Annotated in this window: 53 protein-coding genes, 4 tRNA genes and 1 pseudogene (2 of these 58 only partly in view); 37 read left to right on the top strand and 21 right to left on the bottom strand. The window is 66.1% G+C overall.

Going from position 1 to position 55,493, the window contains the following annotated elements; all coding sequences use genetic code 11:
• The 5 genes in view from pilV to AB4Y64_RS04155 are tightly spaced (at most 11 nt apart) and all read left to right on the top strand, a layout consistent with a single transcriptional unit that may run on beyond the window.
• A protein-coding gene (pilV, locus tag AB4Y64_RS04175; RefSeq protein ID WP_441815151.1) for a type IV pilus modification protein PilV crosses the window boundary here: on the top strand, positions 1–193 show its 3' portion. Its footprint begins 281 nt before the window's first position; 193 of the gene's 474 nt are visible here — the last part of the coding sequence; its start codon lies off the left edge, out of view; the stop codon is at positions 191–193.
• Entirely contained in the window at positions 190–1,209 is a 1,020-nt protein-coding gene (locus tag AB4Y64_RS04170; RefSeq protein ID WP_441815150.1) for a PilW family protein, read from the top strand. Before pilV ends, AB4Y64_RS04170 begins: the two co-directional genes overlap by 4 nt.
• A gap of 8 nt (positions 1,210–1,217) precedes the next feature.
• Positions 1,218–1,769 (top strand): pilus assembly PilX family protein, encoded by a 552-nt coding sequence (locus tag AB4Y64_RS04165; protein WP_441815149.1) that lies wholly within the window; start codon positions 1,218–1,220, stop codon positions 1,767–1,769.
• 11 nt (positions 1,770–1,780) lie between these two features.
• On the top strand, positions 1,781–5,395 hold the full coding sequence (locus AB4Y64_RS04160; RefSeq protein ID WP_441815148.1) for a PilC/PilY family type IV pilus protein: 3,615 nt from the start codon (positions 1,781–1,783) through the stop codon (positions 5,393–5,395).
• 2 nt (positions 5,396–5,397) lie between these two features.
• Positions 5,398–5,847 (top strand): type IV pilin protein, encoded by a 450-nt coding sequence (locus tag AB4Y64_RS04155; protein WP_441815147.1) that lies wholly within the window; start codon positions 5,398–5,400, stop codon positions 5,845–5,847.
• Positions 5,848–5,993: 146 nt separating this feature from the next.
• On the opposite strand, the gene AB4Y64_RS04150 is transcribed toward AB4Y64_RS04155, so the two are convergent.
• Both AB4Y64_RS04150 and AB4Y64_RS04145 read right to left on the bottom strand, forming a co-directional pair.
• Positions 5,994–6,070, bottom strand: a tRNA-Asn gene (locus AB4Y64_RS04150).
• Entirely contained in the window at positions 6,061–6,666 is a 606-nt protein-coding gene (locus AB4Y64_RS04145; protein WP_441815146.1) for a GspH/FimT family pseudopilin, read from the bottom strand. Before AB4Y64_RS04145 ends, AB4Y64_RS04150 begins: the two co-directional genes overlap by 10 nt.
• Before the next feature lie 155 nt (positions 6,667–6,821).
• On the opposite strand from AB4Y64_RS04145, the gene uvrB reads away from it, so the two are divergent.
• The 16 genes from uvrB (at position 6,822) to AB4Y64_RS04065 (ending at position 22,069) form a co-directional block, all read left to right on the top strand.
• Positions 6,822–8,855, top strand: coding sequence for an excinuclease ABC subunit UvrB (uvrB, locus tag AB4Y64_RS04140; protein WP_441815145.1), 2,034 nt, complete (start codon positions 6,822–6,824; stop codon positions 8,853–8,855).
• Positions 8,856–8,935: 80 nt separating this feature from the next.
• Positions 8,936–9,010 (top strand) — tRNA-Val (locus AB4Y64_RS04135).
• Between the two features lie 486 nt (positions 9,011–9,496).
• Entirely contained in the window at positions 9,497–10,381 is an 885-nt protein-coding gene (locus tag AB4Y64_RS04130) for a HEAT repeat domain-containing protein (RefSeq protein WP_441815144.1), read from the top strand.
• Positions 10,374–11,270: a hypothetical protein gene (locus AB4Y64_RS04125; RefSeq protein WP_441815143.1), complete on the top strand. Its 897-nt coding sequence runs from the start codon at positions 10,374–10,376 to the stop codon at positions 11,268–11,270. Before AB4Y64_RS04130 ends, AB4Y64_RS04125 begins: the two co-directional genes overlap by 8 nt.
• A gap of 24 nt (positions 11,271–11,294) precedes the next feature.
• Positions 11,295–12,257, top strand: a complete 963-nt coding sequence (locus AB4Y64_RS04120) for a hypothetical protein (RefSeq protein WP_441815142.1) — start codon at positions 11,295–11,297, stop codon at positions 12,255–12,257.
• Complete coding sequence (locus AB4Y64_RS04115; RefSeq protein ID WP_441815141.1) at positions 12,185–13,228, top strand: SDR family NAD(P)-dependent oxidoreductase; 1,044 nt, start codon at positions 12,185–12,187, stop codon at positions 13,226–13,228. Before AB4Y64_RS04120 ends, AB4Y64_RS04115 begins: the two co-directional genes overlap by 73 nt.
• 129 nt (positions 13,229–13,357) lie before the next feature.
• Entirely contained in the window at positions 13,358–15,259 is a 1,902-nt protein-coding gene (gene thrS, locus AB4Y64_RS04110) for a threonine--tRNA ligase (protein WP_441815140.1), read from the top strand.
• A gap of 68 nt (positions 15,260–15,327) precedes the next feature.
• Complete coding sequence (gene infC, locus AB4Y64_RS04105; protein ID WP_441815233.1) at positions 15,328–15,852, top strand: translation initiation factor IF-3; 525 nt, start codon at positions 15,328–15,330, stop codon at positions 15,850–15,852.
• A 282-nt stretch (positions 15,853–16,134) separates the two neighbouring features.
• On the top strand, positions 16,135–16,332 hold the full coding sequence (gene rpmI, locus AB4Y64_RS04100) for a 50S ribosomal protein L35 (protein ID WP_027083463.1): 198 nt from the start codon (positions 16,135–16,137) through the stop codon (positions 16,330–16,332).
• Between the two features lie 13 nt (positions 16,333–16,345).
• The gene (gene rplT / locus AB4Y64_RS04095; protein WP_158733136.1) at positions 16,346–16,705 is read left to right on the top strand and encodes a 50S ribosomal protein L20; all 360 of its coding nucleotides are present in this window, start codon (positions 16,346–16,348) and stop codon (positions 16,703–16,705) included.
• A gap of 123 nt (positions 16,706–16,828) precedes the next feature.
• On the top strand, positions 16,829–17,824 hold the full coding sequence (gene pheS, locus AB4Y64_RS04090) for a phenylalanine--tRNA ligase subunit alpha (protein WP_441815139.1): 996 nt from the start codon (positions 16,829–16,831) through the stop codon (positions 17,822–17,824).
• A 69-nt stretch (positions 17,825–17,893) separates the two neighbouring features.
• Complete coding sequence (gene pheT, locus AB4Y64_RS04085; protein WP_441815138.1) at positions 17,894–20,281, top strand: phenylalanine--tRNA ligase subunit beta; 2,388 nt, start codon at positions 17,894–17,896, stop codon at positions 20,279–20,281.
• Between the two features lie 16 nt (positions 20,282–20,297).
• Entirely contained in the window at positions 20,298–20,630 is a 333-nt protein-coding gene (locus AB4Y64_RS04080; RefSeq protein ID WP_441815137.1) for an integration host factor subunit alpha, read from the top strand.
• The gene (locus tag AB4Y64_RS04075; RefSeq protein ID WP_158733140.1) at positions 20,623–20,979 is read left to right on the top strand and encodes a MerR family transcriptional regulator; all 357 of its coding nucleotides are present in this window, start codon (positions 20,623–20,625) and stop codon (positions 20,977–20,979) included. Before AB4Y64_RS04080 ends, AB4Y64_RS04075 begins: the two co-directional genes overlap by 8 nt.
• 100 nt (positions 20,980–21,079) lie before the next feature.
• Positions 21,080–21,156: transfer RNA gene (locus AB4Y64_RS04070), tRNA-Pro, on the top strand.
• A 172-nt stretch (positions 21,157–21,328) separates the two neighbouring features.
• Positions 21,329–22,069 (top strand): class I SAM-dependent methyltransferase, encoded by a 741-nt coding sequence (locus tag AB4Y64_RS04065; RefSeq protein ID WP_441815136.1) that lies wholly within the window; start codon positions 21,329–21,331, stop codon positions 22,067–22,069.
• Positions 22,070–22,136: 67 nt separating this feature from the next.
• Here AB4Y64_RS04065 and AB4Y64_RS04060 read toward each other — a convergent pair whose 3' ends face one another.
• The gene (locus tag AB4Y64_RS04060; protein ID WP_441815135.1) at positions 22,137–23,066 is read right to left on the bottom strand and encodes a hypothetical protein; all 930 of its coding nucleotides are present in this window, start codon (positions 23,064–23,066) and stop codon (positions 22,137–22,139) included.
• A complete protein-coding gene (locus AB4Y64_RS04055; RefSeq protein ID WP_441815134.1) occupies positions 23,063–23,329 on the bottom strand; it encodes a Shiga-like toxin beta subunit in 267 nt (88 codons plus the stop codon). Before AB4Y64_RS04055 ends, AB4Y64_RS04060 begins: the two co-directional genes overlap by 4 nt.
• Before the next feature lie 290 nt (positions 23,330–23,619).
• Here AB4Y64_RS04055 and AB4Y64_RS04050 point away from each other — a divergent pair, with 290 nt between their 5' ends.
• Positions 23,620–24,087, top strand: a complete 468-nt coding sequence (locus AB4Y64_RS04050; protein WP_441815133.1) for a cupin domain-containing protein — start codon at positions 23,620–23,622, stop codon at positions 24,085–24,087.
• Between the two features lie 178 nt (positions 24,088–24,265).
• Positions 24,266–25,165 carry a TraB/GumN family protein gene (locus AB4Y64_RS04045; protein WP_441815132.1) on the top strand — a complete coding sequence of 300 codons (900 nt, stop codon included), beginning with the start codon at positions 24,266–24,268 and terminating at the stop codon, positions 25,163–25,165.
• Between the two features lie 33 nt (positions 25,166–25,198).
• Here the strand turns inward: AB4Y64_RS04045 and dxs are convergent, their stop codons facing one another.
• From dxs to AB4Y64_RS04015, 6 genes are all read right to left on the bottom strand, one after another.
• Positions 25,199–27,121: a 1-deoxy-D-xylulose-5-phosphate synthase gene (gene dxs / locus AB4Y64_RS04040; protein WP_441815131.1), complete on the bottom strand. Its 1,923-nt coding sequence runs from the start codon at positions 27,119–27,121 to the stop codon at positions 25,199–25,201.
• Positions 27,122–27,244: 123 nt separating this feature from the next.
• A complete protein-coding gene (locus AB4Y64_RS04035; protein ID WP_441815130.1) occupies positions 27,245–28,351 on the bottom strand; it encodes a hypothetical protein in 1,107 nt (368 codons plus the stop codon).
• Positions 28,352–28,573: 222 nt separating this feature from the next.
• The gene (locus tag AB4Y64_RS04030; protein WP_441815129.1) at positions 28,574–29,236 is read right to left on the bottom strand and encodes an HNH endonuclease; all 663 of its coding nucleotides are present in this window, start codon (positions 29,234–29,236) and stop codon (positions 28,574–28,576) included.
• A gap of 105 nt (positions 29,237–29,341) precedes the next feature.
• Positions 29,342–31,126 carry an acyl-CoA dehydrogenase C-terminal domain-containing protein gene (locus AB4Y64_RS04025; protein ID WP_441815128.1) on the bottom strand — a complete coding sequence of 595 codons (1,785 nt, stop codon included), beginning with the start codon at positions 31,124–31,126 and terminating at the stop codon, positions 29,342–29,344.
• Between the two features lie 75 nt (positions 31,127–31,201).
• Positions 31,202–31,735 carry an LEA type 2 family protein gene (locus AB4Y64_RS04020; protein ID WP_441815127.1) on the bottom strand — a complete coding sequence of 178 codons (534 nt, stop codon included), beginning with the start codon at positions 31,733–31,735 and terminating at the stop codon, positions 31,202–31,204.
• A gap of 557 nt (positions 31,736–32,292) precedes the next feature.
• On the bottom strand, positions 32,293–32,826 hold the full coding sequence (locus tag AB4Y64_RS04015) for a hypothetical protein (RefSeq protein WP_441815126.1): 534 nt from the start codon (positions 32,824–32,826) through the stop codon (positions 32,293–32,295).
• 158 nt (positions 32,827–32,984) lie between these two features.
• On the opposite strand from AB4Y64_RS04015, the gene AB4Y64_RS04010 reads away from it, so the two are divergent.
• On the top strand, positions 32,985–35,468 hold the full coding sequence (locus AB4Y64_RS04010; protein ID WP_441815125.1) for a DEAD/DEAH box helicase: 2,484 nt from the start codon (positions 32,985–32,987) through the stop codon (positions 35,466–35,468).
• A gap of 152 nt (positions 35,469–35,620) precedes the next feature.
• Positions 35,621–36,334, top strand: a pseudogene (locus AB4Y64_RS04005) (ribonuclease H-like domain-containing protein); the annotation flags it as partial.
• Positions 36,335–36,354: 20 nt separating this feature from the next.
• Here AB4Y64_RS04005 and AB4Y64_RS04000 read toward each other — a convergent pair.
• From AB4Y64_RS04000 to AB4Y64_RS03990, 3 genes are all read right to left on the bottom strand, one after another.
• A complete protein-coding gene (locus AB4Y64_RS04000; protein WP_441815124.1) occupies positions 36,355–36,897 on the bottom strand; it encodes an RNA 2'-phosphotransferase in 543 nt (180 codons plus the stop codon).
• A 19-nt stretch (positions 36,898–36,916) separates the two neighbouring features.
• Complete coding sequence (locus AB4Y64_RS03995; protein ID WP_441815123.1) at positions 36,917–37,138, bottom strand: YHYH domain-containing protein; 222 nt, start codon at positions 37,136–37,138, stop codon at positions 36,917–36,919.
• Positions 37,139–37,356: 218 nt separating this feature from the next.
• Positions 37,357–37,767 (bottom strand): hypothetical protein, encoded by a 411-nt coding sequence (locus tag AB4Y64_RS03990; protein ID WP_441815122.1) that lies wholly within the window; start codon positions 37,765–37,767, stop codon positions 37,357–37,359.
• Positions 37,768–37,996: 229 nt separating this feature from the next.
• Between AB4Y64_RS03990 and AB4Y64_RS03985 the strand changes: the two genes are divergently transcribed.
• The gene (locus tag AB4Y64_RS03985) at positions 37,997–38,653 is read left to right on the top strand and encodes a glutathione S-transferase family protein (protein WP_441815121.1); all 657 of its coding nucleotides are present in this window, start codon (positions 37,997–37,999) and stop codon (positions 38,651–38,653) included.
• Between the two features lie 108 nt (positions 38,654–38,761).
• Entirely contained in the window at positions 38,762–39,652 is an 891-nt protein-coding gene (locus tag AB4Y64_RS03980; protein ID WP_441815120.1) for a hypothetical protein, read from the top strand.
• Between the two features lie 568 nt (positions 39,653–40,220).
• On the opposite strand, the gene AB4Y64_RS03975 is transcribed toward AB4Y64_RS03980, so the two are convergent.
• Both AB4Y64_RS03975 and AB4Y64_RS03970 read right to left on the bottom strand, forming a co-directional pair.
• On the bottom strand, positions 40,221–40,517 hold the full coding sequence (locus AB4Y64_RS03975) for a hypothetical protein (RefSeq protein ID WP_441815119.1): 297 nt from the start codon (positions 40,515–40,517) through the stop codon (positions 40,221–40,223).
• A 161-nt stretch (positions 40,518–40,678) separates the two neighbouring features.
• Positions 40,679–40,754, bottom strand: a tRNA-Phe gene (locus AB4Y64_RS03970).
• A 170-nt stretch (positions 40,755–40,924) separates the two neighbouring features.
• On the opposite strand from AB4Y64_RS03970, the gene AB4Y64_RS03965 reads away from it, so the two are divergent.
• The gene (locus tag AB4Y64_RS03965) at positions 40,925–41,371 is read left to right on the top strand and encodes a DUF6491 family protein (protein WP_441815118.1); all 447 of its coding nucleotides are present in this window, start codon (positions 40,925–40,927) and stop codon (positions 41,369–41,371) included.
• Between the two features lie 4 nt (positions 41,372–41,375).
• On the opposite strand, the gene AB4Y64_RS03960 is transcribed toward AB4Y64_RS03965, so the two are convergent.
• Genes AB4Y64_RS03960 through ftsY form a run of 4 tightly spaced genes read right to left on the bottom strand, consistent with a single transcriptional unit; the run spans position 41,376 to position 45,296 of the window.
• Complete coding sequence (locus AB4Y64_RS03960) at positions 41,376–41,648, bottom strand: oxidative damage protection protein (protein WP_441815117.1); 273 nt, start codon at positions 41,646–41,648, stop codon at positions 41,376–41,378.
• A gap of 2 nt (positions 41,649–41,650) precedes the next feature.
• Entirely contained in the window at positions 41,651–42,730 is a 1,080-nt protein-coding gene (mutY, locus tag AB4Y64_RS03955; RefSeq protein ID WP_441815116.1) for an A/G-specific adenine glycosylase, read from the bottom strand.
• A complete protein-coding gene (locus AB4Y64_RS03950) occupies positions 42,727–44,004 on the bottom strand; it encodes a hypothetical protein (RefSeq protein ID WP_441815115.1) in 1,278 nt (425 codons plus the stop codon). The genes mutY and AB4Y64_RS03950 overlap by 4 nt, the downstream gene beginning before the upstream one ends.
• 17 nt (positions 44,005–44,021) lie before the next feature.
• Positions 44,022–45,296: a signal recognition particle-docking protein FtsY gene (gene ftsY, locus AB4Y64_RS03945; RefSeq protein ID WP_441815114.1), complete on the bottom strand. Its 1,275-nt coding sequence runs from the start codon at positions 45,294–45,296 to the stop codon at positions 44,022–44,024.
• A gap of 65 nt (positions 45,297–45,361) precedes the next feature.
• On the opposite strand from ftsY, the gene rsmD reads away from it, so the two are divergent.
• The 7 genes from rsmD (at position 45,362) to AB4Y64_RS03910 (ending at position 50,743) form a co-directional block, all read left to right on the top strand.
• A complete protein-coding gene (gene rsmD / locus AB4Y64_RS03940) occupies positions 45,362–45,967 on the top strand; it encodes a 16S rRNA (guanine(966)-N(2))-methyltransferase RsmD (RefSeq protein ID WP_441815113.1) in 606 nt (201 codons plus the stop codon).
• A 37-nt stretch (positions 45,968–46,004) separates the two neighbouring features.
• Positions 46,005–46,508 carry a pantetheine-phosphate adenylyltransferase gene (gene coaD, locus AB4Y64_RS03935; protein WP_441815112.1) on the top strand — a complete coding sequence of 168 codons (504 nt, stop codon included), beginning with the start codon at positions 46,005–46,007 and terminating at the stop codon, positions 46,506–46,508.
• Positions 46,509–46,616: 108 nt separating this feature from the next.
• Complete coding sequence (locus AB4Y64_RS03930) at positions 46,617–47,153, top strand: hypothetical protein (RefSeq protein WP_441815111.1); 537 nt, start codon at positions 46,617–46,619, stop codon at positions 47,151–47,153.
• The gene (locus AB4Y64_RS03925) at positions 47,057–47,311 is read left to right on the top strand and encodes a YfhL family 4Fe-4S dicluster ferredoxin (protein ID WP_441815110.1); all 255 of its coding nucleotides are present in this window, start codon (positions 47,057–47,059) and stop codon (positions 47,309–47,311) included. Before AB4Y64_RS03930 ends, AB4Y64_RS03925 begins: the two co-directional genes overlap by 97 nt.
• The gene (gene ggt / locus AB4Y64_RS03920) at positions 47,308–49,041 is read left to right on the top strand and encodes a gamma-glutamyltransferase (protein ID WP_441815109.1); all 1,734 of its coding nucleotides are present in this window, start codon (positions 47,308–47,310) and stop codon (positions 49,039–49,041) included. The genes AB4Y64_RS03925 and ggt overlap by 4 nt, the downstream gene beginning before the upstream one ends.
• Before the next feature lie 50 nt (positions 49,042–49,091).
• Complete coding sequence (locus tag AB4Y64_RS03915) at positions 49,092–49,982, top strand: MBL fold metallo-hydrolase (protein WP_441815108.1); 891 nt, start codon at positions 49,092–49,094, stop codon at positions 49,980–49,982.
• Positions 49,979–50,743 carry a TMEM43 family protein gene (locus AB4Y64_RS03910; protein WP_441815107.1) on the top strand — a complete coding sequence of 255 codons (765 nt, stop codon included), beginning with the start codon at positions 49,979–49,981 and terminating at the stop codon, positions 50,741–50,743. Before AB4Y64_RS03915 ends, AB4Y64_RS03910 begins: the two co-directional genes overlap by 4 nt.
• A gap of 48 nt (positions 50,744–50,791) precedes the next feature.
• Here the strand turns inward: AB4Y64_RS03910 and upp are convergent, their stop codons facing one another.
• The gene (gene upp, locus AB4Y64_RS03905) at positions 50,792–51,427 is read right to left on the bottom strand and encodes a uracil phosphoribosyltransferase (RefSeq protein ID WP_441815106.1); all 636 of its coding nucleotides are present in this window, start codon (positions 51,425–51,427) and stop codon (positions 50,792–50,794) included.
• Positions 51,428–51,572: 145 nt separating this feature from the next.
• On the opposite strand from upp, the gene AB4Y64_RS03900 reads away from it, so the two are divergent.
• Positions 51,573–52,382 carry a class I SAM-dependent methyltransferase gene (locus AB4Y64_RS03900; protein WP_441815105.1) on the top strand — a complete coding sequence of 270 codons (810 nt, stop codon included), beginning with the start codon at positions 51,573–51,575 and terminating at the stop codon, positions 52,380–52,382.
• A 10-nt stretch (positions 52,383–52,392) separates the two neighbouring features.
• On the opposite strand, the gene AB4Y64_RS03895 is transcribed toward AB4Y64_RS03900, so the two are convergent.
• Positions 52,393–54,720, bottom strand: a complete 2,328-nt coding sequence (locus AB4Y64_RS03895; protein ID WP_441815104.1) for a TonB-dependent receptor plug domain-containing protein — start codon at positions 54,718–54,720, stop codon at positions 52,393–52,395.
• Positions 54,721–54,938: 218 nt separating this feature from the next.
• Here AB4Y64_RS03895 and AB4Y64_RS03890 point away from each other — a divergent pair, with 218 nt between their 5' ends.
• On the top strand, positions 54,939–55,493 hold the 5' portion of the coding sequence (locus AB4Y64_RS03890) for a phytase (RefSeq protein WP_441815232.1). 540 nt of this gene lie beyond the right edge of the window; the window shows 555 of its 1,095 coding nt (coding positions 1–555); the start codon lies at positions 54,939–54,941; its stop codon lies beyond the right edge, outside the window.

The raw sequence follows: 55,493 nt of genomic DNA, 5'->3' as shown, positions 1-55,493 counted from the left end.
TACTCCGCCGGACCTGTTGCGCGATGCCGACCAGCAGGACTGGATCCGCGACATGCAGGCAGTGATGGGCGACAGCGCGTGCGGGACGGTCGAATTCGCCAGTGGTATCTACACGATCACGGTGGAATGGGACGACTCGCGTGGTTCCGGTGGCAGCAGCGCGCAGACGCTGAAGACGATGGTGCAGATATGAGCAACTCCATGGTCCGGACCGGCCACTCCCGGCGCGGCGTTCGCGGCGTCACTCTCGTCGAGCTGATGGTCGCGATGCTGATCGGCCTGCTGGTCACGGTCGGCGCGGTCGGCATCTTCATGACCAACCGCAAGAGCTACGCGGCCACCGAAAGCCTGGGTCGCGTCCAGGAAGGCGCGCGCATGGCATTCGAGCTGATGGCCCGCGACATCCGCGACGCCGACGGCACCCCCTGCGCCCAGCCCGGGCCGGCCGTCGCCGGTCAGGCGCCGATGCTGCCGATGGCGAACGTCGTCGTCGGCACCGCCTGGTGGAAGAACTGGGGCGATGGCCTGGTGGGCTACGAAAACGGTGGACTGACCAATACCGTGGCCGGCACGGATGCGATCGAACTGCATTCGGCCAGCGACGACGTGATCTCGGTCAACACCTACGCTTCCAACACATTCACGCTGACCCGGGCCCCGACCGATTTCGTCGCCGACGACGTGGTGGTGGCCTGCGACAACACCCAGGCGGCGATATTCCGCATCGGCGCCCCGTCGGGCAACGACATCACGGTCTCGGCCAACAGCACCAAGAATTGCAGCCAGAACCTCGGCGTCGGTCCCAGCTGCGGCGCGTTCGGCTACGCCTACGCCACCGCCGACAAGCCGGCGATGGTCGCCAAGCTCAATGCGGTGCGCTGGTACGTGAAAGCCAACGGTCGCGGCGGCAATTCGCTGTACCGCAGCGTGCTTGACCAGGAGTCCGAGATCCTGGAGGGCGTCTCGACGCCAGCCTCCGGCGTGGGCGGTCTGCAGCTTACCTATCTGGTCGAAGGCGCAAACGCCTACGTCACCTCCACTGCCGTGACCGCCGCCAGCAACTGGAAGCGGGTCAAGGCCGTTCGCGTCGAGCTGGAGTTCGAAGGCCAGCAGGACCGCGACTCCGATGCCATCAAGGCAGGTACCGACGGCAAGGGCCTGCGCCGGTCCATCCGCCATGTCGTTTCTCTCCGGAACCGAACCTCATGACTTCCCGCATGCGCCGCCCCGTACCCTCCATGGCCTCGCAGCGCGGCATCGCGCTGCTGGTGGTGTTGATCCTGCTGCTGATCATGACGCTGCTGGGACTGGCGAGCCTGCGCGGCACGCTGCTCGGCGAACGCATGAGCGGCAACCTGTTCGACCGCAGCCTGGCCTTCCAGTCCGCCGAGTCCGCGCTGCGCCAGGGCGAGGCGGTCGCGGCCGGCCTGACCTCGATACCCACGGCCACCGATTGCAGCAATCCCGGTGGCGTCTGCGGCCGGCCGGTCAACGGTGCCGATCGCTCCCTCGCCGACGACGGCTGGGTGACGGCCGCGAAGATCGGCACGGGAACACAGAACGATCTCGCCGTCGGCACCGCGAGTGACCTGCAATACCTGGTCGAGTACCTCGGGGAATTTCCCAATTGGTACAACTGCGACAAGGTGACCAGCGGTGCAGGTGAGGTGCAGCCCGGTTGCATGGGCCATCGTTACCGCATCAGCGCACGTTACAAGGCCGATGGACGCTCGCAGGTTCTCCTGCAGTCCATCTACCGCCGTTACTGAGGCCTGGGGAGATGACCTTGCATACCGACACCAATCGCAAGCGCGCGGCGCTCCGTGGCAGCCGCAGCCGCTTCTACGCCGTGGGCCTTGGCTTCATGGCGACATTGGCAGGGCTCCCCGGCCACGCCGCGCTGGTCATTCCACCGACCCCGCTGCAGTCGGCCTCGCCGGTGCCGCCGAACATCATGTTCATCCTCGATGACTCCGGTTCGATGGAGGAAACAACGATGCCCGACGATCCGGCGCGCACCTCGCCGGTCCGCATCGAGAGCGCCACGTACACGCTCAACACGCTTTCGTACAAGCCCAGCATCACCTATACGCCCTGGAAGAACGCTGCCGGCACCACGCTCACCGGCGGTACTGCCTACGATTCCGCCTACAGCGATCTGAGCCTGGCATCGGGCACCACCACCAACCTGGGTAACAGCGTCCAGACGTTCTACGTACCCAAGTCGGCCGCGGTGGAGACGTCGACGGCCACTGCGGACTTCTACCGCTTCCAGATCCTGACCGATGGCACGATCTACCGCAGCGAGTACCTCGACGGCACCGCACCGCCGGCGCTCAGCCTGCTGTCGCAGGGCAGCATCGGCAAGTCTTCGGGCCAGTGGTTCTACGTCAACGTCACGGCTCCGGCGCAGTCCAAGGACCTGACCTTCACCACCAGCGGCGGCAGCGGCGGCGACCCCGACCTGTACATCAGGCTGGGCGCTGATCCCACGACGGGCACCTCCGACTGCTCCAAGACGCAGAGCGGCCGCGATCACTCCTGTGTGATCTCCTCGCCGACCGCGGGCGGCGTCTACCACGTCGGCATCTACGCCGACGGCGGCAGTGCCTTCACCGGCTTGACCCTCAATGTCACCTACGTCGACAACAGCAGCAGCGGCATCGGTTGCTCCACGAGCGGTGGCCTGGGCTGGCGCAACTGCACCCGGGTGACCCCGACGGGACGTTCGGAGGCCGCCGAGAAGACCAACTACGCGACCTGGTACTCCTATCACCGCACCCGCATGAAAGCGGCCAAGGCCGGCGCCAGCGAGGCATTCAGCGCGCTGACCGGTTCGAAGTACCGGGTGGGTTACACGACCATCTGGAACCGCTCGACCAAGTACATCCCGGTGGCTACCCATAACGGTCTGTTCGAGGACGTTACCGGCACCGCCGCTTCCACCAACCGCACCGACTGGTTCAACCGCCTGCACGCAGCGACCGGCAGCGGCCGCACGCCGCTGCAGACCGCGCTCAACCGCATCGGCCAGTACTACAGCGACGCCACCACCGGCGCCAAGGGTGCCTCGGGTCCTTACGGGCCGGCCACCACCAACCAGCTGGCCTGCCGTCAGAACTACGCGCTGCTGACCACCGACGGTTACTGGAACGATGGCCTGGTCGACGTCGGCAACTCCGACGGTACGGCAGGCCCGAACATCGGCGGCTCACCGACCTACTCGCCGTCCGCGCCGTACCAGGACAGCAAGTCCCAGACCCTGGCCGACGTGGCGATGGAGTACTGGAAGAAGGACCTGATGCCGAACATGTCCAACATCGTGCCCGCCTCGACCGCCAACCCGGCGTTCTGGCAGCACATGGTTACGTTCGGCGTCTCGATCGGACAGAAGGGCACGTTGCCGCAGACCAGCGTCGCCCAGGTGCTGGCCGATGGCGCCAGCTCCTTCACCTGGCCTGACCCGACCGATGCCGAAGACGAAGAACGCATCGACGACCTGCTGCACGCGGCGGTCAACGGCCACGGCACCTTCGCGATCGCCAACAATCCGGAGCAGTTCTCGCAGGCGCTGCAGTCGGCGTTGTCGGAGATCATTGCCCGGGAGAATTCCGGTTCGAACGTCACCGTCACCAGCACCGGGTTGCAGAGCGACACCCGCGCCTTCGTCGCCAAGTACAAGTCCGGCGAGTGGTACGGCGAGGTCGAAGCCTATCCGGTGACCGCCGACGGCGTGCAGAACACGCTGAGCTGGCGTGCGACGACCAACCTGCCCACGACGCAGCGCAGCAACATCTACACCCTGGGCTCTTCCAACGGCGGCCTGGTGACGACGTTCCCGACCAGCACGCAGGAAACGACGCTGACCACCGCGATCGCCAATTACGTGAAGGGCAATCGCACCGGTGAGGGCACGGTGTACCGCCGGCGCACGCACCTGCTGGGCGACATCGTCAACTCGTCGCCGACCTACGTCCGCGAGACCGTCGGCACCACCGTGGTGGAAACGGTCTACATCGGTTCCAACGACGGCATGCTTCACGCCTTCAACGCCAGCAATGGCACCGAGCTGTTCAACTACGTGCCCAACCTGATCAACATGACGACGTTGAAGGGCCTGAGCGCGCTGACCAACTTCGAGCACCATTACTTCGTCGACGGTCCGGTGGTCGTGTCCAACCGCCGCCAGACGCCGGGCAAGAACTACCTGGTCGGCTCGCTCGGCCGCGGTGGCAAGGGCGTCTACGGGCTCGATGTCAGCGACCCGTCCACCTTCGCCAGCACCGGCAAGGCGTGGGAGTTCGCCGGCGACAACGACATGGGCATGGTCCTTGGCAAGCCGCTGATCGCCAAGCTCAACAACGGCGACATGGCCGCGATCATCCCCAACGGCATCAACAGCACCAGCGAGCATTCTGTCCTCTACATCGTCAACCTGACGACCGGTGCACAGATCAAGAAGATCGACACCTTCCGTACCGGCGACGCGCTCAACAACGGTCTGTCGGCGCCGACCGGCGTGGATACCGATGGCAACGGCACCGTCGACTACGTCTACGCGGGCGACCTGAACGGCAATGTCTGGAAGTTCGACCTGTCCGGCATCGCCTCCAGTTCCTGGGGTGTCTATGGCACCACGGCTGCGCCGATCTACTCGGCCAAGGACGGTTCCGGCAACGCCCAGCCGGTCACCGGCGGCATCACGGTCTCGTTCAACCCGTACACCTTCGAACCCTGGGTGTTCTTCGGCACCGGCCGTTACATCACCGCCGGCGACAAGGACGACCTCTCGGTGCAGACCTGGTACGGCATGGTCGACAGCGGCGCCACCGGTCGCAGCCAGCTCAAGGCGCGCGACATCGTCGTCGCCGGTGTCATCACGGACGCGAGCACGGGCATCGATCGCACGGTGCGCTCGTTCGAGAAGGCCACCACCGGCGACATGTCCGGCAAGAAGGGCTGGTACATCGATCTGCTGACGCCGCCAAACGATGTCGCCGACGGCGAGCGCATGGTCGGCAACCAGGTGGTCGTGGGCGGTTCGGTGCTGGTCGCCTCGAGCATCATTCCGCAAAGCAGCGATTGCGACGTGACGGGCAAGGGCTTCGTCAACGCGGTCGATCTGTTCACCGGCTCGGCCGTCAGCAACCCGTTCTTCGATGCCGACGGCAACGGCGAGTTCAACCTCTCCGACATGCTGACGTCCGGCACCGGCACCGGCGCCACCAAGATCCCGGTCGGCTCCATCGACCTGGGCGTGGGCATGCCGACCGATCCGACGGTTCTCGAGAACCTGGTGGTGGTGGGCGGTTCCAAGGGCACCACCGGCAGCGTCAAGATCAAGCGACTGGTCCAGGATGGCCGTATCTCCTGGCGCGAAATCATCAAGGACTGACAATGACCAACCTGAGCCAGATCCATTCGCGCTCGAACCGTGCCGACGCAAGAGGCCAGGCGGGTTTCACCCTGATCGAGGTCATGATCGTGGTGATGATCATCGGCATCCTGATGGCGATCGCCTATCCGAACTACCAGAACCACGTCATCAAGACGCGGCGCTCGGCGGCGGCGGGATGCCTGGTCCAGCAGGCGCAGTTCATGGAGCGCTATTACACGACCAACCTCAAGTACACCGGCGCGGCGTTGCCCGCCGGCGGCTGCAGCTCGGATCTGACGAACTTCTATACCTTCAGCATCTCCGCATCGGCCACGCGCTCGTATACGGTGCAGGCGGTTCCGCAGGGGCGCCAGGCGGCGCGCGACACCAAGTGCGCAACGCTGACGCTGAACCAGCTCGGTGTGAAGACCGAGAGCGGTACGGCGGGTGGTTACGCCGAGTGCTGGTAACTGATGTCTGAAAAGACGAAGGTCTGAAAAGACGAAGGGCCCACAGCGATGTGGGCCCTTTTTTGCCTCTCGCGGCCGGTGCGGTTTACCGCCGATCCGCGCGCAAAAAAAAAGACTTGCGACCTAGATCGCAAGTCTTTGATATCTGGCGCCCGAAGTTGGACTCGAACCAACGACCCCCTGATTAACAGTCAAGTGCTCTAACCGGCTGAGCTATTCGGGCGGGGACGGGCATTGTAATGCCTCCGCAGACAGGGTCAAGCATTCTGCGGCCAGATCCGCGGACGGGTTGCAGGAGACGGGCTTGCGGCTGCGTTCGGAGCGGATCCTGCCGCCCTGGTTGACGTAGATGCGGCCGATTTCCTGCTGTCGCGGTTGCGTGCACAACTGCAGGGCGAGGTTGCTGCCGCTGCCCAGCCCACTTGCCTGGAATCGCAACCAGTGGCGACCCGTCGAGCCGCGTATCGAGATTCCTCGCGCGATCGCCGGCTCGTGCAGCAGTATCCGATCCGGCGACGTCGCGATCCGCGTCCGGCGCGGGTCGGGGAAGGCGATCCAACCCTGATCCCAGACCGGATCCTGCCTGCAGGTCACGCCGTCGTGGCTGGGGCAGACCGTCACCGGGACGCGATGGCTCACGGCCAAATTGCGGGCAATGGCCAACGACACCGTCAGGCGATGCAGTGCGGCGCTGATCCTGGCCTCTGCCACCACGTGCCTGAACGCGGGTATGGCGAAACCCAGCGCGACACCCACCACGGCCAGGGTGCAGACCAGTTCGACCAGGGTGATGCCGCGGTGCCTGAGGACGATATCCATGGCCGCCCGGATCGATACGAAGGGCGGACAAATATCCTCCACGCGCACCCTGAACCCGATCGGGCCGCCACGGGTGGCAGGGGTAGGGATCCACCGCCGCTGCCCCCATCTCCAGCTCCGACTACACTGAAGGTTTAGCCCGGAGCCATCGCCCGATGAACGACAGTCTCCACCCCGCAGGCTTCCAGCTGGTGTCGCCCTACGAACCGGCGGGCGACCAGCCGCAGGCGATCGCGCGCCTGGTGGACGGCTTCGAGAGCGGGTTGGCTTCGCAGACCATGCTCGGCGTGACCGGCTCGGGCAAGACGTTCACCGTCGCCAACATCATCCAGACGGTGCAGAAGCCGACCCTGGTCATGGCGCCCAACAAGACCCTGGCTGCGCAGCTCTACGGCGAGTTCAAGGCGTACTTCCCGCACAACGCGGTCGAGTATTTCGTCAGCTACTACGACTACTACCAGCCCGAGGCCTACGTCCCGTCGAGCGACACCTTCATCGAGAAGGACAGCTCGGTGAACGAGCACATCGAGCAGATGCGCCTGTCGGCGACCAAGGCGCTGCTGGAGCGCCGCGACACGATCATCGTCTGCACCGTGTCGGCGATCTACGGCCTGGGCGATCCGAACGAATACTTCCGCATGGTCCTGCACATGGTCCGTGGCGAGCGTATCGACCAGCGCGAGCTGATCCGCCGCCTGACCGAGATGCAGTACACGCGCAACGACACCGAGTTGCGCCGCGCGACCTACCGCGTGCGCGGCGAGGTCGTCGACGTGCACCCGGCCGAAAGCGACTCCGAGGCGCTGCGGATCGAGTTGTTCGACGGCGAGATCGAGCAGCTCAGCGTGTTCGACCCGCTCACCGGCGAGACCCTGCGTCGTGTGCCGCGCTACACCATCTATCCGGGTTCTCATTACGTCACCACGCGCCGCACCGTGCTCGATGCGATCGAGACGATCAAGGACGAGCTGCGCATGCGCCTGGAGCAGCTCTACGCCGAGAACAAGCTGGTCGAGGCGCAGCGACTGGCCCAGCGCACCCAGTTCGACCTGGAGATGCTGGCCGAGGTCGGCTACTGCAACGGTATCGAAAACTACTCGCGGCACCTCACCGGGCACATGCCCGACGAGCCGCCGCCGTGCCTGTTCGACTACCTGCCGCCGGACGCGCTGCTGGTGGTCGACGAATCGCACGTGACCGTCCCGCAGATCGGCGCGATGTACAAGGGCGACCGTTCGCGCAAGGAGACCCTGGTGCAGTTCGGTTTCCGCCTGCCGTCGGCGCTCGACAACCGGCCGCTGCGTTTCGAGGAGTGGGAAGGCCGCTCGCCGCGCGCCGTCTACGTCTCGGCCACGCCGGGCCCCTACGAGCTGCGCAAATCCGAGGACCAGATCGTCGAACTGGTGGTGCGCCCCACCGGCCTGGTCGATCCGGAAGTCGAGATCCGCCCGGTCGGCACCCAGGTCGACGATGTGCTGGGCGAGATCCGCGAGCGCGTCGCCATGGGCGACCGCGTGCTGATCACCACGCTGACCAAGCGCATGGCCGAAAACCTCACCGAGTACCTCGGCGAGCACGGTGTGCGCGTGCGCTACCTGCACTCGGACATCGAGACGGTCGAGCGCGTCGAGATCATCCGCGACCTGCGCCTGGGCAAGTTCGACGTGCTGGTGGGCATCAACCTGCTGCGCGAAGGCCTCGACATGCCCGAGGTGTCGCTGGTGGCGATCCTCGACGCCGACAAGGAAGGCTTCCTGCGTTCGGCCGGCTCGCTGATCCAGACCATCGGCCGCGCCGCGCGCAACCTGCGCGGCAAGGCGATCCTCTACGCCGACCGCATCACCAATTCGATGCGGAAGGCGATCGACGAAACCGACCGTCGTCGCGCGCGCCAGGTCGAGTACAACCTCGAGCACGGCATCACGCCCAAGTCGATCGCCAAGGCCGTCGTCGACGTCATGGAAGGCGCGCGCGCCGAACCGGGCGACACCGCGAAGGGCAGGGGCAAGGCGCGCAAGGTCGCCGAGGACCTGGCCGAGTACGCCAGGCTCAGCCCCAGCCAGTTCGCGGCGCGGATCAAGACGCTGGAGCAGCAGATGTACCAGCACGCGCGCGACCTCGAATTCGAGGAAGCCGCGGCGGTGCGCGACCAGTTGCGGCAACTGAAGGACGCCGGCTTCGCCGCCTGAACGTTGAAATTGGGTGTTGCCGCCATCGTTCCGACGGGCTAAACTGCGCGCCCTCGTGAGCCACTTGTGGCGAAACGAAAGGGCGGTTAGCTCAGCGGTAGAGCACTACCTTGACATGGTAGGGGTCACAGGTTCGAACCCTGTACCGCCCACCACTAAATCAATGACTTAGAGCCTTGTCGGCCGGGTCGGTTTAGGGTGAAACGCAGACAATACGAAACGCCGTCCGGCGCAACCGGGCGGCTTTTTTGCGTTGGTCGCTTGCCCTTCGGCGACGCGGTTACGTCCCCGGTGCCGGACGATGGCTCGCAGCTATACATCCTTACGCCAACCCAGGCGAATCCGCGCCATCGCTTGCCTCTTTCCCGATGGCGAGGAATATGCCGCCAAGACGAGTATTCCCACGACGCTCGTGGAACGAGCGTCTTTTCAATCACTCCCGAAAGGAATCGACCATGAAGATCCAGCTGAAGGACCTGCAAGCCAAGCAAGCCCCTTGCGGAATGGGTGAGCCGGTAGCCGCCGGTGTGATCGTCGGGATCATTCGATTCTTCCTGAAGTAGAAGTAAGAAGAAGGGTGGGCGGCTCGCGCATCGGGTCGCTCATCCCGTTGGCAGGAACGGCCGCCCGGGAGACTTGATATGCCTTCAGTGATCGAACATGAGGAAGCCTCACACGTCGAATACCACTCGCAGGTTGCCGGTGCATCGAGTGGTTTTGTTCGGATGGACAGCGCAATGTGTCGGTACGCGCGGGGCGAGGCATCGGAGGAAGCACTGCTCCGGATATACCAGGAGCTCGTCGAGTCACACGCGATGGAAGCATTCGTGGGGCGCATCCTTGAGCTGATGAGCCGCGCACCGGAGTTCACTCCGCTGTGGATTTCGAGCAACGAGTGCCCGATCATCGCCAATTCCAGCGCAGTCCTGTCCATACGGTGCCACTCCAGCCACGGGGAGCTGGAGTCGATCTACGCAGCGCCGGGCGAGATCGTGTTGACCCTGCTGACCAAGGGGCCGCGGTCAGTGGAACTCTTTGAATCCGACGAACCGCTTGGGGTGCAGCGGTTCGTCCGTCGTGCTGCGCTGATGCAGGGTGAGAGCCTCACCATCAACCGCGGGCAGGCGTTCCGGATCAACGGCGAGCCCGAGCCGGCGCTCTACGCCCGCTTGCTTCTGGGCATGTCCGACCACACGGCAACGTACGACGCATCGACGCTCGAGTTCATAGCGATGGTCTCGTTGGACCCAATCGCTTCCAGATGGGATTTCATGGCCCAGGTCGCCGGCTACCTCGATTCCGAGTCAGCCAAGCCAATACTGGCAAGGCTGGTCAGGCATCCGAGCTACAACGTGCGCTGGAAGGCCCTGCAGTCGCTGTTTGGGCACGATACCGAGCTCGCCCTTGGCCTTCTTTCCTCGTTCAGGACCGATCCGTCCGAGTACATCGCCACGCAAGCAAGGGAGGAGTACGGACGCATTTGCGACGAGATGGGTGCGGAGCCGGAGGCCGAGAGAAATGGTTAGGAAGGTCGACATCGATACCGCAGAATCCATCGACGTGGCGGAATTCATCCACCACGCGCGCGCAGTGGATCTGCGTGACGAGGCTGAGCTGTTTGCCCTTGCGCCATCCATGCGGAAGCTCGCAAACAACCGTGCCTTCCTTGCTGCCTTCATCGAGTCTGGCCTGGAGGACATCGGCAACTTTCAGCGGGACAACCTCTACTCATCCCGGAGCTACATCCTGGGCAGTGTCACCGAACGCAGTTTCCTTCGCATGGCAATCTGGGCGCCGCCCGCATTCAGCAGCCGGCTGGACGAAGACAACTTCTTTTCCTACGAGCGCGCCCACAACCACGATTTCAGTCTCCTGACTGCCGGATACATCGGGCCCGGATACACCACGACGGTATTTCGACTTGATCGCAAACCCGTCGGCTACGTCGGGGAGTCCGTGGCTCTCTCCAGTCGAGAGGTCATCCAGCTCGAACCGGGGCGGGTCTTGCTCTATGAGGCGGGAACTGACGTACACACCCAGCATCCGCCGAGCGGGTTGTCAGTGAGCCTGAACCTGATCGTCGATCAGGCGGACGCGAATCCACAACAGCTCTACTTCGATACTGATGCAATGACGGTCCTGGGATACGTCGGGAATACGAAACTCAAGCGGGCGGCGTTCATGAGGTTCGCTGCCGCTCTCGCGACAGACGCTGTCTCCGCGATGCTGAGTGACCTGGCCGACCATCACCCCTGTTCGACTACCCGGCTATACGCATACCGCGCCCTGGCGCTAGCCGATCCCGATCTGAGCGAAGAGCTGGCCGAGCGGATGGACCGCGACCCTTCGGATGTCGTCAGGATGTCGACGCGTCTGCTGGATGATCGCTTTGCAGATAGCCATATCTGGGGTTGAAACGTGCGTCATCGAGTCAAGTGTGTGTACGTGCTGTTCGCGATGGCCGTGGCCCTGATGCCCCGAATTGTGGGGAGCGGGTGGACAGACGCATTCGTGTACGTGATGGCACTTGCGGCGCTTGTTGCAGTCTGCGCTGGGCGAAAGCCGGGATGGAAGTCCTGGGTATCCCATGGGTTCGCGCTTTGCAGCATTGCCTATTGGGCTTCCCGATGGCTGCTGGACGCCTCCCGGCTTCACGTGACCACGCACCTTCACGACATCAAGAATGGCGTGTTCGCAGCCATGGTGCTGCTGGAGGTCGCGGCCGGAGCGTGTCTGGTGAGGGAATTTCTGCGGCAGAAGGGTGTCCACGGCCTCAGCGCGATCGAGGCCTTCGCGAACACCCTGCGGAGGTTTCCACTTGCTCCGCCATTGATGACGGTCATGGAGGTTGAGTTCAATATCTGGTGCGCACTCTGGCACAGGCTGAGGCGAACCCCGGTCATCAATGCATCGGCATACACCGGGCTCGGATACGTCCAGACCGGGTATACGCCTGAAGTGACGTGCCGCCTGACGCTGTCGCTGCTGCTGATCGTTGCAGGCGCGACCGGACTGACCCTGGTCGCGTTCGAAGGCTACTGGTGGTGCATGCCGCTGGTGGCGGGGGCATACGTCGCCCTGCTGCTCAACGCGGAGCTGGTGGTATTCCGTCGTACACAGGTCCTTCTGGGCCATGACCACATCATCATTCCGAACGGCGCCTACGGCCTGACACGACTGGAGACCGGGAACATAGCGGAGGTGACTCTGGATGAGGATGCACGCGCTTGCGGCGGACGTGCAGCGATGGCGCTTCGAGTTGCACGTCTGCGCATGCCCAACGTAACGGTGCGCCTTCACCAGCCGGTCGCCGTGGCGCAACGGCCGATGTGGGAACTGCATCTTTGCCTCCTGGATCCGCTGCAACTGGTCAGCGCGGTCAAAGCCAGAGTGGCCCTTTGAGCCCGGTTGTATGCATTACAGGCGGTAGCCGTGGGATCGGCCTTGGCGCGGCGCATGCGCTGGGGCGTGCCGGCTGCGATGTCATTGCAGTGGCCCGGACGGCTCGGGTGCCGTCCGGGCTGGATTCTCCAGGCATCCAGGGGATGCAGGCGGATCTGGGCCGCGCCGAAGGCCTGCTGCGGCTCGTCGACCGCCTGGTCGCCGTGGGTCGCCCTGTTTTCCTCGTCAACAATGCCGCTGCCGTGGCGGACGCGGCAGCGGATGAGCAGGCCATCCATGAAGCATTCGTGGTGACGGCTTGCGCCGCCAGTTTCCTCACTGAACGCCTGCATGCGGCCGGGGCACTGCATGGTGTCGTGGACGTCCTTTCGGGATCGCGACTGCAGCTGCATAACAACCATCTTCCAGGTGCACGACCGGGCCTGACTGGATACTTCCAGGGCAAGGAGCTCATGCGATTGGCGCAGCGGCATCTGCGGCAGGCGCTTGGCCTGCGCTGGGTCCAGTTCAGACCACGCGGTGCACGTACCGGGCTCCAGTCTTCACTCACCGAACCTTCGCTGGCCCTTTTGCCTGCACCCTTGGCGCGGCTCCTGCGATGGCTGGACCAGGGAACCCTTCGGTGCCCGGAGGTCGAGGGCCGGCACCTTGCGAGGTCGGTCATTGAACTCCTTGCGAGCACCCGGACGCGTTCGATGCCGTCTCACCTGTCGGAGCCGGAGCCTGGCCTCTCGGCCGCCGCCCATCGATGGGTCAGCGGCATCGTTCAGGTAAACTATCCGGCGAGGGAAGCGAACCGGGTTAACGCCCGGAGCGTGACCAGCCAGCGCTCCGGCGTTGACTTGGCCGCGCCAAGACCCAACTATTTCACCCTAGCTCCGGCAATCGGCCGGAGGCAGGACCCAGAGGTGGCCCGCGGCAAAACCGCCGGTCCAGCGTGCGACATGAGCACTACCACTGACCATCGCTGAACGCCGACGACGCCCCTGCAGGACGGCGCCGCGGCGCCGTTTTTCGTTTCCGGAAGCGCACTTTGTTGCCGCTTCCGATGATCTCCAACCGCCAAGCCGCGCACCCGCGCGCCAGCAAGACGACCCCTCATGATCGCAATCACCCTTCCTGACGGCAGCCGCCGCGAATTCGAACAACCCGTGTCCGTCGCCGAGATCGCCGCCTCGATCGGCGCCGGCCTGGCCAAGGCCGCGCTGGCGGGCAAGGTCGACGGCAAGCTCGTCGACACCGGCTTCCGCATCGACCACGACGCCTCCCTCGAGATCGTCACCGAGAAGCATCCCGACGCCCTCGAAGTGCTGCGCCACTCCACCGCGCACCTGCTGGCGCAGGCCGTGCAGCGCCTGTACCCGGGCGCGCAGGTCACCATCGGCCCGGTCATCGACAACGGCTTCTACTACGACTTCGCCTACGAGCGCCCGTTCACGCCGGAAGACCTGCCGGCGATCGAGGCGGAGATGCAGAAGATCGTGAAGGAAGCCCAGCCGGTCTCGCGCAGCGTGAAGTCGCGCGATGACGCCGTGGCCTTCTTCCGCGGCCTCGGCGAGGCCTACAAGGCCGAGATCATCGAATCGATCCCGGCCAGCGAAGATCTGTCGCTGTACAGCCAGGGCGAGTTCACCGACCTGTGCCGCGGCCCGCACGTGCCGTCCACGGACAAGCTCCGCGCCTTCAAGCTGATGAAGGTCGCCGGCGCCTACTGGCGCGGCGATTCCAACAACCAGATGCTCAGCCGCATCTACGGCACCGCCTGGCTCAACGACAAGGACCTCAAGGCCTACCTGACCCAGCTGGAAGAGGCCGAGAAGCGCGACCACCGCAAGATCGCCAAGCAGCAGGACCTGTTCCACCTGCAGGAAGAGGCCCCGGGCCTGATCTTCTGGCATCCCAAGGGCTGGTCGATCTGGCAGGTCGTCGAGCAGTACATGCGCAAGGTCTACCGCGACAGCGGCTACCAGGAAGTGCGCTGCCCGCAGATCCTCGACGTGTCGCTGTGGCAGAAGTCCGGCCACTGGGACAACTACCAGGAAAACATGTTCTTCACCGAGTCGGAAAAGCGCACCTACGCGCTCAAGCCGATGAACTGCCCGGGCCACGTGCAGGTGTTCAACCACGGCCTGCACAGCTACCGCGACCTGCCGATCCGCTACGGCGAGTTCGGCGCCTGCCACCGCAACGAGCCGTCCGGCGCGCTGCACGGCATCCTGCGCGTGCGCGGTTTCACCCAGGACGACGGCCACATCTTCTGCACCGAGGACCAGATCGAGGCCGAGGTCAGCGCCTTCCACCAGCAGGCCCTGGCCGTCTACGACGTCTTCGGCTTCAGTGAGATCCAGATCAAGATCGCCCTGCGCCCGGACAAGCGCCTGGGCGGCGACGCCACCTGGGACAAGGCCGAGAACGCCCTGCGCTCGGCCCTGAGCGCGGCCGGCGTGCAGTGGGAGGAGCTGCCCGGCGAGGGCGCCTTCTACGGTCCCAAGATCGAATACCACCTCAAGGACGCCATCGGCCGGACCTGGCAGCTGGGCACCATGCAGGTCGATTTCATGATGCCGGGCCGCCTGGGGGCCGAATATGTCGACGAAACCAGCCAGCGCCGCCACCCGGTGATGCTGCACCGGGCCATCGTCGGCTCGATGGAGCGCTTCATCGGCATCCTGATCGAGCACCACGCCGGCCAGTTCCCGGCCTGGCTGGCCCCGATCCAGGCGGTGGTGATGAATATCACCGACGCCCAGGGCGATTACGTGGCCGAAGTACGGAAAACCCTTGCAAATCAAGGATTCCGGGTCGATGCCGATTTGCGCAACGAAAAGATCGGCTATAAGATTCGCGAGCATACCCTGCAGCGCGTGCCTTACCTGCTCGTGGTCGGAGACCGCGAGAAGGAAAATGGCCAGATTTCTGTGCGCACGCGGGGAGGGGAGGACCTCGGGACGATGACCGTCTCCGAATTCGCCTCGCGTTTGCGCAGTGAGGGCATTCAATAAGCCCGTAAGCTGCCCAGGTCCGGCTGCCACCCCCGGCGGCCGGCACGATCCATACCGGAGATTGCAACATCAGTACCCCCGAAAAGCCGAATCGCAAGAACCAGGAAATCCGCGTACCGCGCGTGCGCGTGATTGGCAGTGATGGCGAGATGCTAGGCGTGCTGACGCGCGACGAAGCGCTGCGCATTGCCGAAGAAGAAGGCCTCGATCTCGTCGAAATCCAGCCCAACGCTGATCCGCCGGTCTGCAAGGTCATGGACTTCGGCAAGTTCCGCTTCGAGCAGCAGAAGAAGGCCAACGAGGCGAAGAAGAAGACCAAGCAGGTCGAGATCAAGGAACTCAAGTTCCGTCCGGTGACCGACGAAGGCGACTACCAGATCAAGCTGCGCAACATGCGCCGCTTCCTGGAAGAGGGCGACAAGGTCAAGGTCAACATCCGCTTCCGTGGCCGCGAAATGAGTCACCAGGAGCTCGGCCGCGAGATGGCCGCGCGGATCGAGGCCGACCTGGGCGAGGACATCGTGATCGAGTCGCGTCCGCGCCTGGAAGGCCGGCAGATGGTCATGATGATCGCGCCGAAGAAGAAGACCTGAGTCTTTCCCTCTCCCGCGCGCGGGAGAGGGCCGGGGTGAGGGCAAGGGCCGCAGCGCGCCCTCAACAGCCCAAAGCCCTGATTCTCAAAGAAAACATTTGCAAGCCCGGCCACCTTTCCGCATAATGTGCGGCCCGGTTCGCCGGGTTTGTTGTGTGCTGTACCAGGAACCTGTCGTAGAATCCTTTCAAGATCAACGACTTACAAGCCGACACGGGCAGGACGGAAAGTGTGGCGAAAGCCACCGCCCAGGTCAGTGACATTCATCCGAAAGGACATCGCAATGCCCAAGATCAAGACCAATCGGGCGGCAGCCAAGCGCTTCCGGAAGACCGCTTCCGGCAAGTACAAGTGCGGCCACGCCAACAAGAGCCACATCCTCACCAAGAAGGCTACCAAGCGGAAGCGCAACCTGCGGCAGACGAACCATGTTCGTGCCGAGGACGCGGGCCGTCTGGACCGCATGCTGCCGTATCTTTGAGGAGGACTGAACAATGGCTCGAGTTAAGCGTGGTGTAACGGCGCGCCGCCGTCACAAGAAAATCCTGAAGCAGGCCAAGGGCTACTATCACGCCCGTCGCAAGGTCTTCCGCGTCGCCAAGCAGGCGGTCACGAAGGCCCTGCAGTACGCCTACATCGGTCGTAAGCAGAAGAAGCGTCATTTCCGTTCGCTGTGGATCACCCGCATCAATGCGGCTGCCCGCATCAACGGCATGAGCTACAGCCGTTTCATCAACGGCCTGCTGAAGGCTGGCATCACCCTCGACCGTAAGGTGCTGGCGGACATCGCCGTGCACGACGCGCAGGGTTTTGCGGCGCTGGCAGAGAAGGCGAAGAGCGCGCTCGCGGCGTAAGTTGCTCGCCCGGTCACACGGTCCGCAGCGCGGATCGTGTCGCCGAGGCACAACGAAGTACACGCATGGGGAAGGGCGCAAGTCCTTCCCCATGTTTCGTTTTGTCCGAGGGGTTGCTGGCAAATGAGTGGAATCGAATCACTGACGCAGCAGGCGCTGGGCGATATCGCCGCCGCCGACACGCCCGACGCCGTCGAGGCGCTGCGCGTCGCGCTGCTGGGCAAGCAGGGCAGCGTCACCGCGCAGCTCAAGCAGCTGGGCGCATTGCCCGCTGACCAGCGCAAGAGCGCCGGCGAGGCCATCAACCGCGCGCGTGACGCGCTGACCGACGCACTGGGCGAGCGCAAGCGCGTCCTCGACGATGCCGCGCTCGATTCGCGCCTGGCCTCGGAAAGCATCGACGTCACCCTGCCGGGCATCGACTCCGGTCGCGGCGGCCTGCATCCGGTGAGCCGCACGATGGAGCGCATCGCCGAGATCTTCGGGCGCCTGGGCTTCGAGCTCAGCAACGGCCCGGAGATCGAGGACGACTGGCACAATTTCGAGGCCCTGAACTTCCCGCCGCACCATCCGGCGCGGGCCATGCACGACACCTTCTACTTCGGCGACGGCCGCCTGCTGCGCACGCACACCTCCGGTGTGCAGGTGCGCTACATGCAGGACACCCGTCCGCCGCTGCGCATGATCGCGCTGGGCAAGGTCTACCGCAGCGACAGCGACCAGACCCACACGCCGATGTTCCACCAGTGCGAAGGCCTGCTCGTTGACGAGCACGCCAGCTTCGCCGACCTCAAGGGGACGCTGGCCGAGTTCGTGCGCGCGTTCTTCGAGCGCGACTTCGAGATGCGCTTCCGCCCGAGCTACTTCCCCTTCACCGAGCCGTCGGCCGAAGTCGACATCGCCTGGCAGCAGCCGGACGGTTCGACGCGCTGGCTGGAAGTGCTCGGTTGCGGCATGGTCCATCCGAACGTGCTTCGCAACGTCGGCATCGATCCGGAGAAGTACACCGGTTATGCATTCGGCCTGGGCGTGGAGCGTTTCGCGATGCTGCGCTACGGCGTCGACGACCTGCGCAGCTTCTTCGACAACGACGTGCGCTTCCTTAAGCAGTTCGCGTAAGCGCGACAGCAAACTGGATCCCGGCGCTCGCCGGGACGACGAAGCAGAATCAGCGGGTCATAGCATCAGATGAAATTCTCCGAAAACTGGCTGCGACAGCATGTGCCGACCACCGCGACGCGCGATGAACTCGCCGCGACGCTGACCGCGATCGGCCTGGAAGTCGAAGAGGTCACCGTGCTGGGCGAATCGCTCGATGGTGTCGTCGTCGCCCACATCGTCAGCGCCGAAAAGCATCCCGAAGCAGACCGCCTCCAGGTCTGCCAGGTCGATACCGGCAACGGCACCGTGCAGATCGTCTGCGGTGCACCCAATGCGCGCCCGGGCCTGAAAGCGCCGCTGGCGACGGTCGGTGCGAGCCTGCCCGGCGGCATGGAGATCAAGGCCGCCAAGCTGCGCGGCGTCGAATCGTTCGGCATGCTCTGCTCGGCCAAGGAACTCGGCGTCGATGCCGATGCCTCCGGTTTGCTGGAACTGCCCGATGACGCAACGATCGGCCAGCCGCTCACCGACTACCTCGGCCTGCCCGACGCCAGCATCGAGATCAAGCTCACGCCGAACCGCGCCGACTGCTTCAGCGTGCGCGGAATCGCCTACGACGTTGCCGCTGCGCTTGCCAGCGAAGTTCGCGCATTCGACGCCGCACCCGTCGCGGCGCAGAGCGATGCCACGATGGCCGTCGAGCTGCAGGCCGGCGCCCGCGTGCCGCGCTTCGTCGGCCGCGTGATCGACAACGTCAACGCCACGGTGGCGACGCCTGCCTGGATGGCCGAACGCCTGCGCCGCAGCGGCGTGCGTCCGATCAGCTTCCTCGTCGACGTCACCCAGTACGTGATGCTCGAACTCGGCCAGCCGATGCATGCCTTCGACAAGGACGCGCTGGAAGGCGCCGTCGTCGTGCGTCCGGCGCGCGCGGGCGAAGCGCTCAAGCTGCTCGACGGCCGCACGGTTGCGCTCGATGAGGAGTTCCTCGTCGTCGCCGACAGCCGTGGCGGCAACGGCGCGCGCGCAGTTGCGCTGGGCGGCATCATGGGCGGGTTCGACACGCGTGTCACCGATGCCACGCGTCACGTGTTCCTCGAAGCGGCGCACTGGGTACCCTCGGCCATCATCGGCCGCAGCCGCAAGCTCGGCCTGCACACCGATGCCGGCCATCGCTTCGAGCGCGGCGTCGATCCGGAGCTCCCGCGCATCGCCATTGAATACGCGACGAAGCTGATCCTCGACATCGCAGGCGGCAGCACCGGCCCGATCATCGAGGCCGCGCTGCCCGAACACCTGCAGCCGTCGCAGCCGATCACGCTGCGCCGTACGCGCCTGGCACGCGTGCTGGGCCTGCAGGTCGCCGATGCCGAAGTCGAACGCATCCTGCGCGCGCTGGGCCTGTCGGTCGAAACCCTCGCCGATGGCTGGCGCGTGGTTCCGCCGAGCCGCCGCTTCGACCTGGCGATCGAGGAAGACCTGATCGAGGAGATCGCGCGCATCCACGGATACAACGCGATCCCGACCACGCTGCCGAGCGGCGCCGCCCGCCTGGTCGCGCCCAGCGAAACCCGGGTCGAAGATGCCAGCGCCCGCCGCCAGATGGCCGCGCGCGACTACCTGGAAGCGGTCAACTACGCCTTCGTCGATGCCGACCTGCTGGCGAAGTGGGGCCTGACCGACGGCGCCGTGCCGCTGGCCAACCCGCTCAGCGCCGAGTTGGGCGTGATGCGCACCGCCCTGCTGCCGGGCCTGGTCGCCGCACTGGCGCGCAACACCGTGCGCCAGCAGCCGCGCGTGCGCCTGTTCGAGCTGGGCAATGTCTTCAGCGCAAATGGCGCCGACGCACCGCGGGAAACCCCGCGGATCGCCGCCGCCGTCTGTGGCGACGCAACCGCCGAGCAGTGGGCGACGACCGCCCGTCCGGTCGGTTTCCACGACCTCAAGGGCGATCTGGACAGCCTCGCGACCCTGGCCGGCGCCAGCCTTGAATACCGCCCGTCGCAGCCGTCCTGGGCGCACCCGGGTCGTTCTGCCGACGTCTACCGCGACGGTGCATACCTGGGTTGGATCGGCCAGCTGCACCCGCGCCTGCAGCGCTCGTTGGACCTGGACGTCGAAGTGGTGGCTTTCGAGCTGGATCTGGAGCCGCTGTTCAGCCGTGCGGTGGCCAAGGCTGGCGCGCTGTCGAAGTATCCCTCCGTGCGCCGCGACCTGGCGTTCGTCGTCGCTGAACAGGTCACCTGGGGCGACGTATCGGCCGCCGTCCGTCGGGCCGCCGGAACCGTCCTTCGCGACCTCGTCCTGTTCGACAAATACCAGGGCAAGGGTGTGGAACCGGGTTTCAAAAGTCTTGCTATGGGCTTGATTCTTCAGGATGAATCGCGCACGCTCACTGACCGTGAGGTGGACGCGACGGTGGCTTCGGTGACCGAGGCCCTGCAACGCGAACATGGCGCTGTGATCCGCAGCTGAGGTTGACGAGAAAAAGATGGCACTGACCAAAGCTGAGATGGCCGAGCGCCTGTTCGACGAAGTCGGGCTGAACAAGCGCGAGGCCAAGGAATTTGTCGATTCCTTCTTCGACGCGCTGCGCGAGGCGCTGGAGCAGGGCCGCCAGGTGAAGCTGTCGGGTTTCGGCAATTTCGACCTGCGCCGCAAGAACCAGCGGCCGGGACGCAACCCCAAGACCGGCCAGGAGATTCCGATCTCCGCGCGCACGGTGGTGACGTTCCGACCGGGCCAGAAGCTCAAGGAACGCGTGGAAGCGTTCAGCGGCGTTGAACAGGCAGGTACGAAGCCGGCAGGAGTGAAGCATGCTTGATCCGGGCAGCAACCGTGAACTTCCACCGATCCCGGCGAAACGCTACTTCACCATCGGTGAGGTCAGCGAGCTGTGCGACGTCAAGCCGCACGTGCTGCGCTACTGGGAAACCGAGTTCCCGATGCTCAATCCGGTCAAGCGCCGCGGCAACCGCCGTTACTACCAGCGCCATGAGGTGCTGATGGTCCGGCAGATCCGCGGCCTGCTGTACGAGCAGGGCTACACCATTGGCGGCGCCCGCCTGCGCCTGGAAGGCGAATCGGCCAAGGACGAGTCCGCGCTGAGCTCGCAGATCATCAAGCAGGTGCGGATGGAACTCGAAGAGGTCCTGACGCTGCTGCGCCGCTGACGCGGCAACTTGCAGGGTCGATGTCCGCATGGATGGCCGGACACGGTAACAAGCGGCTATACTTGCCGCCCGCCGCCAAGGCGGGGATCGCAACATACGTCGGGGCGTAGCGCAGCCTGGTAGCGCATCTGCCTGGGGGGCAGAGGGTCGTCGGTTCAAATCCGGCCGTCCCGACCACTAATTTGTTGCCGGGTGCATCGAGCAAGGCTCTGCACCCTATTGCCACGGTCGACGTTGGGGTCGACCATCCCACGCAACGGGTATCGGGTCGAGCGACCGGACGCCGCACGAACATTCAGTCCTATGCCGCTTGGCGCAGTGGCCCGATTGATGGGAAAGTTGGCAAACGATGAGCACTATCGACCACACCCACTCGCGCGCAGACAGCTTTCGTCGGAGCTTCCAGGGCCGTCGTCTCAACGACTATCGCGGCCTGCCCATATTTGCCGCCAAGGAACTGCATCCCGCGGCGCATCGCCTGCTGGAAGAGTCCGTGCCCACGGGTGTCCGCATCCTCGACGTCGGGGCCGGCTCCGGGGCGCTCTCGCTGCGCCTGAACGATGCCGGCTACCAGATGACGGCGACCGACCTGCTGCGCGAGACCTTTCGGCCCGCGGACATTCCGTTCGTGCAGGCAGACCTCAACGAAGCATTCGCGGTGCGGCTGCCCGGTCCATTCGACGCCATCGTCGCGCTGGAAATCATCGAGCACCTGGAAAACCCGCGCCATCTGCTGCGCCAGTTGCGCGGACTGTTGCCCAAGGGCGGTCAGCTGGTGCTGTCGACGCCGAACATCGCCAACCCGGTTTCGCAATCGCTGTTTCTGCGGCGCGGACAGCATCAGTGGTTCACCGATTCCGACTACCGCGAGCAAGGGCACATCACCCCGCTCAGTCCGTGGACACTCAGCCAGGCGCTGCATGAGTCCGGTTTCGCCCTGCGTCACGAAGAGGGCGTTGGCAGCCCGTTCGCGCGTGCACGCAGGCTGGGGCTGCCAGTGCATCTGCTTTCGTATGTGCTGGCGATCATGAGTGGCCTGCCGCGCTCGCAGCGTGGGGAAGTGTGGCTGGTTCGGGCCGAGGCAGTCTGACGAGCCAACGAAGGAAGGCCCGGCATTGCCAGGCCTTCCTTGAGTCATCGGTTGCGAAGAAGCCACGCTACGGGGAAGGCTTCCTCACCACGAGGATGGAATACAGCAGCTTCTTGTCATAGAAGACCCGCCGCGTATCCATGAACTGGTGAGGCGCACAGGTGTTGTCGGCGGCAGTGGTTGACCGCTTCTTGCGACTGCTCGGGTGTACCCCTTGGCACGTGAAGCTGAGGGGCACCGCCGGCTGCGAACCATTGACGACGAGGCTCGAATAACCCCGCGGCGTGTCCACAGAGGTGTAGACCAGGTCGCTGCTGTGGTCTGAATCATGCGCTGGATCGTAGTCACCGTTGCTTTGCCAGCGACCACTCCAGAACGCAACCGAGAACAGCGGCGATCCCTCCGATACTCCATAGCGCCTTAGCATCTGGCCATTGAGTACGGCATGGGAGAGGATCTGATCGTGCGCAAATCCGTTCCGGGCTACGAGCTCGTCCAGGCCCGTGTAGTCCCGGATGAGGCGATCCAACCGTTGCCGTCTGGTGGAGCCCGCGGGCGATGCATCCCGCGCGGCCTGCAGTGATGCGTCCACGTCGAAGAAGTTCGCATCGGGTCTGATCACATAGATATGCGTCACGAACTCTTCGTCGAAAGGCTCTTCACTGTTTGGTCGAGCCAGAGATGCAGCGTGTTCGACGACAGACCTCAGGCTTGAGGTGGTGGATACGAAGTTGCTGCTGTGGTCCTCGATGGACTCTCCTTCAAAATGATGCGCCAGGTCATCGTCGGGTGTTCCTTCCCGCCATGGACGCATGCCGCCGGCCTCCTTGACCTGGGATAGCGTGCGGTCATCCGCCCGGTAAACCACCGTTACCGGGTTTACTGCCAACGAAACCATCGGAGAGGCCATTGCGACGAGCAGCAGGAGGCACCTTCCAAGATTGAGTCTCCCTGTCCTTCGTTGATCATTGGCCGTGAGTCGCATCGGTCTGGTCATTGGAACGTGACCTCGGCAAAGCCCCCGCCGAAGTGACACGCGGTCGTGTAGATGGTGATGACTGTGCCGGTGAGGTATGCGCCGAACAGATAGGGCTGAAGGGCTTGGCGATCGGTGTAGAGCTCTATTCCACTGACCGTGACCGTCATGCTGTTGTTGCTGTTGTACTTGACTGCGTCGATCTTGCCTTTCCTGCACTGCGGCGTTGCGGCCACGGCTACGAGCGGCAGGCACAGGATCAGGGTCGCGAGGATCTTCTTCATGCTTGGTCTCCAGTAAGGATTTGTGCGCATGTGGCGATCCCGGGGAGTCAAGGGGCTGCGGCGCGTCGTGGTGCGGCTTGTCTTGCCAAGGGCGCCATTAGCCGGCCTCGATTCGAGACAACGGCGGCGACCGTCGTCAACAGATCAGATTTGATGCATGAGTGTCGATCAGAAAAGTCTGAATCCAGCACTCCACCAAGGGCACAATCAGAGCGGTGGCGGAGTGATCGCGCTCCTTGGAAGTTCGCAGACGCGCAGACTTCTGCACCTTCTGCCAGTACGATGGGCCTATGGATGCGCGCGCCGAACATCTCATCAGTGACCTCCAACTGACACCGCATCCCGAAGGCGGCCACTTCCGCCGCATCTACGAATCTGCAGTTACGGTGGTGTGTCTGGGTCGCGAGCGACCTGCGCTGACCGCAATCCACTTCCTCCTTGCCGCTGGCGAAGTCAGCCAGTGGCATCGCATCGACGCCGACGAAAGCTGGCATTGGCAGGAAGGTGACGCGGTGGAACTCCTCGTCTTCGATCCTGTATCCGGCGCGATGGCTTCAACAGTGCTCGATCGAAGCGGGCAGGGCGCGTCGATGCACGTTGTGCCGGCGGGACACTGGCAGGCGGCGCGACCGTTGGGGGCGTATACGTTGGTCGCCTGCACTGTATCGCCCGGGTTTGTGTGGGAAGGGTTTGAGTTGCTGGGCGAGGGCAGTGAAGTGGCAATCGCCCTGGTCAAGGCCGGCGGCTTGCCGCTATAGCCCTCGTGCAGGCACGCTGGCACTGAACTCGCCCGCTGCGCCGTGGTCCATTGCCGCGATGTCGGTCCCACCAGGAGTGGAAATGCGATCTGGCCTTGCCCCCGCAATGCTTGCGCTGTCTCTCACGCTTACCGCGACACCCGCCGCTGCGCAGGAGCCGCTGCCCCCGATCCGCGACATGGAAACGCTTGTGGTTAGCGGCGTGCAGCCCGGCCCGGGCATGTGGAAGGTCAGCCGCGACGATCACATCCTGTACGTGCTCGGGACGCTTTCGCCGCTGCCAAAACGCATGGAGTGGGAGTCGCGTGACGTCGAGAACGTCATCGCCAGGGCACAGGAAGTCATCCAGGCGCCGAGCGTGCGCATCGATTCCAACATCGGCGTGTTCCAGAGGTTGCTGCTCGCCCCGAAGGCGCTGGGCGCGCGCAAGAACCCCAACGGCGAAAGCCTGCAGGAGGTCGTGCCGCCGGACATGTACGCGCGCTGGCAGGTGCTCAAGCACAAGTACATGGGCAACGACCGCAGCGTCGAGGAATGGCGGCCGATGCTGGCGGCGCTGGAGCTCTACAGCGATGCGATGGACGACGTCGGGCTCAAGCAGTACGGCATGGTGTCGCCGGTGGTCGAGAAGATGGCGCGCCGGCACAAGGTGCCGCTGACCACCACGACCGTGACGATCGTGATCGAGGATCCCAAGGTCGCGCTGCAGGAATTTCGCGAGTCCAAGCTCGACGACGTCGACTGCTTCAGCAAGACCATGCAGCGGCTGGAGTCGGACCTGGGCGTGATGCGTGAGCGCGCCAACGCCTGGGCAGTCGGCGACATCGCGAGCCTGAAGGCCTTGCCCTACACCGACCAGAACGAGGTCTGCCTGAAGGCGGTGTCGCAGGCGGCGGTGCTGCGCAAGCGCACGGGCGACATCGAGGCGCAGGTGCGCGAGCGCTGGCTCGACGCCGCCGAGCTGGCGCTGAAGAACAACCAGGTCAGTCTGGCGGTGCTGCCGATGCGCGAGCTGCTCAAGCCCGACGGCTATATCGCGCAGTTGCGCGCCAGGGGCTATGCGGTCGAAGAGCCGTAGCCCGCGCTGTTGGCGGGCTCAGGCAATATCCGGTCAGATCGCGGCGGTGCGCGGCGCCGCCGGTTGAGCCAGCTGCGGCCAGCGATGAAGCACCGCGCCACGGATGCCGGCGACGTCCAGGCCGGCCTCGGCAAGCAGCTGTTCGCGGCTGGCGTGGTGCTGGTACTCGTCGGGCAGGCCCAGGTGCAGGATCGGCAGCGTGATGCCTTCAGCGGCCAGCAGCTCGGCCACGCCGGAGCCGGCGCCACCGGCGACCACGTTGTCCTCGAGCGTGACGAAGCCATCGTGGCTGCGTGCAAGCTCGAGCACCAGCGCGCGATCGAGCGGTTTGACGAAGCGCATGTTGACCACGGTGAGGCCGAGCTCCTCGGCGACCTTCTCTGCCGCCGGCACGATCGCGCCGAACGCGAGCAGGGCGACGCGCGAACCCTGGCGACGCAACTCGGCCTTGCCGATGGGCAGCGTGTCGAGCGTGGGCTGCACCGCCACGCCGGGGCCGGTGCCGCGCGGATAGCGCACCGCAGCCGGGCCGTGGAAGTGATAGCCGGTGCTGAGCATCTGCCGGCACTCGTTCTCGTCCGACGGCGCCATCACCACCATGTTCGGCACGCAGCGCAGGTAGCTCAGGTCGAGGTTGCCGGCATGGGTGGCGCCGTCCGGGCCGACCACGCCGCCGCGGTCGAGCGCGAACAGCACGTCCAGGTTCTGGATGGCGACGTCGTGCACCAGCTGGTCGTAACCGCGTTGCAGGAACGTCGAGTAGATCGCCACCACCGGCTTGGCGCCTTCGCAGGCCATGCCGGCCGCCAGCGTCACCGCGTGCTGTTCGGCGATGGCGACGTCGAAGTAACGCTGCGGGTATTCCTTGCTGAAGCGCACCAGGCCCGAACCTTCGCGCATCGCCGGGGTGATGCCCAGCAGTTTCGGTTCGGCCGCGGCCATGTCGCACAGCCACTCGCCGAACACGTCGGTGTAGGTGGGCTTTTTCGCACCCGGCTTGCTGACCAGACCGGTCGATGGATCGAACGGACCGACTGCGTGGTAACCGATCTGGTCGCCTTCGGCCAGTTCGTAACCCTTGCCCTTGGTGGTGATGATGTGGAGCAGCTGCGGACCCTTGAGGGTCTTGAGCGTCTTCATTGCGGCCAGCAGGGCGGGCAGGTCGTGGCCGTCGATCGGACCGGTGTAGTGGAAGCCCATTTCCTCGAACAGCGTGGACGGCACGAACATGCCCTTCCAGTGTTCTTCCCAGCGCTTGACGAACTTCGCCGCCGGTTTGTTCTTGTCGCCGAGCAGGCGCTTGCCGCCTTCGCGGATGGCGTTGAGCGTGCGGCTGCCGGTGAGGCGGCCGAGCATCTGCGTCAGGCCACCGACGTTCTCGGAAATCGACATCTGGTTGTCATTGAGTATCACCAGCAGGTCAGGCTCGACAGAACCGGGCTCCACGCCCATGCCGCCGGCGTGGTTGAGCGCCTCGAAGGCCATGCCGGCAGTCATTGCGCCGTCGCCGATCACCGCCACGACCTTGCGCTCGTCGCCCATCTGCTGCAGCGCGATGGCCATGCCCAGTGCAGCCGAAATGCTGGTGGAGCTGTGGCCGACGCCGAAGGTGTCGTACTGGCTTTCCTCGCGCTTCGGGAACGGCGCCACGCCGTCCTTCTGCTTGACGGTATGGATGCTGTCGCGACGACCGGTGAGGATCTTGTGCGGGTAGGTCTGGTGGCCGACGTCCCACACCAGTCGGTCCACCGGCGTCTCGTAGAGCCAGTGCAATGCGACGGTGAGTTCGATCACGCCCAGGCCGGCGCCGAAGTGTCCGCCCACCAGCGCGACCTGTTCGATCAGGTAGGCGCGTAGTTCGTCGGCAATCGCCGGCAGTTCCTCTTCCGGGAACTGGCGCAGATCGGCCGGGACTTCGATCCGGGAAAGGCGGGGATAGCGCTGCGGGTCAATCATCACGACGTTATCAGACGGCAAGTTCGCCATTGTCCCGCCCCAGTGGAGGGCGGGCAAGGCGCACCGTTCAGTTTCCGTCGTGGTGGCGCGGCAAAGGGCCGGCAAACCGGTCCCGCAACAGCGTCAGCGGCCGCGCAGGCGCCCGAACAGGCCACTGCCGGACTTGCTGGCGTCGACCGTCTCCGGCTCGCGCTCGACCTCGGCAAAACCGGTGGCGAGGTTGGCGTTGATGAAGTCGGCCACTTCGGCCACCGACACGCCACTGGCCTCGGCGATCTCCGGGATCAGCGCCGGGCCCTTCATCATCACCGTGGCGATGCGGAAGTGCTTGGGGTAGTCGCGTTCGGTCTGCGGCCACTTGACCATCTGGAAGCGGCGCTGCGGGTCGTGCTCCGGCGCCAGGGCGCCCTTGCCGGCCAGCAGGTTGCCGAACCACACCAGGCGCGACAACGGCATGGCCGCGCCCAGGCGCGCGCTCTCGCTGGCCCAGGTGGCGGCATCGACGGGGATGAAGTCCGCCGAGGAGAGCTTGCCTTCGAACAGCGGCGCCAACGGCTTCAGCGCGGCCGGGCCGTGGTAGCTGCGCTGCTCGATGTCGACCAGGACGACCTCGTCGCCGCGCACGCGCATGCGGCCCTTGAGGCGATCGTTGGCGAGCCAGTCGAGCAGGGTGTCGGCGCCGGACGGAGCCGCCTTGGCGGCCGCTGCCGGCGCAGCCACGGGGGCGGCCGGGGGCGGAGCTTCGACGACCGGTGCCGGTGCCGGTGCCGGTGCCGGTGCCGGTGCGGCTTGCGGCGCCGCCGCGGCGGGCGCGGGTGCAGGTGCGGGCGCAGCCACGGGGGCTGCCACCACAGGAGCGGGCGCCGGTGCCGGCGCCGCAGCCGGCGGAGCAACCGCAGCCGGGGCCTCGTCGAAGGAGACGCCAGCCTGCATGCCGATCTCGCGCAGCAGCGTCGCCACGCTGTTGGAATCGAAGGGGTTGGCCAGGCGGAAGTCGGTCTGGCTGCGCTGCGACACGGTCAGTGCGATCACGCTCTTGCCGGCAGCGTGCAGTCGCAGCCAGCTCATCGGACCGTACATGCTGTCCATGTCGACGATGACATAGTCAGCTTGGGTGTCCGGCAGCATCTGCCAGCGCCCGCCGAGGCGACCGTTGGCAGCCTGGAAGGCCGCCTGCAGGGCGGTCTCCGTGGCCGGATCCATGCCCGTCAGACCTAGGGTCAGGCGCATCGTCGCTTCCGTTGAATTGCAATGGTTCGCGAGTGTTGCGGACACCTTCACGGTCGTCAACGCGCGCAACGCGTCGCAAGTGAGCGTTTTGTGTCAGGTGTGCATTTAAGTTGTCGGCGCGATCCCGGGAAAACCGCGATCTGCATCACGGTCCAGCGGTTCGATGGGGTCTGGCCCTGGGGCAGGCACGCATGCGTCGGCCCGGTCGCCGGGCACCGGAGTTCAGGCCTGCAGGCGCGCGTTCTTCGGTAACTGATTGCGCAGGAACGCCATCTGGTCGGCGAGGATGTTGCGGTTCGACAGGATCAGGTGCTCGACCCAGCTCGGCCGGTACGGCACGGCCAGCAGCGGCATGCTCGCCTGCTGCGGGGTCCGGTTGCCCTTGCGCGAGTTGCAGTGGAAGCAGGCAGCCACGACATTTTCCCAGATGTCGCGCCCGCCCTTCGACACCGGCATGACATGGTCGCGGGTCAGGTGCGGCCGGCTGAAGTCGTGGCCGCAGTACATGCACAGGTAACCGTCGCGCGCGAACAGCGCGGCGTTGGTCAGGGCCGGAGTCGGGTCGAGTGCGTGGGTGCGGGCGTGGCTGCGCGCGGCGACGATCGGATGCAGCTCGATGACGCTCTGCTCGCCGCTGATCCGGTTGATGCCGCCGTGCACCTGCAGGCAGGGATCTCCCAGGGTCCAGGCAACAGCGCCGCGAACGTATAGGCAGGTTGCGTCCTGCCAGCTCATCCAGTCGAGGACCCGGCCATGCGCATCAAGGGAGAGCAGTCGAACCGCGTTGAGCCGGTCGAGTGCGGGGCGCGGAGCGAAGGAGGGAGTGTCCGGACCCAGGTTGGATCCAGTTCTGACCAGACGAAGCGTTGTTCTATCGGTCTCCATTTGGAAACCAGCTTATACGCCTTTGTTTACATTTTGTGTACCTGCCGGCGTGACTGCGGCTGAGGAAGCCCGCAGTCGAGGTTCGCTGTGAAGCGGCTGTCGACGTCAGGCGACGTCGACAGCCAGCTCGGGCAGGCCCGCCACGCCGCTGTCGATCGCGGCCGCATGGGACAGCGTGCGCGGCAGGATGCGGGCGAAGTAGAAATGCGCGGTGGCGCGCTTGTCGTCCTTGAATGCCTGCGACTGCGCCGATGCTTCGGCGGCGGCGACACTGCGCGCCCACCAGTAGGCCAGCACGACATAGCCCGAGTACATCAGGTAGTCGTAGGAAGCGGCACCGATCTCGTCGGGATTGCCGGCGGCGCGCTTGCCGACCTGCACGGTCAACTGCTGCCACTGCGCCGCCTTTTCACGCAGCGGCGCGATGAAGTCGGCCAGTGCGGCGTCATTGCCATGTGCGTCGCAGAACGCTGCCACCTGGCCCAGGAACACCTTCATTCCCGCGCCCTGCAGCTGCATGACCTTGCGGCCCAGCAGGTCGAGCGCCTGGATGCCGGTGGTGCCTTCGTACAGCGTGGTGATGCGGGCATCGCGGGCGAGCTGCTCCATGCCGTGCTCGGCGATGTAGCCGTGGCCGCCAAAGCACTGCAGGGCGTGGTAGGTGCATTCCACGCCCCATTCGGTCAGGCAGGCCTTGACGATCGGCGTGATGAAACCGACCAGGGCATCTGCCTGTTCGCGCTCGGCAGCGTCCGGTGCATGGTGGGCGACGTCGACCTGCAGCGCCGCGTCGTAACCCATGGCGCGGCCGCCTTCGACCAGGGCCTTGCAGGTCAGCAGCATGCGCCGCACGTCGGGATGGACGATGATCGGGTCGGCCGGCTTGTTCGGGTATTTCGGACCCGATGCCGCGCGCATCTGCAGGCGCTCGCGCGAATAGCGCAGGGCGTTCTGAAGGGCGCGGTCGGACAGGCCCAGGCCTTGCAGGCCGACGGCGAGGCGGGCGGTGTTCATCATGGTAAACATCGCCATCAGGCCCTTGTTCGGCTGACCGATCAGGTAACCCTGGGCGCCGTCGAAATTCAGCACGCAGGTGGCCGAGGCGTGGATGCCCATCTTGTGTTCGAGGCTGCCGCAGCGCACGGCATTGGCGTCGCCGAGGTTGCCGTCGCGATCGACGCGGCGCTTGGGCACGACGAACAGCGAAATGCCCTTGCTCCCGGCCGGTGCATCGGGAAGGCGCGCCAGCACCAGGTGGACGATGTTGTCGGTGAAGTCGTGCTCGCCGGCGGTGATGAAGATCTTGGTGCCGGTGATCGCGTAGCTGCCGTCGGCCAGCGGTTCGGCGCGCGTGCGCAGCAGGCCCAGATCGGTGCCGCAGTGCGGCTCGGTCAGGCACATCGTGCCGGTCCAGCGGCCTTCGACCAGCGGCTTGAGGAACGCTTCCTGCTGCCACGCTTCGCCGTGGTGCAGCAGCGCTTCGGTGGCGCCGTGCGAGAGCAGCGGGAAGTTGCCCCAGGCCAGGTTGGCCGCGTCGATCATTTCCTTCAGCGGCACGCCGGCGGCATGCGGCATGCCCTGGCCGCCGAACTCGGCCGGCGAGGTCAGGCCCGACCAGCCGCCGTCGACGAACTGCGCATAGGCCTGCTTGAAGCCCGGCGGCGTGGTGACCTGGCCGGTGGCCTGGTCGAGCTTGCAGCCTTCACGGTCGCCGACGCCGTTGAGCGGCGCCAGCACGGTCTCGGTGAAACGCGCGGCCTCGTCGAGCACCGCGTCGAGCACGTCGCGGGTGGCATCGGTGAAGCCCATGCGCTGGAACTGGGCTTCGGCGCCGAGCACGTCGAACAGGACGAAGCGCATGTCGGCAAGGGGGGCGTTGTAACTGCTCATCGGAAATCTCGTCAGTGGGGGCGAAGGTGATCCGGTCGCAGGCAACGGCTTGCCGGCATCACCGCAATGAAAGGATCAGCGCAGCACGCCGGGCAGGCCGGGGGCGGGGCTCAGCGCACTGGAGCGCTCGACCTCGAAGTCGCGCGGCTTGCCCTCGTCGGGCGTGGCATTGATATGGCCGCTGAGTGCATACGCGAGGCTGCGGCCGCCGGCGAGGGCATCGGCGGCGGCGAGCTTGGCCGCGGCCTGGGGCGCCACCGTAACGGTGATCACGTCGGCCGACTCCGGTCCGATCGACAACCCGGGCTGCGCGCGCAGGTTGCCGGCCACGGTGTCTGCAACCTTCAGCGTGAGGTCGATGGAGTCGAAGCGCATCGGGATGCTGCTGAAGTTTTCGATGCGCAGCTCGGCCGACCAGCTGCCGTCGGCGCGGACGGTCAGTTGCTGGATGCGGGCGGAGGGCTCGGAGACGCGGCGGACGGGGCCGCTGGAACAGCCGGCCAGTACCAGCGCCGCCAGCAGCGACAGCAACAAGGCAAGACCGCTCCAGCGCGAGAGACCACTCCAACGCGCCAGACCACTCCAGCACCCGGTTGCCTCGTTTTTCATGCCGCCGCTCCACCTTGATGGGACGGCGAGCATACTACGGCGCACGGCGGCAGCTGGAGGTGGCGGCTGCAGGAAAAACGGGTCGCCAGGGACCAGGCGGTGGCCAGTTGCCTTGTCAGCTCGTGGCGGGTGCCACGGCGTGGGCGATCAGGGCAAGGGCGGCCACAGCGGCCCAGACAGCCAGGTAACGCAGCACGGCGCGGCGCGCTCGTGCGCTTCTCGATTGGCGCGTCGCGCCAGCCGGTATACGGATCCTGGCAAGCGCACGCTCGCTCACGTTTGTCGTAGCCATAGGGGGAACACGTTTCCGTGGGTACGGCGATGGCGAGAGATTGTGTACCAGAGAAGCTGAAGGAACCCCGGCCCAGCTAATCACCTGCTCAAGGTGACGGTCATCTTTCCATTGCTGAGCGGCGTCCGTGCTATCGCATAAACCGGGCTGCCGGGGCGTGTCCAGAATCGCGCCTGAACCTGGGGCAATGCCATCGGGTTAAGGCGTGAGGGTGGGTAGGGTTTTTCTGACAATGCCTACGCCACATGACCGGCATGTGTCCGCGTCAGCGTCGTCTCGGCGCGACCGTGCGCCGCTTCGCCAACTCGCTGAGCGTGCGCAGCAGCCCCATCTCGCTGGACAGGGCCAGGTCGTAGACCAGCTCACCTTCGATGCGGGCGTCGCGCCGCCAGACGCGGGCATGGCCGCCCAGGGCCAGGTCGGAGGCCATCACCAGGGTCCGGTAGCGCGCGCTGCGCAGGGCCGACTCGTGGGCGCGCCAGTGTTCTTCGACGAAGTCGCCGCGACCCTGCAGGATCGCCCGCGCCGGACTGCCCGGCATGTCCTCGCCGTGGGCCAGCGCCGGCGATACCGCCAGCAGCAGATGGGCGGTGTCGTGGGCCAGGCTGGCGCGCTCCTCGGCGGTGTAGCTCTGGTCGCGCCGCAGCAGGCCGTCGGCGCGTTGCTGGCAGGCGGCGAACAGCTGCGACAGGGGCCGGTCGAGGTAGGGATTGGACCCGGCGAAGGGGGCGGGTCGCGGCCGGACAGCGGCGGTTCGCCCTTCCAGGTGGCCGTGCAGGACATGGTGGGGGTGGGTCATGGCGGCAGCCTCTACGTCCGCCGTCTCAGGGATCAAGACGCGAACAGATCGAACCTACGCCTCCGGTTGATAGCGCTGCGTCAAAGAACGGGGACCGGCCGTCGCAACGAATGAGACGGCCGTGACGTCCACTCGCGGCAGCCCAGCAGGAGAACACGATGGCACCGCCGTCCCATGCGCTCGCTTTGAACCGTGACACCGACGAGCGCAGCATCGCGTTGCGCGAGGACGGCCGCCCTGCCGCCGACAGTGGCCTGCTTGCCCAGGCACTGTCGCGGCGCTATGCCGGCCGCATCACCGGCAGCTTCACCCTTCCCGGCAGTGACGGATGCTACGCGCCGTTGCCGCCGGACCTGCCGCCGGCGCTGGCGCGGGCCCTGCACGCACGCGGGATCGAACGCCTCTACAGCCACCAGGCGCAGGCCTGGGACGCCGCGCAGCGCGGCGACAACGTCGCCATCGTCACCCCGACCGCGTCGGGCAAGTCGTTGTGCTACACGCTGCCGGTAGTGGCTGCCGCGATGAATTCCCGGGCCAAGGCGCTGTACCTGTTTCCGACCAAGGCATTGGCGCAGGACCAGGTGGCCGAGTTGCTGGAGCTCAACCGTGCCGGCGATCTCGGCGTCAAGGCATTCACCTTCGATGGCGATACGCCAGGCGATGCGCGCCAGGCGATCCGCCTGCACGGCGACATCGTCGTGTCGAACCCGGACATGCTGCACCAGGCGATCCTGCCGCACCACACCAAGTGGGCGCAGTTCTTCGAGAACCTGCGCTATGTGGTGATCGACGAAGTGCATACCTATCGCGGCGTGTTCGGCAGCCATGTCACCAACGTGCTGCGCCGGCTCAAGCGCATCTGCGCGTTCTACGGCGCGCGGCCGCAGTTCATCGTGTGCTCGGCGACCATCGGCAACCCGCAGGCGCACGCCGAAGCGTTGATCGAGGATCGCGTGCAGGCGATCACGGAGTCCGGCGCACCCACCGGCGACAAGCACGTACTGCTGTGGAATCCGCCCGTCGTGAATGCCGACCTTGGCCTGCGTGCGTCGGCGCGGTCGCAGAGCAACCGCATCGCCCGCATCGCGATCAAGTCGGGGCTGAAGACGCTGGTATTCGCGCAATCGCGGCTGATGGTCGAGGTGCTCACCAAGTACCTCAAGGACGTGTTCGACCACGATCCGCGCAAGCCGCCACGAATCCGCGCCTACCGCGGCGGCTACCTGCCGAGCGAGCGGCGCGACGCGGAACGCGCAATGCGCGATGGTCGCATCGACGGCATCATCTCGACCTCCGCGCTCGAGCTCGGCGTCGACATCGGCAGCCTCGACGTGGTGGTGCTCAACGGCTATCCCGGCACCGTCGCCGCGACCTGGCAGCGCTTCGGCCGTGCCGGCCGGCGCCAGCAACCGAGCCTGGGGATCCTGGTCGCGAACTCGCAACCGCTGGACCAGTACATGGTGCGGCATCCGGACTTCTTCGCCGACAGCCCGCCCGAGCACGCGCGCACCGCACCGGACCAGCCGCTGATCCTGTTCGACCACATCCGCTGCGCGGCCTTCGAGCTGCCGTTCCATGTGCGCGAGATGTTCGGGCCGATCGAACCGGAGGTGTACCTGGAAGCGCTGGCCGAATCGGCCGTCGTCCATCGCGAAGGCGAGCGCTGGGAATGGATCGCAGACAGCTACCCGGCCAACGCGGTGTCGCTGCGCTCGGTCGCCGATGGCAACTTCGTCGTGGTCGACCGCACCGATGGCCGGCAAACGATCATTGCCGAAGTCGACTACTCTGCCGCGGCGCTGACGCTGTACGAAGGCGCGATCCACATGGTGCAGTCCACGCCATACCAGGTTGAGCGCCTGGACTGGGAAGGACGCAAGGCCTACGTGCAGCGCACACACGTGGACTACTACACCGATTCGATCGACTACACCAGGCTGAAGGTGCTTGAGCGTTTCGACGGCTGCGCCGCGGGGCAGGGCGATGCCAGCCACGGTGAAGTGCACGTGGTGCGCCGCGTGTCGGGCTACAAGAAGATCCGCTACTACACGCACGAGAACATCGGCTACGGGCCGGTCAACCTGCCCGACCAGGAACTGCACACCACCTCGGTGTGGTGGCAGTTGCCGCAGGCGACGCTGCTGGCCTGGTTCGCCAGCAAGCAGGACGCGCTCGATGGCTTCCTTGGCGCCGCGTACGCGCTGCACATCGTCGCCACCGTGGCGGTGATGGCGGATGCGCGCGACTTGCAGAAGGCGGTGGGCAACGGCGATGGCGCCTGGTTCGCCAGCAGCGACCAGGGCGGTCGCGGCACGCTGCGTGGCGTAGAGGGCGCCAGCATCGAGCTGGCGGACGTGCAGCAGTTCGTGCCGACCGTCTACCTGTATGACAACTTCCCCGGTGGCGTTGGCCTGAGCGAGCCGCTGTGGCGGCGCCAGGAGGAGCTGGTCGTCCGCGCGATGGAACTGGTCGAGCGCTGCGACTGTCGCAGCGGTTGCCCTGCCTGCGTCGGCCCGATCCTGGCGGCCAGCGAGGAGGGCGAGGGCACCACGCCGAAGGCGCTGGCGCGACGCGTGCTGTCGCTGTTGATCGATGCGCGCGAGTTGGAATCCGACGGCGCGGGCGAGGTGGCGCGCGCATGACGGTCACCCTGGAAAAGCTGCGCGCGCTGCGGCGCCAGGCGGGCGAACCGACAGGCCAGCATGGAGCAGGCGAGCGCGTGTTGCCGCAGGGATTATTCGCCGCCCCACGCTCGGGCGCGGGGCGGCCGGATCCCGCCGTCCAGCTCGATGCGCTGCGGCAAATGCTGGGCGTCCGCCAGCGTCACCTGCCGGCGGCGGTCGTCTCGCGCGACCGCAGCGTGCCCGGCATCGAGATCGAGCCTGGCCTGTTCCTGGCCGAATCGACGCGGCCCATGCACGCGCCGCCTTCGATGCCATTGACGTTCGCCAAGCGTGAAGACGCGGTGGATACCGATGCTCTGCTGTTCTTCGACACCGAAACCACGGGCCTGGCCGGCGGCACCGGCACGCGCGCCTTCATGATCGGCGCCGCCGACTGGAACGGCGGGACGCTGCGCATCCGCCAGTTGACCATCACCACGCTCGCCGCCGAGCCGGCGATGTTGCGCACCTTCGCCCAATGGCTGTCACCGCGCACCGTGCTGTGCAGCTACAACGGCCGTTGCTACGACGCCCCGTTGCTGAAGACGCGCTACCGCCTGGCGCGGATGGGCGATCCGATCAGTGCACTCGATCATGTCGACCTGCTGTTCCCGACCCGGCGCCGTTACCGCGGCGTCTGGGAGAACTGCCGGCTGGCCACCATCGAACGCGAGGCCCTGCGCATCGTCCGCGAAGACGACCTGCCGGGCTCGGAAGCGCCGGCGGCCTGGCTGTCTTTCCTGCGCGGCGGCTCCTCGCACAACCTGCGGCGCGTGGCCGAGCACAATCTGCAGGACGTGGTGACGCTGGGTCGGTTGTTCGTGCATCTGGCGCAGGCGGCGTAGTCGCGCCAGCGCCGCTGTGATCAGGTCAGGATGAAAACCGACGGCACCGGGCCGGTCAGCCACACGCCGTTGTCGGCCAGGTAGAACTCGTGGCCCTGCTGGTGCATGCGCCTGGATTCGATCGTCAGCACCACCGGGGTCCCATGGCGTTGCCCGACCTGCGCCGCGGTGGCGATGTCCTCGGACAAGTGGACGTGATGGCGCATGCCAGGACGCAGGCCCTCTGCGCGAATCGCTTCGAGGAAGCGCGTGGCGGTGCCATGGAACAGCCACTCCGGCGGTAGTACGGGTTCGCGCTGGATGCCGACGGTATCGGTCGAGTGCCCCTGCACCGCGCGGATGCGCCGCCCGTCGCTGGACAAGGCGAATCGCTGCTTCTCGTTGCCGTCGACCACCGCGCGGATCACGCGCACGTCGAGCGGATGCCCGGCCTTGTGCGCGCTGGTGATCAGGTCGTCGATGTCGGCCCAGCCTTCGCGGTCGAGCGTCAGGCCGATGGCGCCGGGCGCGTGGCGCAACACGTAACTGAGGTATCGGCTGGTGTCGGTAAGTCTTCTGCGCATGTTTCCACTGCTATTCGAATTAGGTTGGCTCAACGGCCGTCATGCGGCTCGCAGCCGACATCAGACACAGCTGCCCGCCGTCCGATGGCGCTTGCGCGGCCGGACCTCGATGGCAGTGGTAGTCGCCGTTCTTGCGGTCGGTATGGCGGCCGTTCTTGTCGAGGCCACCGCCGTGCGCGAGCGCGGTTTGCCAGCCCGACGCTGTTGCCAGCGCGAGCAGGGCGAAAACGAGAGGTCGCATACAGTCCCCCAACTGTAATGTGACGACGGTTCGAATCTAGCAGCCCGGCGCGATGCGCTGGGAGACTGCGATCCGAGAAAAAGTCGCGGTCGCCCGGGCGTTCCGCTATTCAGCTAACGACGGGTGATACGGCGCATCGAGAAAAGCAAAGACCCTGCAAGGTCCAGCCCTGCAGGGTCCGTGTTCCACCTGGCACGGGAAGGCGCGCGAACTTCCGCTCAGTCGTAACCCCAGACCTTGAGGTCGGCCGTCTGCGCATTGCCGAGGATCTTGTACTGGACCGTGACCGACTTCAGCCGCGCCTTCAGGCCCGGTGCGTTGTTCGGTGCGGTCTGGCCACCGGACTTGAGCGTGCCGACATTCGACAGCTTGTCGTCGGGGCGGTTGTCCCAGTGCAGCACGACGGACGAGATCTGCACGTCCGCGCCGTCGACAGACAACTTGATCTGCTTGACGTCCTTCTCCCAGCGACCGCCGGAGCTCTTGATTTCCACGCTCGGGTCGGCGGCCTTGATCGTCTGCTGGCCGAGAATGAACCACTCGTCGGCAGCGATGGCGCTGCTCATGCCGATGATGCCGGCGGCGGCCACCACGGCGGACGCCACTAGAAAGCGGAACTGCGTCTTCATTGACGTTTCCTCGTTGTTCCCCGGTTGGTCCCTGGATTCTTCGCCCGCACCGAAAAGCGTAGTGGCAGCGAGGCGCAACGCGCAGGCTATCGGCCGGTGCGTTACCGGGGGGTCAAGGACGGGGGTGTGGAATCGGCAATAATTCCAGCCACCCATCGCGTCGCTGAGGGATACCCCGAAGCGATCTCGCTCACGCACCATGATGCCGTGCAATCCCTGGAGGCTTCCCGTGACCCCAACCATCACCGCCTTTGCACGCTCACCCGATCGCGGCAGGGGATTGGCGCGCGACACGCGCGTCCGCTGGGCGCTGGAAGAAGCAGGTCAGCCTTACGAGGTCCGTCTTGTTTCGTTCGAGCAGATGAAGGGGCCGGCGCATCTCGCGCTGCATCCGTTCGGGCAGATTCCGACCTATGAGGAAGGCGAGCTGGCCCTGTTCGAGACCGGGTCGATCGTGCTCCATATCGCGCAGCGCCACGCCGGCCTGCTGCCAGACGACGCGAATGCACGGGCACGCGCGATCACGTGGATGTTTGCTGCGGTCAACACGATGGAGCCGCCGATCCTCGAGCGCGAAACCGCCAGGCTGCTTGAGCGTGACAAGGCCTGGACCGAAGAGCGGATGCCGGGAATCGAGGATCGTATTCGCAACCGGCTCGGCCAGTTGTCCAGGCGGCTGGGCGATGCCGAGTGGCTCGATGGGGAGTTCAGCGCGGGCGACCTGATGATGGTGGCGGTGCTGATGAGGTTCAAAGCGTCGTCGGAAATGCTGGAGGAGTTTCCGAACGTGTTTGCCTATGTGGCTCGTGGCCAGGCGCGGCCGGCGTACAAGCGGGCGTTCGAGGCACAGTTGGCGGTCTTCACCGGAATGGCGCCCGCGGGTTAGATGCGTTCCATGCTTGTCCGTTCACATTACGTTTGACACTGCGGCCGCCAAGTTGCCGGCGCATAGACTGCGCCCTGCGCCTAGCCGGCATTCGAAGATCCCCCCATCGTGCACAGTTCCTGGAAGTTCGCCGCTGTCGCCCTATTGATCTGGATCGCAATATTCGTTTATGGCGCCGAAGGCACTGCCGTTTCGACGCGGACGCATCCAACTGCGGACCAGTCGCGCCACCCACCGGAGCTGGCGGCAGCATCGGGTTCAGGCTTGGATAATGCACAGGCGCCTTCCGGAAGTCCTAACGTCCAAACCGATCTCGCGAACCTGACAGCGACCTTGTATCCAAGGTCAGAAGGCGGAGACGGCAACGCTTCTCAGCAGATTGCATCCGCGTATCAAGAATGTTGGCTATATGCCATGAATCCAATTGGGTTCACGGAGGACATGCGAAATCGCGGCAAGTTGCGTCCTGACCTCGCCACGAAGATCGCTCAGGCCAGCGAGATCACCAGCGATCGTTGTGATGGTTTCGCGGGTAAGAAGATAGGCCCGTCCGCAATCAATGCAATGCTTGAGCGGGCCGCCCGCCAAGGAAATATGGCGGCGCGCACCGAACTTTTCGTCCAGAACGCCATACTCAAAGGCGCCACCAGCGAACAGATCAAATCTGCGGCAGTCGACGTGCTCGCCTCCGGGGATCCCGACGCGTTTGCCGCCATTGCACCGTTAATGGGAGCGCCAAGCGCCGGCGACCTTCAAGCTCTTCAGCCGATCCCAGCTGGATCTCCTGTGTCAGAAGCCGCCTGGAATATTGCCGCGTGCCGCCTCGGACGTCAGTGCGGCCCCGATAGCCGTGCCGTGCTGCAAATGTGCTTAGGCGGCGGGATCAATTGTGAGCTCAGGGACATTCAATCCTTTTATGAGCAGGTCGTGCTGCCTCCTGCTGACATCCCAAAACTTAGGCAGCTTGTAGGACTACTGACGCAAGGAGCGAAGCAATAACGGGGAAGAAGGCGAAGTCTCGGAGCTGGTTGCTGGTCGCGAGTTTGATTGCAACAGGCGTAATTGCAGGTTCGGTTTCAATCGATGGAAGATCCTCTCCGTATCGTGAGCTGACAAATGTCCGCGAAACGTCTAAGGCATCTGATTTTGACATCAGAACAGCCGGACTATCCCAGGCGGCAGCGACATATCGGTTGCAGAACGGGACTGGCTCATTGCCCGCAAACAGCAAGCAACTTCGACATGACTTGGCCAGACGGGACCAAGGACAGGGCCTACGTCATCACTCCCTTCAGTACGGTTGGGTCAGTCCCGACGCCCGAAGGTGATCATTGCCTCAATGATGACGATTGCGGCGTCAACAAGCAGCCGAAATAGTAGTAAAGGCGATGCGGCCTTCGGGGCGCATCGCGCTTTCCCATCGCGGGCTGCTGGGCTCAGTCCCCAAAGGCGCCAGCGATCAGCCCCTCATCGTGCCGCCGACTCCAACACGCTTCGGGCGAGTCCCCACAGACCCAGGGCAGTCCCGAGTGAGAAGAGCACCTCGCGCTAACTCCGCCAAGCGCAATTAGGGCAAGCCGCCGCTTTTCGCCGCAGCCGACTGAGCTATTTGTGCCCTGAGCCTCCGGGCATTCGTCACCGCCCAGCGCTCGACCCAAGCGACCGCAACGGCCTCACTCGGCGCGTTGGCCTTGCGCTCCCGCTTCACGTCCAAATGCCGGTTGACCGTCGTCCGCCACAGGTCGTTGTGGAAGGCCACCACTGCTACAGCCTTACCGCCGCAGTGCAGCCAACGGGTGGTCGAAGGGCCACTGACGAATCCGCGCTGCCAGGTGATCTCAGGCGGGAGCAGGTAGCGAGTCATGCTCGGGGATGCTACCGATGCAACGCTCACGCGATGAGATGGTGCACGAGGGGCGTCGTTTGCTGCGCCGTGTTACCCCGGTGTTACCCACGGGTCCGGCTGCGCACCAAACGAAAAAGCCCAGTAAAGCCTGAGAGCCTTACTGGGCTTACGTTTAATCATGGTGGCCGGGGAGGGAATCGAACCCCCGACACGGGGATTTTCAATCCCCTGCTCTACCAACTGAGCTACCCGGCCATTCCGCGACGGTCAGGCCGTGCGAGGAGCGGAATGATACGGATCGCGGGCGGGCATGGCAAGCCGGATGTGCGCTGAACGGGTTCGCGCCCGGCTGCAGCGGCGGACGCGGGGCGGTGCAAGATTGTGCTGCGTCCCATCAGGCAGCCCGTGCGCTGCAGGAGACCATCATGAAAGCCGTGCTTCTGGCCTGTCTGGCCATCTTTGTTGCCAGTGCCAGCGCCTGCGCCGCCGAATCCCGCATCACCGATACCGACCGCCTCGCGCTGTACCGCGCCCACGCCGGCGCGCCGGTGTCCAACTTCCAGTACTTCGGCCGCCTCGACGGCTGGACGCCGCTGGGCGATTCCGCACTCGCCGTGTGGACCCGGCCCAGCGAGGTCTACCTGCTTGAACTCAAGGGCACCTGCACGGACCTGGACTTCGCCCAGGCCGTATCGCTGACCAACCAGTCCGGGCGGGTCTACCAGAACTTCGACAAGGTCATCGTGCTGGGCCGGTCGACCAATGGCATGCCGTGCTGGATCAAGGAAATCCGTCCGGTCGATGCCAAGGCGCTCAAGCAGGCCGAAAGCGAGAAGCGCGCCGCGCAGACAGCCGAACGCGAGAAGACCTGACGCCTCAGCTTTCCGGTTCGACGTAGCCTTCGGGCTTGGCGGCGCCGCCGCCGAACAGGAACTTCTCCATCTCGCCTTCGAGGAAGGCGCGGTGCTTGGGATCGAGCGGCGACAGCCGGTTCTCGTTGATCAGCATGGTCTGGTGCGCCAGCCACGCCGCCCAGGCGGGTTTGCCGATGTGGGCAAAGATGCGCTTGCCCAGCTCGCCGGGCCACGGCACAAAGTCCAGGCCCTCGGTTTCGCGCTTCTCGTATTCGCAGTAGACGGTGCGGGGCATGGTCAAGGTTCCCGGACGCTGGTTTCCAGCAGTTTGCGGATCGGTGCTGGAATGCCGATCGCGCCCAGTTCCGCGCGTGCGACCCAGCGCAGGTCGTCATTGTCGCCGATCCGGCTGCGCAGCGCGGTGCCGCGCCAGCGCAGTGGCTGCAGCTGCAGCTTGTAGTGGCTGAAAGCGTGGTCGATGGGCGCGAGCACCTGCGCCCGTGCGTAGTCGCCGGTCAGGTGCTGGCGGAACCAGTCCTGCGCGAGCGCATCGTCCTCGGCTTGCGGCAGTGTCCACAGCGATGCCCAGATGCCGCTGGGCGGCCGCCGTTGCAACAGGATGCGGCCGTCGCCGTCTTCGGCCCACAGCACGTGCGCGTACTTCTGCGGCGGCGTCTTGCCGGGCTTGGGCGTCGGCAGTTCAGCGACGCGACCTTCGCGGCGGGCAACGCAGTCGTCCTGCACCGGGCAGATCACGCAGGCCGGATCGGCACGCGTGCACAAGGTCGCGCCGAGATCCATCTGCGCCTGGGTGTAGTCGGCCATCCGCAGGGGTGGCAGTTGCGCGCGGTCGACGTGGTCCTCGGCCAGCGTCCACAGCTTCTTTTCGACTGCCGGCAGGCCGGGATAACCGTCGATGCCGTGATAGCGGGTGAGCACGCGCTTGACGTTGCCGTCGAGGATCGCGCAACGCTCGCCCCACGCCTGCGAGGCGATCGCCGCGGCGGTGCTGCGGCCGATGCCGGGCAGGGCGGTGAGCGCATCGAGGTCGCGCGGCAGGTCGCCGCCGTGCAGTTCCACGCAGCGCTTTGCCGCCGCATGCAGGTTGCGTGCGCGGGCGTAGTAGCCCAGGCCGGACCACAGCGCGAGCACGTCATCCAGAGGCGCGGCGGCGAGGTCGGGCAGCGTTGGCAGTGCAGCGACGAAACGTTCGAAGTAGGGCGCCGCGGTCTTCACCTGGGTCTGCTGCAGCATGATCTCCGAGAGCCAGACCCGATACGGCGAACGCGGGTGCTGCCACGGCAGGTCGTGGCGGCCGCTGATGTCGAACCAGGCGAGCAGGCGCGCGGGGAACGGATCGGCTTGCAGGGTGCTCATGGCGTCATCGCCTCACCGGGTGTGGGGGCGATGTCGACTTCGACGCCTTCCAGGGTCGTGCCGGCGATCTCGAGCTTCGGGGTGGAAAGATGCCCGGCCAGCGGTGGCAGCGGAGTGCCCTGGTCGATGCTGTCGATCCACTGCAGAATCTCAGGCACACGGAACTGGCCGTCGAAGCGCGTGGCGTCGCGCTGCAGCTGCAGCGCACTCGTGTCCGACAGGTCGGCGCGGCCGTTGTATTCATACTTGAACGGTAGCGCCGACACGGAGGACTCCAGCGGCTCCGGCAGTGCCGGCCACGCCTTCGGCCAGTCGGCGATCAGCCCGTCCAGTCGCAACGCGAGCGTGTCGCCGAACGAGAACGCGCCGTGCGCATGCAGGCTCGGGATCGCGTCGCGGCCACGCAGGGCCAGGCCCAGCGGCGTCATGCCCACTTCGCCCGCGTGCAGGCGCAGTGGTCCGGCCAGGCCGAACACGAACGGCAGGTCCGTCTCGCCATCGCGATAGCGGGCAGCCGCGCCCATGCGGATCACGTCGATGCCCATGCCGTCATTGCCGTCGTGCACGCGTCCGGACAGGACCAGGCGCATTGGCAACGACCACGGTGGCGACTCGACGCCGACCGTGCCGCTGAGGCCGAGTCCGGCGTTGAGAGCGGGGCGGGTCACTGCTGCCTGGAGATCGAACGGCGCGGCGAGCGTGCCGTTGGCGAAGCGACCGCTGATGTGCGCAGCCGTGGCGCGATCGGGATGGAGCGACGGCAGATCAATGGCGAGCGCATCGACCGACCAGCCTTCGCCGATGACGCGGCCGCGCACCACGCGCAGTCCATCGGTAAGCGTGGGAATCCGCGTCTTCGACGGCGGGCGCGCGGCTTGCCAGCGCTGCAGCGCGGCGATGTCGAGTTGCGGCGCATCCACTTCGACGCGGCGCACCGTCAGGTCATTGCCGGCAGCGCGGATCGTCGCCCAGGGAAGTTCCAGTTCGATGCGCTCGGCGCGTAGCAACGGCGTGGGCGCGCCCGGCTGGCGGGCGACCACGTCGCGAAGCTGCAGCATCGGCGTGCCACGCAGGCGGTACTCGCTGGCGCCGGAAGCGGTGATCTCCAGGCCGAGCGTCTTGCCGGCCTGCGCGAGGATCAAGCCGGCGACACGACTGGGCTGCCCGACCCAGCGCAATGCCAGCACGAGCAACGCGAACACCACGACCAGCGCGATCAGCAGGGCATTGCGGCGCGAGGGGCGACGCGGGATGGCGGGTTCCGGCGCGGCCATTCGTGGCGTGGACGGCGTCAGACGCCGAGCGACTCTGGCAGCAGGGCGTCGACGAAGGCTTCGGCGTCGAACACGCGCAGGTCTTCCGGGCGTTCGCCGATGCCGGCGAAGCGGATCGGGATGCCGAACTCGCGCGCAAGCGCGAACACGACGCCGCCCTTGGCGGTGCCGTCGAGCTTGGTCACCACCAGGCCGGTCACGCCGACCGCGGCGTGGAACTGGCGCAGTTGCGACAACGCGTTCTGGCCCGTGGTGCCGTCGATCACCATCAACACCTCGTGCGGTGCATTGACGTCGAGTTTCTGGATGACACGCTTGATCTTGCCAAGTTCGGCCATCAGGCCCTGCTGGGTGTGCAGGCGTCCGGCGGTGTCGGCGATCAGCACCTGGGTGCCGCGCGCCTTGGCGGCCTGCAGGGCATCGAAGGCGACCGAAGCGGCATCGGCATTCTGGCCCTGGGCGACCACCGGCACGCCGTTGCGATCGCCCCAGGCCTGCAGCTGGGCGACGGCGGCGGCGCGGAAGGTGTCGCCGGCGGCGAGCATCAGCGGGCGGTTTTCGTCCTTGAAGCGCTTGGCGAGCTTGCCGATCGTGGTGGTCTTGCCGACGCCGTTGACGCCGACGGTCAGCACCACAAACGGCTTGGCTTCGGTGTCGATCACCAGCGGCTGGGCGACCGGGCGCAGCATCGCCAGCAGGTCGGCGCGCAGGGCAGTCAGCAGCGCCTTCGCATCGGCGAACTCGCGCGCCTTCATGCGCTTGCGCAGCGATTCGATCAGCTGCGACGTGGCGCCGACGCCGACATCGGCGGTGATCAGTGCGGTTTCGATCTCGTCGAGCAGGTCGTCGTCGAGCTTGGGGTTGCGCGAGAACAGGCCGTTGAAGCTGCGCGCGAAGCTGCTGCCGCGCAGGCGGTCGCGCCAGCCGTTCTTGCCCGGCGCAGCGGCAGGGACAACAGGGTGGGCGGCGATGGCGGCTTCGGGCGGCAGGACGGGGGCGACGACTGGCGTCTCGACCGTCGCGGCCACCGGGGCGGCCACCGGGGCGACCTGCGGGGCGGCCTGCGGCAGGGCGACCGGATCGACATCGAGCGCGGCGGCGATGATTTCCGCGGGGACGGGCTCTACGGGAGCGGGCTCTTCGGGTGCGGGCTCTACAGGCGCGGGCTCGGCTTCCTGTGGCGTCGGGAACGCGGCGGCGAGTTCCTCGATGCTGTAGGCGCCTTCGCTTGCGCCCGGCTTTGCCGCTTCGGCTGGTGTCTGGGGTTTCTTGCGGCGGAAAAAACTGAGCATCGAGGGCAATGTCGGCGAATGCGCGAGAATGCACACATGCTAGCACCGGCCCCCTCCCGACCCCGATGAACAAACCGCCCCGTCGCCATCCCACCACTGCCGCCGCGCCGGCCACTGCGGCCCCGGGCAAGGTGCGCCTCATCGGCGGGCGCTGGCGCGGAACGCGTCTCAGCGTTCCGGCCGTGGCCGGTCTGCGGCCGACCTCGGACCGGGTGCGCGAGACCCTGTTCAACTGGCTGATGCCGATGCTGCCGGGCGCACGCGTGCTCGATCTGTTCGCCGGCAGCGGCGCGCTGGGGCTGGAGGCACTGTCGCGTGGCGCCGCCGCCGCGGTGCTGGTCGAGCGCGACCCGGGGCTGGCCGATGCCCTGCGCGCGCTGGCCGCACGCCTGCCCGGGGGCGAGGCCGCGACGGTCGTCCAGGCCGACGCGCTGACCTGGCTGCCGGGCCAGGCCGAGGCCACCTTCGACCTGGCGTTCATCGACCCGCCGTTCGCCGCCGGCCTGTGGGAAGCCGTGCTTCCGATGGTCGTCGCCAGGCTCAAGGCCGACGCCTGGCTGTACGTGGAGGCGCCGCATGACGCAGCGCCGCAATCGCCCCCGGACTGGCGACTTCACCGCGAAGGGCGGACCCGGGAGGTCCGATTTGCCCTGTACCGGCGGGTGGTCTAAGCCACTGTTACACTTCCGTCACCTGTCGACGACCCGAATGACCGTGGCCCGAAACCGAATCGCCGTCTACCCCGGTACCTTCGACCCGATCACCAATGGCCATATCGACCTGGTCGACCGCGCCGCTCCGCTGTTCGAGCGCCTGATCATCGGTGTCGCCGAGAGCCCGGGCAAGAGCCCGGCACTGCCACTGGACCTGCGTGTCGAACTGGCCCGCAAGGCTGTGGCCCACCACGACAATGTCGAGGTCCGCGGCTTCGACAGCCTGCTGGCCCACTTCGTCGATCACGTCGGCGGCGGCGTGCTGTTGCGCGGCCTGCGCGCGGTGTCGGACTTCGAATACGAGTTCCAGCTGGCCAGCATGAACCGCCACCTGATTCCGGAAGTCGAGACGCTGTTCCTGACGCCGGCCGAACAGTACGGCTTCATTTCCTCTTCGCTGGTGCGCGAGATCTCCCGCCTGGGCGGCGACGTCTCCGGTTTCGTGCCGCCGGCGGTCGCCACCGCGTTGCAGGCGCAATGGCAACGCAACCACCGTTGATCGATCGCAACTGCGCCAAGACGGACGCGATCGAAGCATCCAGATCCTCCACCTGCTCCACCATTGAAATTCCACCAGCTCGAACCTGAAACCAAGAAGGGGAACCCGATGAAGACCACCACCCGCCTGTTGCTGCTCGCTTGCCTGTCGATGCCGTTGCTGGTTGCCTGCAACAAGGGCGAAGACAAGGCCGCCGCCGCCGTCGTAGCGCCGCTGGCCGCGCCGGCCGGCACCGACAGCACCGCCTGGGACACCTACCTGACCGAAGTGGTCAAGCGCAACATCGAAGGCGCCACCAACGTCTACCTGTACACCCTGCCTGACCCGGCCGGCACCGATTTCGAAGGCGAGTACGCCCGCCAGCTGGAGAAGGCGCAGGGCGACGTCGCCCGCGGTGGCGTCGAGGGCACGCTGCTGGCGTTCGGCTCGCAGAACTCGGCCAAGTCGGCCGACCTGGCGATCGCCTCGTTCGCCCAGGCCCAGCCGGGCACGATGAAGGGGTGGCCGCCTTCGCGSCCACGCCTCTCCCGGAACGTCATAGGACGTCCATGTCCCTCAAGATCAACGAGCTTTGCGTCAACTGCGATGTCTGCGAGCCGGCTTGTCCGAACCAGGCGATTTCGCAGGGCGAAACCATCTACGTGATCGATCCGGCGCGCTGCACCGAATGCGTCGGACATTTCGACGAACCCCAGTGCGTGGTCGTCTGTCCCGTCGAGTGCATCGACCCCGACGCGGAACACCCCGAATCCAATGAACAGCTGCTGGCCAAGCTCGCGCGCCTGCAGCAGGAGCTGAAATGATGCGTCAAGCGTTGCGTGTGCTGGTGAGCGCCAGTGTGTTGTCCGCAGGTCTCCTGATCACCGCATCCACCGCAACGCTACCGCTTCACGCGGCGCAAAAAGCAGTCCAACCCGCCGGCCACCCGCCTGGCGTGGCCATCGCCAGCGCCCATGCACTGGCCACTGACGCCGGCATGGAGATGATCCGCGCCGGTGGCAATGCCTTCGATGCGGCGGTGGCGGTATCGGCGACGCTGGCCGTGGTCGAACCGATCAGCTCGGGCATCGGCGGTGGCGGCTTCTTCCTGCTGCACGATGCCAGGAGCGGCAAGGATGTCTTCGTCGACGCGCGCGAAACCGCGGTGGCCGCGGCGACGCCGGCGGCCTACCTCGACGACAAGGGTGAGCTCAACCGCGACCGTGCCACCAACGGCCCGTGGTCGGCCGGCATCCCCGGCCTGCCTGCGGCGCTCGTGCACGTGTCGGGCAAGTACGGCCGGCTGCCGCTGAAGACCACGCTGGCGCCGGCGATCCGCATCGCCCGCGAAGGCTTCGAGGTCTATCCGCGACTCGAGCGCGGCTACGGCAGCCGTCGTGACGTGATGGAACGCTACCGCGGCACGCGCGAGGTGTTCCTGGCCGACGGCACTCCGGTCAAGGCCGGCGAGATCCTCAAGCAGCCCGATCTGGCGCGCACGCTGGAACTGCTCGCCGAGAAGGGCTTCGACGGTTTCTATCGCGGCGAAGTCGCGGCAAAACTGCTCGCCGCCGTGAAGGAAGAAGGCGGACAGTGGCGTGCAGAGGAACTGGCCGGCTACCGCGTCAAGGAACGCGAGCCGCTGCACTTCCAGTACCGCGACTGGACCGTGACCACCGCGCCGCCGCCGTCGTCGGGCGGCGTGGCATTGGCGGAAATGTTGCAGATGCTGTCGGGCTGGGATCTGGCCAAGCTCGACGACGCGCACCGCACCCATGTGATCACCGAAGCGATGCGTCGCGCATTCCGCGACCGCACGATCTACCTCGGCGATCCGGACTTCGTGAAGATGCCGCTCGCCCGCCTTGTCAGCGCCGACTATGCCGCCGGCCTGCGCGCGACGATCCATCCGGAGAAGGCCACGCCCAGCGATCTGCTGCCGGGCCAGCCGGCGCCGCTGGAAGACGACGAGACCACGCATTTCTCGATCATCGACGCCGCCGGCAATCGCGTCTCGACCACGCAGACGGTCAACCTGCTGTACGGCTCGGGCATGGTCGCGCCGGGCACCGGCGTGCTGCTCAACAACGAGATGGACGACTTCGCCCTGCGCCCCGGCACGCCCAACGCGTTCGGCGTGATGGGCTTCGCCGCCAACGCACCCGCGGCCGGCAAGCGCATGCTCAGCTCGATGACGCCGAGCTTCATCGAGTCCAAGGACAAGCTGGCGGTGATCGGCGCGCCGGGCGGCAGCCGCATCATCACCGAAGTGCTGCTTGGCATTCTGGGTTACGACGCCGGCCTGGGTGCACAGCAGGTCGCGGCGCTGCCGCGCATCCACCACCAGTGGATGCCGGACGTGATCTCGGCCGAGAAGAACACGCTGGATGCGCAGACAGTGTCGGCGCTGGAAGCGATGGGCCACAAGGTCAACGCCGGCGAGAACACCTGGGGCAACCTGCAGACCGTGTCCTGGGACAAGCGCAGCAATGTCCTGGAGGCGGGAAGCGATCCGCGCAATCCGGTGGGGAAGGGCGCGGTCGAAGGGCGCTGAGGTCGGCTGCGCTATCGCGAACCTAACGCGCGTGGAGTTACCCTAGCCCCATGAAACTCTGGTCAATACTTGGCAACAGCCAGAAGCTGGACGGCGGCGCGATGTTCGGCAACGCGCCGCGCGCGATGTGGGCGAAGTGGTCCCCTCCCGATGAACAAAACCGCATCGAGCTGGCCTGCCGTGCCCTGCTCGCCAGCCCGCTGGCCGGCAAGACGGTCTTGTTCGAGACCGGCATAGGCGCGTTCTTCGAGCCGAAAATGCGTGAGCGCTATGGCGTGGTCGAGGACCAGCACGTGCTCGTGCAATCGCTGGCTGCGGCTGGATTCGCGCCGGAGGATATCGACGTGGTGGTGCTCTCGCACCTGCATTTCGACCATGCCGGCGGACTGCTTGCGCCGTGGCAGGAAGGGCAGGCGCCGCAGCTGCTGTTTGCCAATGCCACCTATGTCGTCGGTCGCGGCCACTACGAACGCGCGCTGCATCCGCATCCACGCGATCGCGCCAGTTTCATTCCGGAATTGCCGGGACTGCTGGAAGCCACCGGCCGCCTAGAGCTGGTCGATGGCGAGTACTCGCGCACGCTGGGCAACGCGGTGCGCTTCCACTACAGCGATGGCCATACGCCGGGGCTGATGCTGGCCGAGATCGTCGGGCCGGACCAGGTCGATGGCGAGCCGCACGGTGGCGTGGTGTTCTGCGCCGACCTCATCCCGGGGCGGCCGTGGGTGCACGTGCCGATCACGATGGGCTACGACCGCAACGCCGAATTGCTGATCGACGAGAAGAAGGCCTTCCTCGCCGACAAGCTGCGCCGCAACGTGCATCTGTTCTTCACCCACGACCCGCAGTGCGCGCTGGCGCAGGTCACCCAGGACGACAAGGGCAAGTTCGGCACGGCCCACGAGGTTGCCGAACTGCAGGCGAGGGCACTGGGCGCATGACCCGGATCGGAGCGACGGCCTGGCTGTCGCTTGCCTGCGCGCTCGCCATGAGCGCCGCCTGGGCACAGCCGGCAGTGGTCGACGATTCGCTCGATCCGCCGCAACCGGGCAAGCCCTTGCTCGATCGCGATTTCGGTGTCGGCACGCGTCGTTTCGGCCTTGATCGCAAGGTCGAGATGTACCAGTGGCGAGCCAGTCGCGATGGCTACACCAAGGTGTGGAACTCGGCGGCGATCGATTCGTCGGGGTTCGCAGCGGGGCACGTCAATCCGAAGAAGCTGCCGTTGGACAATCGCCGCTGGTGGTCCGACGACGCGACGCTGGAAGGCAAGCCGCTCGACGCGGCGGTGCTGCAGACGCTGGGACAGTGGCGGGTGTTCCGGCCGAATTTCTCGCGCCTGCCCGCCAACCTGGCGGCGTCGTTCCAGCCCGAAGGCGATGGCCTGGGCAGCGCCGAGAATCCGCTCGACCCGCAGGTCGGCGACATCCGCATCACCTGGCGGGAATTGAACCTGCCGCCATTGGACGACAAGGTCGAGCTGCGCGGCGGACGCTGGTTGCTGTCGCCGGAAGCGGCGGCGCAGGCGCTCAGTGCCGAGCGCGCCTCGACCGTCGTCGAGCTGCCGCCGGGCACGGACCAGCGGCTGTTGCCGTGGCTGCTGGGCGCGGCGGCGATGCTGCTGGGCGCGGCGCTGGTGTGGCGTCGGATGCGGCGCAGGCGAAGCGGCAACGTCCATGGATCCCCGCCTTCGCGGGGATGACGGGCAAGAGCAGATGAATCCCGGCGTTCGCCCGGATGACGGTGGTGGTCAGCCGTTGTGGCGGGTGCCGAAGATCTTGTCGCCGGCGTCGCCCAGGCCCGGCAGGATGTAGCCGACGTCGTTGAGGCGCTCGTCGATCGAGGCGGTGAATACCTCGACATCGGGATGGCGGCTTTCGAGCACGCGAAGGCCCTCCGGCGCGGCCACCAGGAACAGACCCTTGATCCGCTTGCAGCCGGCCGCCTTGAGCATGTCGACCGTGGCAACGAGCGTGCCGCCCGTGGCCAGCATCGGGTCGAGGATCAGCGCGGTGCGCTCGTCCATCCGCCCGGTCAGCTTCTCGTAGTAGCCGACCGGCTCGAGCGTCCTCTCGTCGCGCTGCAGCCCGACCACGCCGACCTTGGCCGCGGGAATCAGCTCGAGCACGCCCGGCAGCATGCCCAGGCCGGCGCGCAGGATCGGCACCAGCGTCACCTTGGCGCCCTTGATGCGACGGGTCTTCACCGGCCCGGCCCAACCCTCGATCGTGACTTCCTCGGTTTCCAGGTCGGCGGTGGCCTCGTAGGTGAGCAGGGTGGCGACCTCGGAGGCGAGTTCGCGGAATTCCTTGGTGCTGATCCCGGCAGCGCGCATCAGGCCGAGCTTGTGCTGCACCAGCGGGTGGCGGACTTCGATGATCTTCATCGCGCAAGCCTAGCGCAGCCGGGTTCGCCGGGCATGTGCGGGCACAGATGGCCATCCATCGGCCGCCGCCGCCACGCCTACACGTTCCCCTTCCAATCGGCGGCCGACTATCGGGGCGTCGGCACGGATCGCCGAAGGAGCCGAAGTGAGCAATCCAGCTGTCACCTATGAACGCGAAATGGTTCCGGCCCTGTTCCGGCCCTGGGTGGCGTCCCTGCTCGACCTTGCCCGGCCCGTGCCCGGTGAGCACCTGCTCGACCTGGCCTGCGGCACGGGCATCGTCGCGCGCATGGCGGCGCCACGGGTCGCACCGGGCGGGCGTGTCGTGGGCGTGGACCTCAACCCCGACATGCTCGGCGTCGCCCAGGTGGAGGGCGCGCTGGAGGGGCTCGACATCGAATGGAAGCAGGGCCGGCTGGAAGTGCTGCCGTTTGCCGAGGCCGAGTTCGACCTGGCGCTGTGCCAGCACGGCCTGCAGTTCGTGCCCGACCGCGCCGCGGCGCTGGGCGAGGCCCGGCGCGTGCTGCGCGATGACGGCCGGCTCGCACTGGCCGCGTGGCGAGGGCTCGACCATCACCCGTTCTGGTCGCGCTTCAACGACGTGCTGATGGAGCTGATGGGCATCCCGGCGCTGGCCGCGCCATTCGAGCTGGGCGAGGCATCTGATATCGAAAGCCTGCTGCGCGGCGCCGGTTTCCGCGACATCTCGATCCAGGCGCGGTCGATGCCTGCTGTATTTCACGACCCGGCCAGCTTCGTGGCGATGGAGGTGGACGTCATCGCCGCGGCCAACCCGGCCACCCAGCACCTGGATGACCGGGCCCGGGCCGAGCTGACCCGGGCCGCGGAAGCGCGCATGGCCGACGCGCTCCGCGATCAGACCCGTGATGGCCAGGTCGTGGTGCCGATGCATTCGCACCTGGTGCTGGCGCGAATGCAGGCACTACCTGCGTGACGTCGGCGCGCTAGAACGAATAGCGTGCGATCAACTGGTAGACCGGTCCCGACGTCTCGCGCTCCAGTTCGTACTCGTCGAAATCGCGATCGATCTGGTCGGCGGCGTTGTCGAACTTGTTGAACGCCTCGTCCTTGGAGGCATCGAGCAGGTTCGAGCCGGTCAGCCGCACCGACATGCGCTCGCCGAAGCGCTTCTCGACGAACACTTCCAGGTCGCCGTCATAGGTGGTGGTGACTTCCTCGCTGACGATGCGCGAGTAGGCATCGCCCTGGCGGCGGTAGCTGGCGCCGAAGGACACGCCCCAGTCGCGGATGTTCTGGATGAAGCCGATGTTGTAGACGTACTTGGCCTGGTTGTTGAAGCGGCGCTCGCCGAACTCGTCGTCGACCGAACTGTCCAGCCACGAGTAGTTCACGAACACGCCGGTGTCGGGCAGGTCGAACACCGTCAGCGGCGTCGACAGGTCGAACTCGATGCCGTAGACGTAACCGTCGCCGACATTCTTCGCCGTGTAGACGAAGCTGTCCGGATCGAACTGCGGATAGCCGGGCGTGTTCTCGTCGGCGCCGGGGTTCTCGTCGAGGAACTCTTCAACCTCGTCCTCGTAGTCGCCCAGTGCGGTCGAGCTCGGATCGCCGGTGTTGACGGTCTCGATCAGGTCCTGGATGTCGCGATAGAACACATTGACGCCGAACACGCCGCGCTGGCCGAGGCGACGCTCGTAGCCCAGGTCCAGGCCCCAGGCGCGCTCGGGCTCCAGCAGCGGGTTGCCGGTGAAGTCGTTGTCGCCGAACTCCTCTTCCAGCGTCAGCGGCAGGATCTGGTCGAAGTTGGGGCGGCGGACCGTGCGCGCCAGCGACAGGCTGATGCGGTCGGCGTCGCTGACGTCCCACTTGAGATGGGCCGAGGGCAGCAGGGTCGAATAATCGTTGCTGGCGGCGCTGTCGTCGGCGCGCACGTCGATGTCGGTGGTCTCGTAACGCAGACCCGCCTCCCAGGCGACCGCGCCGGACGTGCCGGAGAACATCAGGTACGGGTCGATGCGGGTTTCGTCGATGCGGCTGCTCATCGCTTCGAAGTCCTCGTACGGCGGCAGTGCCGCGCCTTCGATATCGGACTCGATCTCGCTGATCTGCAGGCCCGTGTCGCGCTGCTTGTCGAGGTAGTCGACACCGAACTCCATCCGGGCAGCTTCGAACTGGCGCTTGTGCGCGAACTTGAAGCCGAGCTCGTCGTCGCGGATGTCGCTCAGGGTGCGCGTGCCCTCGCGACCGTCGAACGACGGCGGCGTGTCATCGTCGTCGTAGCCGGTCTCTTCCTCGGTCGAGGCGGTGTCGTCGTCGAAGCGGGCGTAGTCGAGGTCGAGCTCGGTGCGGCCGCCGAGCATGTCGAACACGTAGTTGGCGCCAAACGACCAGTTGTCCTGCTTGATGTTCTCGAGCTGGTCATTGACCGACAGCAGGTTGTCGCGGCTGGTGCTGGACGGGTCGTTGTACTCGAGGGAGTGCTCGGTTTCGTCGCGGTCGGTGCGCACGTAGAAGCCGTCCAGCGACAGGCGGCCCGTGCCGATGTCGTGGGTATAGGACACGTTGGCCGAGTAGTCGGTGCCGTCGCGGGTATCGTCCTGGTCCTGGCGGTCGACGAAGTCGCCGCCGGGTTCCTCGAAGCGATCGCTGCGCTTGACCTTGGGGTTGTAGCGGCCCTGGACGTTGAACCCGCCGAGCAGGCGGCCGCCGCCGACTTCGCCGCTGCTGACGGCGCCGTAGGTGTTCTTGTACTTGCCGTCGTCGAAGTGCATGACGCCACCGCGCACGTAGCTGCCATCGAACTCGTACGCATCGCGAAGGACGATGTTGAGGGCGCCGGCGACGGCATCGCCGGAGCGGTTGGCGCTGGCGCTGCGGACGATCTCGATGCGTTCGACCAGTTCGGCCGGAATGCGGTCGACGAAGAAGGAACGGTCGTTGCCCGCGCCCGGGACCTTCTTGCCGTTGATCAGGATCTGCGTGTAGCCCGGGTCGAGGCCGCGCAACTGCGCGCCGTCGTACTCGAGCACGTCGGAGACGAAGGCGACGCTGGGAACGCGCTTGAGCATGTCGCCGACAGTGAGCGGCTCGAAGCGCTGGAAGTACTCCAGGTCGTAGGACAGCACCGGCGCGGTGGCATCGGTGCGGTTGCGGTAGGCGATGTCCGCCTGCACCACGACCGCGTCGAGCTGCTTCGGGTCGGGTGCCGGCTCGCCGCTGTCGTCGGCGGCGGCGGTGAAGCTGACAGGCGCCAGTACCACGCAAAACAAAGCCCGCGAGAGACCGCGGGCGAGAAGGTTACGTTCCATTGATCTGCATCCCCATGCCAAGGCGGCGACAAACAAACCGCGATTTGTACGTGTCGGGGATGGCGGAAATATGTCGGAAATTTGTCGGAATGGTCCGTCGCTCCGGCGCTTGCTCCCGCAATGAAGCCGTCACAATGGCCGCGTAGAAAGCCGAGGTTTGCTTTCAGACTTCTGGGGGAACCGTGACTTCACGCCTGGCCACGCTGGCACTCATTTCCATGCTCACTGCCTGCGCCATGACCGCGCCGGACCTTGCCCACGCGCCCGAACCCGACGAGAAATCCGCGCAGGCCGACCCGCTTCTGGGCCAGGCCAACGTGCCGCACCAGGTGGTGGCCGAAGCCTTCATCACGGCCGCCACGCCGGCCGACAACATCGACTCGCCGGCGAGCTGGCGCTCACCCGATGGCAAGCGCTGGCTGATCGCAACGGGCAAGGCCACCGACAAGCTGGTCGTCTACGACGGCGATACCGGCAAGTCGGCACGCAGCGTCGCCGGCCCCGGCACCGCGCTGGGCCAGATGCGGCGGCCCAACGGTATCGCCGTGATAGACAGCCTCGCCCTGGTGGTGGAGCGCGACAACCATCGCGTGCAGGTGTTCCAGTTGCCTGACCTGAAACCGCTGCTGGTGTTCGGTGGCGATGACCTCAAGCAGCCGTACGGCCTGTGGGTCCGCGCGCAGAAGGACAGCTACGAGGTGATCGTCAGCGACAACTACATGTCACCGCAAAACGAGGACCTGCCGCCGCCGCTGGCGCAGTTGGGCGATCGC

This window comes from Lysobacter sp. TAF61, assembly GCF_052113485.1.
GTDB lineage: Bacteria > Pseudomonadota > Gammaproteobacteria > Xanthomonadales > Xanthomonadaceae > Lysobacter_J.
This window is presented reverse-complemented; position numbering and strand designations above follow the sequence as displayed.

Coding starts and splice junctions, on each gene's coding strand:
- AB4Y64_RS04170 (WP_441815150.1), top strand. CDS start 190: ATGAGCAACTCCATGGTCCGGACCGGCCACTCCCGGCGCGGCGTTCGC.
- AB4Y64_RS04165 (WP_441815149.1), top strand. CDS start 1,218: ATGCGCCGCCCCGTACCCTCCATGGCCTCGCAGCGCGGCATCGCGCTG.
- AB4Y64_RS04160 (WP_441815148.1), top strand. CDS start 1,781: ATGACCTTGCATACCGACACCAATCGCAAGCGCGCGGCGCTCCGTGGC.
- AB4Y64_RS04155 (WP_441815147.1), top strand. CDS start 5,398: ATGACCAACCTGAGCCAGATCCATTCGCGCTCGAACCGTGCCGACGCA.
- AB4Y64_RS04145 (WP_441815146.1), bottom strand. CDS start 6,666: ATGGATATCGTCCTCAGGCACCGCGGCATCACCCTGGTCGAACTGGTC.
- uvrB (WP_441815145.1), top strand. CDS start 6,822: ATGAACGACAGTCTCCACCCCGCAGGCTTCCAGCTGGTGTCGCCCTAC.
- AB4Y64_RS04130 (WP_441815144.1), top strand. CDS start 9,497: ATGCCTTCAGTGATCGAACATGAGGAAGCCTCACACGTCGAATACCAC.
- AB4Y64_RS04125 (WP_441815143.1), top strand. CDS start 10,374: ATGGTTAGGAAGGTCGACATCGATACCGCAGAATCCATCGACGTGGCG.
- thrS (WP_441815140.1), top strand. CDS start 13,358: ATGATCGCAATCACCCTTCCTGACGGCAGCCGCCGCGAATTCGAACAA.
- rpmI (WP_027083463.1), top strand. CDS start 16,135: ATGCCCAAGATCAAGACCAATCGGGCGGCAGCCAAGCGCTTCCGGAAG.
- rplT (WP_158733136.1), top strand. CDS start 16,346: ATGGCTCGAGTTAAGCGTGGTGTAACGGCGCGCCGCCGTCACAAGAAA.
- pheS (WP_441815139.1), top strand. CDS start 16,829: ATGAGTGGAATCGAATCACTGACGCAGCAGGCGCTGGGCGATATCGCC.
- pheT (WP_441815138.1), top strand. CDS start 17,894: ATGAAATTCTCCGAAAACTGGCTGCGACAGCATGTGCCGACCACCGCG.
- AB4Y64_RS04080 (WP_441815137.1), top strand. CDS start 20,298: ATGGCACTGACCAAAGCTGAGATGGCCGAGCGCCTGTTCGACGAAGTC.
- AB4Y64_RS04075 (WP_158733140.1), top strand. CDS start 20,623: ATGCTTGATCCGGGCAGCAACCGTGAACTTCCACCGATCCCGGCGAAA.
- AB4Y64_RS04065 (WP_441815136.1), top strand. CDS start 21,329: ATGAGCACTATCGACCACACCCACTCGCGCGCAGACAGCTTTCGTCGG.
- AB4Y64_RS04060 (WP_441815135.1), bottom strand. CDS start 23,066: ATGACCAGACCGATGCGACTCACGGCCAATGATCAACGAAGGACAGGG.
- AB4Y64_RS04055 (WP_441815134.1), bottom strand. CDS start 23,329: ATGAAGAAGATCCTCGCGACCCTGATCCTGTGCCTGCCGCTCGTAGCC.
- AB4Y64_RS04050 (WP_441815133.1), top strand. CDS start 23,620: ATGGATGCGCGCGCCGAACATCTCATCAGTGACCTCCAACTGACACCG.
- AB4Y64_RS04045 (WP_441815132.1), top strand. CDS start 24,266: ATGGAAACGCTTGTGGTTAGCGGCGTGCAGCCCGGCCCGGGCATGTGG.
- dxs (WP_441815131.1), bottom strand. CDS start 27,121: ATGATTGACCCGCAGCGCTATCCCCGCCTTTCCCGGATCGAAGTCCCG.
- AB4Y64_RS04035 (WP_441815130.1), bottom strand. CDS start 28,351: ATGCGCCTGACCCTAGGTCTGACGGGCATGGATCCGGCCACGGAGACC.
- AB4Y64_RS04030 (WP_441815129.1), bottom strand. CDS start 29,236: ATGGAGACCGATAGAACAACGCTTCGTCTGGTCAGAACTGGATCCAAC.
- AB4Y64_RS04025 (WP_441815128.1), bottom strand. CDS start 31,126: ATGAGCAGTTACAACGCCCCCCTTGCCGACATGCGCTTCGTCCTGTTC.
- AB4Y64_RS04020 (WP_441815127.1), bottom strand. CDS start 31,735: ATGAAAAACGAGGCAACCGGGTGCTGGAGTGGTCTGGCGCGTTGGAGT.
- AB4Y64_RS04015 (WP_441815126.1), bottom strand. CDS start 32,826: ATGACCCACCCCCACCATGTCCTGCACGGCCACCTGGAAGGGCGAACC.
- AB4Y64_RS04010 (WP_441815125.1), top strand. CDS start 32,985: ATGGCACCGCCGTCCCATGCGCTCGCTTTGAACCGTGACACCGACGAG.
- AB4Y64_RS04000 (WP_441815124.1), bottom strand. CDS start 36,897: ATGCGCAGAAGACTTACCGACACCAGCCGATACCTCAGTTACGTGTTG.
- AB4Y64_RS03995 (WP_441815123.1), bottom strand. CDS start 37,138: ATGCGACCTCTCGTTTTCGCCCTGCTCGCGCTGGCAACAGCGTCGGGC.
- AB4Y64_RS03990 (WP_441815122.1), bottom strand. CDS start 37,767: ATGAAGACGCAGTTCCGCTTTCTAGTGGCGTCCGCCGTGGTGGCCGCC.
- AB4Y64_RS03975 (WP_441815119.1), bottom strand. CDS start 40,517: ATGACTCGCTACCTGCTCCCGCCTGAGATCACCTGGCAGCGCGGATTC.
- AB4Y64_RS03965 (WP_441815118.1), top strand. CDS start 40,925: ATGAAAGCCGTGCTTCTGGCCTGTCTGGCCATCTTTGTTGCCAGTGCC.
- AB4Y64_RS03960 (WP_441815117.1), bottom strand. CDS start 41,648: ATGCCCCGCACCGTCTACTGCGAATACGAGAAGCGCGAAACCGAGGGC.
- mutY (WP_441815116.1), bottom strand. CDS start 42,730: ATGAGCACCCTGCAAGCCGATCCGTTCCCCGCGCGCCTGCTCGCCTGG.
- AB4Y64_RS03950 (WP_441815115.1), bottom strand. CDS start 44,004: ATGGCCGCGCCGGAACCCGCCATCCCGCGTCGCCCCTCGCGCCGCAAT.
- ftsY (WP_441815114.1), bottom strand. CDS start 45,296: ATGCTCAGTTTTTTCCGCCGCAAGAAACCCCAGACACCAGCCGAAGCG.
- rsmD (WP_441815113.1), top strand. CDS start 45,362: ATGAACAAACCGCCCCGTCGCCATCCCACCACTGCCGCCGCGCCGGCC.
- coaD (WP_441815112.1), top strand. CDS start 46,005: ATGACCGTGGCCCGAAACCGAATCGCCGTCTACCCCGGTACCTTCGAC.
- AB4Y64_RS03925 (WP_441815110.1), top strand. CDS start 47,057: ATGTCCCTCAAGATCAACGAGCTTTGCGTCAACTGCGATGTCTGCGAG.
- ggt (WP_441815109.1), top strand. CDS start 47,308: ATGATGCGTCAAGCGTTGCGTGTGCTGGTGAGCGCCAGTGTGTTGTCC.
- AB4Y64_RS03915 (WP_441815108.1), top strand. CDS start 49,092: ATGAAACTCTGGTCAATACTTGGCAACAGCCAGAAGCTGGACGGCGGC.
- AB4Y64_RS03910 (WP_441815107.1), top strand. CDS start 49,979: ATGACCCGGATCGGAGCGACGGCCTGGCTGTCGCTTGCCTGCGCGCTC.
- upp (WP_441815106.1), bottom strand. CDS start 51,427: ATGAAGATCATCGAAGTCCGCCACCCGCTGGTGCAGCACAAGCTCGGC.
- AB4Y64_RS03895 (WP_441815104.1), bottom strand. CDS start 54,720: ATGGAACGTAACCTTCTCGCCCGCGGTCTCTCGCGGGCTTTGTTTTGC.